Raw genomic sequence first — 55,096 nt, 5'->3', positions numbered from 1 at the left:
CACGGCGATGATCACGGCAGGGCTAAGCGCGCCCGAGCGACCCGAAGCCAGGAACTGTGCCAGCGCGGCGGGAACTTCGGCAATGATGCCCACAAAGATGATCAGCGAGATACCGTTGCCGATGCCGCGAGCGGTGATCTGTTCACCCAGCCACATCAGGAACATGGTGCCGCCAACCAGCGTGATCATGGTCGAGAAGCGGAAATAGAGACCGGGGTCAGTGGCCAGATCCCCCGATTCCAGCGACACAGCCAGACCGTAGGCCTGAACAGTGGCCAGGGCCACGGTGCCGAAACGGGTGTATTGGTTGATCTTCTTGCGACCCTGTTCGCCCTCTTTCTTGAGTTGCTCAAGTTGAGGAACCATGGCCGTCAGCAGCTGGACGATGATTGATGCCGAGATATAGGGCATGATGCCAAGGGCAAAGATGCCCATGCGCCCTAGCGCGCCCCCGGTGAACATCGAAACCATACCGCCGATGCCTTGCCCCGCCTGCTCCATGAACTCCCGCAGGGCGACGCCGTCGATTCCCGGCACCGGAATAAAGGTGCCCAGGCGGTAGACGATCAACAAACCCAGGGTGAACAGGATGCGGTTGCGCAGATCGGTGGCTTTGCCAAGGGCGGACCAGCTTGTGTTGGCCGCCATTTGTTCTGCTGCTGATACCATTATCGGTCTCTCTTATGAAAACACCGCCCAGAACCGTTCTCCGGCTCGGGCGGCGTCATGGAAAACTCATGCGACTATGTAAGCGGCTTAAGCGCCGCTCACAAGCGCTTACTCTGCCGCAGCAGCTTTTGTGACCTTAAGTGAACCGCCCGCTTTTTCGACTGCTTCAACAGCAGCTTTCGATGCGCCGGTCACTTCGATGTTCAGGGCAGCGGTCACTTCGCCTTTTGCCAGAACGCGGATGCCGTCCAGTTTGCGGCGAACCAGGCCGGACGCGATCAGCGCGTCTTCGGTGATGGCTGCTGCACCGTCCAGTTTCTTGGCGTCGACGAACTTCTGGATCAGGCCCAGGTTTACAACGGCGAATTCCTTACGGTTCGGCTTGTTGAAGCCACGCTTGGGCAGACGCTGGTACAAAGGCATCTGGCCGCCTTCGTAGCCATTGATGGCCACACCCGAACGGGATTTCTGACCTTTGATACCACGGCCACCGGTCTTACCTTTGCCGGAACCAACACCACGGCCTACGCGGGTGCGTTTTTTGGTTGCGCCGGCGTTATCGCTCAACTCGTGCAGTTTCATTTCGCTTCTCCTAAGCCGGATGTGACCCTCGAAGCGAGTGGGCCAACCACGGCATTTTTTGATTTTGATTCTCGCGGCGCAGTGCGCCACCGGGCGCGTATAGCGGGCCTGTCAGCGCAGATCAAGCCTTTCGGCCAACGTGTCAGTTAACCGGCGGATTGACCCAACATGTGGCCCCAAACGGACGCTGTACAGCTCGTTCGATCAATTCCAACCGATCCTGCCCATAGAACGGGTCGCCATCCACAACATAGGTTGGCGAACCAAAAACACTGAGCCCACGCGCATCTTCGGAATTTGACGCAACTTTGGCCTGCGCTTCTGGCCCAGTGCCCTGCTCGGCCAACGCTGATCCGTCAAGACCGCAGTGCTGCGCGATTGCAATCAGTGTCGCCTGATCCGACAAATCCGCATCATCCCGCCAATGCGCCTCGAGAATGGCATGAGCAAATGCATCTAAGTCTGGGCCCGACGAACCAAGCGCCGCAATCATGCCCGATGCCAAGCTGTAGTCCGCGTCGTGATACGTCGGGCGGTATTTGATCACCGGGACATCCCGGTACTCCGCCCAACGTTCAATTTCGCGTCCAAAGAAGTAATCGACATGGGCCTGCGTCCGGTCACGAAACGGCAGAGAGCCCTGAGCTTCGACCACCGGCGACAGATTGATCGGCTTGTGGACCAAGGTGATAGAGTGCTGCCCGCAGATCTCGTACAAGCGCCGAGATCCGAGATAGGCAAAGGCTGAATGGGCCGAGTAGTAGTATTCGATCGTTGTCATGCCGGTGAGACTAGGGACAACTCACCTCGGCAGCAAAGGAAAACCAGCCCATCCTTGACGATCAAAGGTGGCGGAACTGGTCGCCATAAACGTGGCGATTGGCGATGTTGTGGATTTCGTAGCGGCTGAAGCCGAAATCGTGCAGTTCGCGATCGGTCAGGCCGGACAGCTCGTTCACGGTGCGGCTGTATTCACCGCGCAGAACACGCGCTTGCTTCATGCTTTCAAATGCCGCGCGGATACGGGTTGCCAGCGAGTGACCAAAACCTTCGTGGGTTGCAACGTGTGCCATAGTTCAATTCCTCATACGGACCGGGCCTGATTGCCCGGTGAGTTTGTTTCTGTTCTTTGAAAGACAAACCGCAGGTATGACCTGCTTGCCCTTAGGACAACGCACAGTCTGGTCTGCCCGCTATGCAGTCAAAGCAACCCTGAACGAAAAACGCCCCCGAAAGTCGGAGGCGGTTCTTAGGATGCGTTCTGAGGTCTTACATCAAGACGGATCGTAGCTGCCGTTCTCATCGTGACGCTCTTCGCCACTCAGAGCAGGCGTGAAAACGCAAACAAAGCGCATCTTTGTCCTGGTTCGCAGGATATGCGCGTCGTTCTTATCCAGAACATAGATCGAGCCGACGCTCAGATTGTGAACCTCTCCGGTGGCGACGTTTTCAACCGTCCCCTCGCCCTCGATCACGTAATTGGATTCGATGTGGTTCTTGTAATGCAGATGCAACTCATTCCCGCCTTCAACCACGGTGTCGTGCAAGGAATAGCCCAACCCATCCCGCGCCAGCAGAATGCGCCGACTTTCCAGGTTGTAGCCCACCATGTGATCATCCGTTCCAATTACGGAAGCCAAGTCTTTGACGATCATCTTTCTCTCCCATCTGTCAAAACGCCAGCTCGCGCACTGTTTCGCAGACGACATCCCCCGGCAACTGAATTTCGCACCGACCAAAAGAAAAACGCCCCCGGTTCCCCGAGGGCGTTTTCCTAATTCTGATTATCGAAAAGCTTAGTCGCGCTCTTCGATGATCTCAACCAGATGCGGGATCTTGTTGACCATGCCGCGGACCGAAGGAGTATCTTCGAGTTCACGGGTTTTGTGCATCTTGTTCAGACCCAAACCAACCAGAGTAGCGCGCTGGTCGGCGGGGCGGCGGATCGGGGAACCGATCTGCTTGACGACGATGGTTTTTGCCATGGATCGCTCTCCTTACGCTTCAGCTTCGGCGGCAGCCGGTGCTTCGTCCCGCTTGGGCAGGATATCAGCAACCTTTTTGCCACGACGCTGTGCAACCGAACGGGGGCTGGCTTCTTTTTTCAGCCCGTCGATGGTGGCGCGGATCATGTTGTACGGGTTCTGCGAGCCGATCGACTTGGAAACCACGTCTTTCACGCCCAGCATTTCGAACACAGCACGCATCGGACCACCGGCGATGATACCAGTACCTTCCGGAGCGGTCCGCATCACGACCTTGCCTGCGCCGTGACGACCTTCGATGTCGTGGTGCAGGGTGCGGCCTTCGCGCAGAGGCACGCGGACCATCTGACGCTTGGCTTGCTCGGTGGCTTTGCGAATGGCCTCGGGGACCTCTTTCGCTTTACCTTTGCCAAAGCCAACACGGCCTTTCTGATCGCCGACAACCACCAGAGCGGCGAAGCCAAAGCGCTTACCACCTTTTACGGTTTTCGACACACGGTTGATCGCAACCAGGCGATCTGCAAATTCCGGTGCTTCCTCGCGGTCGCGACGGTTGCCCCGGCGGTTTTCACGTTCTGCCATGAGTGGCATTCCTTTCATAAAGGCGTCTGGCGCCTATCTGTCCAATCCTGGTGGGTCCCGATCAGGACCGGAACCCCCGGATCATCGGGGCGGTGCGAACACCGCCCACACTGTTTAGATCTTGAGACCACCTTCACGGGCAGCGTCGGCCAGAGCCTTCACCTTGCCGTGGAACAGGAAGCCGCCGCGATCAAAATAAGCTTCTTCAACGCCAGCTTTCTTGGCACGCTCGGCAATAGCCGCGCCCACCTTGGTAGCTGCTTCGACGTTGTTCTTGCCAACGACGCCCAGATCTTTTTCCAGGGTCGAGGCCGAAGCCAGAGTCACGCCACGAACATCGTCGATCAGCTGGACGCTGATGTTCTTGTTCGAACGGTGAACGGACAGACGCGGACGTCCGGCGTTCACTTTGCGCAGTTTGTTCCGGACGCGCAGGCGGCGCTTGAGGAACAGGGTCCGTTTGCTGTTTGCCATCTGTCTGGTCCTTACTTCTTCTTGCCTTCCTTACGGAAGATGAACTCGCCCTTGTAGCGGATACCTTTGCCTTTGTAGGGCTCGGGCTTACGCCATGCGCGGATTTCAGCAGCAACCTGGCCAACCGCCTGTTCGTCGATACCTTCGACAACAATCTCGGTTTGCTTAGGCGCCGTGATGGTCACGCCTTCGGGGGCGGTGTAGTCAACGTCGTGCGACAAGCCCAGGTTCAGCTTCAGGGTGTTGCCCTGCATCTGAGCCCGGTAACCAACACCCTGGATCTCCAGCTCTTTTTTGAAGCCGGAGGTCACGCCGGTTACCAGGTTGGCAACCATGGTGCGGGACATGCCCCACTGCTGGCGGGCACGCTTGGACGAGCCGCGCGGGTCGATTTTGACAACGTTGTCTTCGACGCTCAGAGTCACGTCGTCAGTTGCCGAGAAGCTGCGGGTCCCCTTCGGGCCTTTGACTTCGATGGTTTGGCCGGACACCGACGCGGTTACACCGCTGGGCAGTTCGACCGGTTTCTTACCAATACGAGACATTGCAGACCTCCTTAGAAGACGGTGCAGAGCACTTCGCCACCAACATTGTTGGAGCGAGCGTTTGCATCCGACATCACGCCTTTCGGAGTGCTGACAATCGACACGCCCAGGCCCTGACGGACCGACGGGATGTCATTGACGCCCATGTACACGCGACGACCGGGCTTCGAGACCCGCTTCAGTTCGCGAATGACAGGAGTGCCTTCGTAGTACTTCAGGCTGATTTCGATGGCCGGGTGGCCGTCGGCACCAGTGGTTGCTTCATAACCGCGGATGTAACCTTCGTCAGCCAGCACATCCAGAACCCATGCCCGCAGCTTCGAAGCCGGAGTCATGACGGTGGATTTGCCGCGCATCTGAGAGTTACGGATACGGGTGAGCATATCGCCGATAGGATCGTTCATATCTATGTCTCCCTTACCAGCTCGATTTCACCATGCCGGGGATCTGACCAGCAGAGCCCAGCTCGCGCAGCGCAATACGGCTGATCTTCAGCTTACGGTAGTAAGCGTGAGGACGGCCGGTCAGCTGGCAGCGGTTGTGCAGACGAGTAGCCGAGCTGTTGCGCGGCAGTTTCGCCAGTTTCAGACGCGCTTTGAAACGCTCTTCCATCGGCTTGCTTTCGTCATTCGCGATCTCTTTGAGCTCGGCACGTTTGGCAGCGTATTTTGCCACCAGGCGCTCGCGCTTTTTCTCGCGTTCGATCATTGCTTTTTTAGCCATGTCTTTTCCCTCCGGCGCTTACGCGTTGAACGGCATGTTGAAAGCTTTCAACAGTGCCTTGCCTTCAGCGTCGGTGTTCGCTGTGGTGGTGATTACGATGTCCATGCCCCAGGTCTCATCGACTTTGTCGAAATCGATCTCGGGGAACACGATGTGCTCCTTCATGCCCATGGCAAAGTTGCCACGACCGTCGAAAGAAGGTTTCACACCGCGGAAGTCACGGATACGCGGCATCGCGATGGTGATCAGGCGGTCCAGGAATTCGTACATCCGGTCACCGCGCAGGGTCACCTTGGCACCCAGAGGCATATCTTCACGAACACGGAAGCCCGCGATCGATTTCTTTGCCTTGGTGGACACAGCTTTTTGACCTGCGATTGCGGTCAGATCCTCGACAGCCGATTTGGCTTTCTTCGAGTCTTTGACAGCTTCAGCACCACAACCGATGTTCAGAACGATTTTTTCCAGCTTGGGCAGCTGCATGTCGTTCTTGTAGCCGAACTCTTCTTTCAGAGCGGCACGGATGGTTTCAACGTACTGAGTTTTCAGACGCGGGGTGTAGGTTGCGTTATCAAGCATCGATCACGTCCCCTGTGGTCTTGGCGAAGCGAACCTTCTTGTCACCTTCCATGCGGAAGCCAACGCGGGTTGCTTTGCCGTTTGCGTCCAGCAGTGCCAGGTTCGACAGCTCAATGGGGTTCGCCTGAGGCAGGCGGCCACCCTGGCTGTTCTGGGTCTGGCGCGTGTGACGGATCGCGATGTTGATACCTTCAACAACAGCTTTACCGGCTTTGGGGTCAACGGAAGAAATAGTGCCTTCCTTGCCCTTGTCCTTGCCAGCCAGCACGACGACCTTGTCGCCTTTGCGGAGTTTAGCAGCCATTGTTACAGCACCTCCGGAGCAAGCGAGATGATTTTCATGAAGTTTTTCGCGCGCAGCTCACGAACAACCGGGCCAAAGATACGTGTACCGACCGGCTCGTTGTTGTTGTTCAGGATGACAGCAGCGTTGCGATCAAAACGGATCGCGGTGCCGTCTTCGCGACGTACTTCTTTGGCGGTGCGAACGACGACGGCCTTACGGACATCACCTTTCTTAACGCGACCGCGCGGGATGGCTTCCTTGACCGAGACGACGATGATGTCGCCTACGGATGCGTACTTACGCTTGGAGCCACCCAGAACCTTGATGCACTGAACTCGGCGAGCGCCGGAGTTGTCAGCAACATCCAGGTTTGTTTGCATCTGGATCATGTGGTTTCTCCCGACCTATGGGGGGCCGATGCGTGGCCTGGTCCCCAGGGTTTCGACTCTGTCGAGTCGTCCGGGAAGCTTAAGATTTAAGCTTCCAGAACTTCCCAACGTTTCGTTTTCGATTTCGGCGCGCATTCGATGATGCGTACAGAGTCGCCGACCTTGAAAGCGTTCTTTTCATCGTGAGCCCGGTACTTCTTGGACTTACGGATGGTTTTCTTCAGAACGGGGTGCGTGAAACGACGCTCAACCGAGACAGTTACGGTCTGGGCGTTGGCGTCCGAGGTCACGGTGCCTTGCAGGATACGTTTGGGCATACTTCAGGCTCCTTATTCTGCAGAAGCTGCGGCAGCAGCTTTTTCGTTCAGGATGGTCTTCACGCGGGCAGCGTTGCGGCGAGCCGCCTTGATGCCTGCAGTGCTTTCCAGCTGACCGGTTGCCTGTTGAAAGCGCAGGTTAAAGCTCTCTTTCTTCAGGTTTGCGAGTTCCTCGCGGAGCTGGTCCGGAGTCTTGTCACGAAGTTCTTGGGCGTTCATCGCCTTTTTCCTTTTCTCAAAACACCAGAAGGCCCCGTAAACGGGTCACCTTGGACCTGGTGGATGAATACAACAAATGCGAATCCCCCGACTCAGCCGGGGGACGTGCAAGATGCCGCTACATAGGGGAGGTTGGGTGTGGGGGCAAGGGAAAGTTTCGCGCCCGACACCCTTTGTTCGTTGGGCCAAGCTGCAAGGATCAAACACACTTGATCACGCGTTCAACAATCGTCTCGAACCGCCAGGCGTCATGGCAGCGCGCCACCCAGAGGCGGCGTTTGGCGCCCACGATCAAAAGAGACTTACGAGTGCCGCGAAACTTGACGATCTCATCAAGTGCCATCTCTGCGGCCACACCATCCGACTCGTCGATCAGAACGCGCTGTGTCGTGATCAGATAGACGGTGCGCCGAAACAAACGATGCACGATCAACCAAGGTACCAACATCAAAGTTGGCGCAAAGACGGCAACTGCAATGAGGTCGGTCAGTGTCGGAAGGACGCGGGCTTGTTCGGAAAAGACAATCTGTTCATTTTCATTCAGCGTGAGAGGCTGGAAACCGGCCTGCATCATGTTTTGGCACAATCAATCAAGTCAATAATCGTAGCAGCAAACGTTAGCCATTTCGCTGTGATTGGCAACCGAATAAGCATAGAAAAACAAACTTGAAATTACCCCTGTTTCCATCAATGAAAGCCAGGTTTCAGCCGACCGGAGACCGAAATGAGCGGCACCTTTGCATTCTTGGTTCACTACGGCTTTCACTTTGTGATGCCCTTTGCCTTAGCGCGGGTCCTGTTTGGGCGTGAAAGATGGCTTACAGCGGCCCTGCTGATGATCGCGGCAAACACCATTGATGCCGATCACCTGCTGGCGACGCCGATATTTGACCCCAACCGATGCAGCATCGGGTTTCATCCCTTGCACTCTGGCGGTGCCGCCCTTGCCTATGGATTACTTCTGCTTGTGCCTTCGTGGAAGCTGCGCGCCTTTGCGCTTGGCTGCTTGTGGCATCTGGCGACCGACAGCCTTGATTGTTGGATGCAAGGCACCGCAACCCTCTGACATCGCAGCGCCTGGGTGCGCTGAACATGGGTGGAAGCGTCGTTCCCCAAGAACTTCTGGGAAATTCCAGACCTAGCGCAGCAAAGTCTGCATCAGGCGTTTGGTTCCCGGGTTTGGGTGGTTTGAAACATCAGCTTGGCCCGCATGTCCCGTGCAATTGCGCTTTCGATTGCGGACATCAAAGAATGATTGGCATCGCGCAGACGCTCAAGCTTTGGACGCTCTATCCGCCACGTCCGCAAAGCGGTTTGCGCCTTTGCAGAAGCCGTCGCGCGACCATCTCCCATCAGAGACATCTCGCCAATGAAATGGCCACCCGAGACGGTCCGCACCAAACGGTCGTTTGTTTCGATCAGTACATCGCCTCGTTCTACAAATGTCAGGAATTCCGGTGTGCGCCCTTCCACCGTCAGGATGGTTCCTTCGGGCAGCGTTTCCCAGCGACCAAGGTCCAGAAAGCGGCGCGCCTGGCCTGGCGAAAGTCCTGCAAGCAACTCGGTTCTGAAACGGTCTTCCTCTGCCGAGAAACTCGCACGGCGATCGTTGCGCCACAGCAGGAACAGCTCTCCGACATTCACCAGCACCAGAAGAGACTGCCAGAATACACCAACGGGATTGCCCAGCCAAAAGTGGTCAAACGCAATGCCCGCCAAGGCCGAAGCAACAACGAATATCCTCAGCCAGAGCATCTGGCGCATCAGCATGGACAAAACCAACAACAGGTAGGACAGATGCCCAGCCCAACCTTCGGTGATGAAATTGGTGTCCAGTGTCAGGCCCGAACCCTCCGTTCTTTGGCGAAATACCCAAAGGTATACCCGAAAAACGCAACTTACGGTACTACCCCACAAATTGCCGCAAGGTTACGTTCGTGCATTGCACACAGCTCTTTTGGGCATCTGATCGCCAAGGCTAGATCACGTCCTGCGCGTTTTCGATCCAGATCAACCTAGCGCGCAACGTCTTTGTAGTGATCACCCAAGGCAATGTTGTCCAGTTTCAGTGAGAACCCATTATCTGTTCGACCTCTATAGATCCCGGTTTTCAAAGTGCATTGCTGCTTGCCTTGCTTCCACCCCAACGCGGATGAAACGCTCACCACCTTTTTTCCATCTATCCATAGGCGCGCATATCCATTTGCCCCCATGCGAAACCCCATGACGACCGAGACCCAACGCCCCCTTGGCAAAGCGACGCTGCCAAGCGGTTCGTAAGTGTCGCTTTCGGTGCGAGACACCAGAGTAAGCGTGCTCTCTGGGTACAAGTTCAACGAAATCGGCGGTGATGTTGCCACCCCATGTTGCGGGCATTGCAACAACAACTGCCAGTCGTCGCTGATTTTCGCGTTCCTGGGAAGGAAGAGATCAAAACCTACATGCCAAGGCCGTTCCCAAGTGATCCCAGAATAGATCTGCAACTCGGTTCGGTCATAATTGGCTCCGGCAGGAGTTGGCCCAGTTTCAAGCAACAATGCGCTGCCACGTCCCCCGCTGGAGAACTTGCCGTCCTGGCCACCCCCACCGGTTCTGAGGCGGTAAAACTTTCCGTTGTCCTGAACACCTTCTGATGCAAGCTCAGCACCCTCGAAGTCGAGCCCATAGTAAGTGTCTGCGCAAACAATTTGCACCATCAGACAATTCGCAAGAAGGACCAGGCTTGCTAGCTTGGCACACCGACCATTCGAACACCTGAGCTTACCAAACATCCAGAGCCTCCAGACTCGTGAGCCAGTGCAACCATTTTGGTGCTTTCTATGACCAAGTATAGTTAAAGCTGACCGAAATTCTTTCGTCATCTGCCATGTTCATCGGAACTTCATGGCGCAGCCAGCTTTCCCACAACAAGACGTCACCAACTTTAGGCTTCACATAGATGAATGGCTGGAGCTCTCTACTGCCATTCTTGAGCCGAGTCGGCGCAGCCATCATTCGGCCTGAACGGGGATCCTCCAGCTTGAGTGCACTGGCCCCTTCCGGCATCGACACATAGGTGGTGCCCGAAATCACAGAATGCGGGTGGATATGGCTGGCATGCATGCCGCCCTCGGGCAGGATGTTGATCCAAATGTCTTCCAGCTTGAGTTCGCGATCATCCAGGTCGAATTCCAGATCCTTGGCAAAGGCCTGAATATGTTTATCTAGCGACTTGATCACGTCAGCAAAGATCGGAAAGCGCCAGCCCAAATCGGTCAACGACGCATAAGACGTGTAACCGGGATAGCCGTTCTCTTCACACCACTCCTGCCCTGCCTCGTCATCTTCGGCGATGGAATAACAGGACGCCTCGAGTTCCGCGGAATCTACCTTAGGGGCGAATTCCGACAGCGCGGCGTGGTACAAGCGGGTGACAAAAAGCGATTCAATCTTGGGCATGCGCCCTCATACCCCAGTCGGGTAGCAAGCGCGAGGTTTCATCAAGAGATAACCTTGCCATGATCGAAACAAATTGGGGTGGCCATTTGGGCCACCCCGTTGGTTTCATGCTCAGGAAAGAGGCGAGCAGACAGCGGTACCGTCGGTCGTGGTGGCCAGTGTATACCCTTCAGGGCAGCTGGCGTTGCCAAGCTTGTCATAGGACGGTGCAAATGTGACCGGAACCGGTTCTTCCTGCTGTGCGCAGGCGACCAGTGTGGCAGCAACCAGACCAAGGGCAGCAAATTTCAGTTTCATCTTCAATTGTCCTCTCGTTCGAATAATGGTTCCCAGAAGATGGGTCTCTAGGCAAGGAGGCATTCCTCGGAACCAGATTTGCAGAACTTCAGCCAGAAGTCGAATCCCACATTCAAACCCGCGAATTTTAGTCGGCGGCATCAAGCTTGGAGCTGAGCGTTTTGGCAACTGAATGCCGAAACGTCTTTCACATTCCGCTTACGCAAAGGCCTTGATTCACTCAGTAGCAGCCGCAACCGCATCCTTCATCGCGTCCTCGCCCTTTTTCCACAGATTGCCCTGCCAAAGTTCTTCCAAGCCGGTCTCACCACTCACCCCTTTGGTCGTGAGATAGTCATAGTAGGACGTCGGTTTGGTCCCTGTCAGGTTGTAGAAGTCCGGGCTGCAACGGGTATAGAAGCCATTGGTCAAGTACTCAAAGAACTCGGCACGGGTGCTACCGAAGTCAGCCTCAAAATCCTCCATCGACTGTGGGCGATATTCGATGTCTTGTCCCATTGCGCGACCCAAATCGTTTGCGATTTCGGCCATCGACTGCGGTGCCGGTCCGGTAATGTCATAGAATTTGTTGCCATGCCGTTCGGGACCTTCGCTGAGCACCACGGCAGCGGCCGCAGCAATGTCCCGTGTCGCCACGAACGAGTTGCGCGTGTTGCCCAGCGGGTTGCTGAACCACCCCTCGTTCCGGATTTGATCGCAGTCGGTCTTGAGCAGGTGGTTCATGAAGAAATTGTTGCGCAGCGCAGTAACCGTCAGCCCCTCGTCGATCAGTGCCTTTTCGCCCCACCAATAGTGCTGCAGCATCAGCGGTATCGCCGCACCCGCGCGCGAGGCATGGGTATCCACGTCATACGACGCGGTGTTGGTATCAGCGCCCATGCAGCTGATACGGACCACATGTTTCATCGCATCCTTGCGACGCCCCAACTCCTTGCAAAACGCCAGATGCCCTTCGAGCATCGGGTCCAACGACGCGGAGTAGACAGCACAAACGCCATCCAGCGCAGCGGCCCAAGTGCTCTCATCCGAAAGGTCGAATTTGACCACCTCGTCGGCACCCAAGGCCAAGAGCTGTTCTGCCTTTGCCTCGCTGAAATAGCAGGCCCGCACGTTAAACTGTTCATTGTTGGCAAGGTGCGCCACCAATTCGCGCCCGATGCGCCCGGTTGCCGAAGTGACGAGGACGGTTTGCTTGGACATGTGGATTCCTTTTCGTTACCCGGTCGCCAATACGGCAGCCGGGCCATTGCAGTGTTGATGGCGAAAATACTGTGCTTCACTTATTGGAATTGACCGCAAGCGACAAATGATCCGCACGAAACAGCAGACAAACAAAAAAGGCCCCGCCGATAACCTCGGCAGGGCCTCAATGTCTTGCGATATCGACTGGCTTACCAGTCTTCGCGAACCACGATACGGGTCTTGATCGGCAGCTTCATCGCGGCCAGGCGCAGGGCCTCGCGTGCGATGTCGTCGTTGACGCCGTCGATTTCGAACATCACGCGGCCAGGCTTGACCTTGGCTGCCCAGAAATCAACAGAACCCTTACCTTTACCCATACGAACTTCGGTCGGCTTCGAGGTGACCGGAGTGTCGGGGAAGATACGGATCCAAACGCGGCCTTGACGTTTCATGTGACGCGTCATGGCACGACGTGCAGCTTCGATCTGGCGCGCGGTGACGCGCTCAGGCTGCAGAGCCTTCAGACCATAGGTGCCGAAGTTCAGATCAGAACCGCCTTTTGCGAGGCCTTTGATCCGGCCTTTGTGCATTTTGCGGAATTTAGTACGCTTTGGTTGAAGCATTTCTCAAGCCTCCCTTAGCGACGACCGCCAGCACCGCGAGGTGCAGGGCCATCCTGGAGTTCCTGTGCTTTACGGTCACGCGCCTGCGGGTCATGCTCCATGATCTCGCCTTTGAAGATCCAGGTCTTGATCCCGATGATCCCGTAGGGAGTGGTAGCTTCCACATGTGCGTAATCGATGTCGGCACGCAGAGTGTGCAGAGGCACACGACCTTCGCGGTACCATTCGGTCCGTGCGATTTCGGCGCCGCCCAGACGACCAGCCACGTTCACCCGGATACCCAGGGCGCCCATGCGCATGGCGTTCTGAACCGCACGCTTCATGGCGCGGCGGAAGGATACACGACGTTCCAGCTGCTGAGCGATCGACTCGCCAACCAACTGTGCGTCCAGCTCGGGCTTACGAACCTCAACGATGTTGAGGTGCAGCTCGCTGTCGGTCATCGTGGCAATCTTTTTGCGCAGAGTTTCGATGTCTGCACCTTTCTTGCCGATGATGACGCCAGGGCGTGCTGTGTGGATCGTAACGCGGCACTTTTTGTGCGGACGTTCGATGATCACACGAGCAATACCAGCTTGCTTGCACTCATCCTTGATGAACTCGCGGATTTTCAGGTCCTCGAGCAGCAGGTCACCATAGTCTTTGGTGTCTGCGTACCAGCGGCTGTCCCAGGTGCGGTTGACCTGGAGGCGCATGCCGATCGGATTTACTTTGTTACCCATTAGGCTTGCTCCTCAACTTGACGCACCTTGATGGTGAGTTCCGAGAACGGCTTGATGATCTTGCCGAACCGGCCACGTGCCCGCGGGCGACCGCGCTTCATGGTCAGGTTTTTACCCACATACGCCTCGGCGACGATCAGTTCATCGACGTCCAGGTTGTGGTTGTTCTCGGCGTTGGCGATTGCGGACTGAAGGCATTTCTTCACGTCTGCTGCGATACGCTTGTTCGAGAAGGTCAGATCGGTCAGAGCGCGATCAACCTTCTTGCCGCGGATCATCGCTGCAACCAGGTTCAGTTTCTGCGGGCTGGTGCGAAGCATGCGAGTTTTCGCCATTGCTTCGTTGTCTGCCACGCGGCGGGGGTTCTTTGCCTTGCCCATGACTTACTTCCGCTTCGCTTTTTTGTCAGCGGCGTGGCCATAATAGGTGCGGGTCGGCGAGTATTCACCGAACTTCTGACCAATCATGTCTTCCGAGACGTTGACGGGAATGTGCTTCTGACCGTTGTACACACCAAATGTCAGGCCCACGAACTGGGGCAGGATGGTGGAACGACGCGACCAGATCTTGATCACTTCGTTACGGCCCGATTCACGAGCAGCTTCTGCCTTTTTGAGAACGTAAGCGTCAACAAAAGGGCCTTTCCAAACAGAGCGAGACATAGATTAACGCCCCTTCTTCTTGGCGTGCCGCGAGCGGATGATCAGCTTGCTGGACGCTTTGTTCTTGTTGCGGGTGCGTGCACCCTTGGTCGGCTTGCCCCAAGGCGTCACCGGGTGACGACCACCCGAGGTCCGGCCTTCACCACCACCGTGGGGGTGGTCGATCGGGTTCATAACCACACCACGAACCGACGGGCGGATGCCTTTGTGGCGCATACGACCGGCTTTACCGTAGTTCTGGTTCGAGTTGTCGGGGTTCGACACAGCACCAACGGTGGCCATGCATTCCTGACGCACCAGACGCAGTTCGCCCGAGCTCAGGCGGATCTGAGCGTAACCGCCGTCACGACCAACGAACTGAGCATAAGTACCAGCTGCGCGGGCAATCTGACCGCCTTTGCCGGGCTTCATTTCGATGTTGTGAACGATGGTACCGATCGGCATGCCCGAGAACGGCATTGCGTTACCCGGCTTGATGTCGGCCTTTGCCGAGGCGACAACCTGATCACCAACAGCCAGACGCTGCGGAGCCAGGATGTATGCCTGCTCGCCGTCTTCGTATTTGACCAGTGCGATGAATGCAGTCCGGTTCGGGTCGTATTCGATCCGTTCAACGGTTGCTGCCACATCAAATTTGTTGCGTTTGAAGTCAACGATCCGGTAGAGGCGCTTTGCCCCACCACCGCGGCGTCGCGATGTAATCCGTCCGGTGTTGTTCCGGCCGCCCGATTTCGTCAGACCCTCGGTGAGGGCTTTGACGGGGCGTCCTTTCCAGAGCTCCGAACGGTCGATCAGCACCAGCCCGCGCTGGCCCGGCGTCGTCGGCTTATACGACTTGAGTGCCATGCTTTCTGTCTTCCGTTTAGCGTGCGTGTCCTTAGGTTCTTGTCTTTGGACCCGCTATGTTAAAGGCCCCCTTTCGCGCGGATAAACCCGCTACTGAGGTGCCCAGGATATAGGGCCCCGAAGGTCCCCGATTCAAATATCAGAAGCCCCGGAACGAATCCGAGGCTGCACGATTGGTGCGAGGTACCAGAGAACATAGTAGGTGTCTATAGCGAGATCACAGATTCCCACTGCCGGCATCCACGCCGGGCAACAATCCGTATCAACACAAAGATCGCGCGATCACTTCTTGTCGCGCGCAGCCTTTTCTTCTTTGGTCAGCTTGTTGTTCCAAACGTTCTTGCTAAGCCCCAATTCGGGGTTCGCAGGCTTGGTTTTGCCAACACTCACTTTACCACCCTTGTTCAGGTATTCCTGAATAAGCGCGTCATCTGTCGTTTCTTTGGGGACATGTTTCATAAGTCGAAGCCTAGCCACCAAGAGCGATTTACACAATGACCGTTCGACGATCTTGACCCGAACACCTCAGAAGGAGACTCAATCAATGCATCAAGCCGTACCAGCGCCGTCCCGCGGGGTGGCGCTCATCCAGATTTTCGTGCCTTTTTATGGTGCAAAACGCATCCAACCAAAGTGTTGCGCGAGACTTCACCAAAGCACCGCCCCATGGGGAAGGGACGGCGCTGGCGCGGCGGCCTGAGGCCTTGATTCCGCGCTTGGCGCATCAAAGACTTCCACCCCGATGGGTGACAGTGTTAAATCTTTCATCTTCAGCAGGCGGCACGAAGTATGCCGCAATCTGATCAAATTGGCTTTCAGAGACTATGAACTCATGCGAGCCAGATGCATTGCGTCTGTCCAGTCTAGCTTTGCAAACGGCATCCGGCACGTCCAGAACGTGCAAAACATGATCAACACCGCTGCAATCAATGAGGCTGCGCAACCACTGGCGACTGCTCACGGTGTTAGCCTGAAAATCCAGTACGACCGAGACACCCGCACCTAAAAGATCCAGAACATGAGGCCCCATCGCATCCCTAAGCTTTTCCGAGCATCGTGCGAAGTCGGCTATTGAGGACATTTGATCGCCAAACAATTTGGCCAGCCATTCATCCTCGGAAATACGCAATGCACCGCATTCCACCACAATCTGTTGAGCCAAGGTAGACTTGCCCGAGGCAATTTTGCCGCAGATCATATGCAGCATTGGTTTGGCGGATGACATGGCCATGAACTCCTATGCAAACAAATGAAAAGGGCCCCCGCATGATGCGGAGGCCCCAAGATCACAATCCAATGTTGGACGTCAGATCACAGACCTGTCGACACGTCGATGGTGTTGCCTTCTTCCAGCATCACATAGGCTTTCTTCACGTCTTTACGCTTGCCCAGTTGGCCGCGGAAACGCTTGACTTTACCTTTGGTGATGGTGGTGTTGACCGCTTTGACCTTCACACCAAACAGGGCCTCAACGGCCTCTTTGATCTGAGGTTTGTTGCTGTCGATCGACACTTCGAACACAACCGCGCCGTTCTCGGACGCCATGGTTGCCTTCTCGGTGATGACCGGCTTGCGGATCACGTCGTAGTGTTCTGCCTTCGCGCTCATTTCAGTCGAGCCTCCAGTGCTTCGACACCCGACTTGGTGATCACCAGGGTGTCACGCTTGAGGATGTCATAGACGTTTGCGCCCATCGTCGGCAGGATATCCAGACCTTCGATGTTCTTGGCCGCTTTCAGGAACCCTTCGTTGACCGAAGCACCGTCGATGACCAGAGCGCGTTTCCAGCCCAGGTTTGCAACCTGTTTGGCCAGAGCGGCAGTCTTGCCTTCAGCAGCCGCATCTTCGATCACGACCAGCTCGCCAGCTTTCGCCTTGGCGGACAGCGCGTGACGCAGACCCAGCTTGCGGAACTTCTTGGGCAGGTCGTGGCCGTGCGAACGCGGGGTCGGACCCTTGTAGATACCACCCTTGCGGAAGATCGGCGCGTTGCGGTCGCCGTGGCGTGCGCCACCGGTGCCCTTCTGGCGATAGATCTTCTTGGTCGAGTAGGAGGTTTCCGAACGGGTCTTGACCTTGTGGGTACCGGCCTGCGCGTTGTTGCGCTGCCAGCGGACCACACGGTGCAGGATGTCCGCGCGGGGCTCGAGGCCGAACAGGTCTTCCGACAGTTCGATGTCGCCTGCTTTGCCGCCATCCAGTTTGATCACGTCAAGTTTCATGCTTCACCACCTTCCGCGGGTGCTTCTTCAGCAGGTGCTTCAGTTGCGGCCGCTTTAACAGCTGCCGGGAACGGCAGACCTTCGGGGGCTTTCTTCTTCACGGCGTCCTTGACGGTGACCCAGCCACCTTTGGAACCGGGAACGGCACCCTTGATGAAGACCAGACCACGGTCGGCGTCGGTTTTGACGACTTCCAGGTTCTGGGTGGTGACACGGGCAGCACCCATGTGACCGGCCATCTTCTTGCCTTTGAAGACCTTGCCCGGATCCTGACACTGACCGGTCGAACCGTGCGATCGGTGCGAGATCGAAACACCGTGCGAGGCGCGCAGACCACCAAAGTTCCAACGCTTCATCGCACCGGCGAAACCTTTACCGATCGAGGTGCCCGAAACGTCAACCTTCTGACCTTCCAGGAAGTGCTCGGCCGAGATTTCGGCGCCAACTTCGATCAGCGCGTCTTCGGACACGCGGAATTCGACCAGCTTGCGCTTGGGCTCAACCTTCGCGCCTGCGAAGTGACCGCGCATAGCTTTCGACACGCGCTTAACTTTCGGGGTGCCTGCGCCCAGCTGAACGGCGGTGTAGCCGTCTTTGTCAGCCGTACGCTGAGCCACAACCTGCAGGGCGTCCAGCTGAAGAACGGTCACAGGGATCTGCTTGCCGTCTTCTTTGAACACGCGGGTCATGCCCACTTTCTTTGCGATAATACCAGAGCGCATAATCAATACCCTCCGATCTTACGACTGCAGCTTGATCTCGACGTCCACACCAGCGGCGAGGTCGAGCTTCATCAGCGCGTCAACGGTCTGGGGGGTCGGATCAACGATGTCGAGAAGACGCTTGTGCGTCCGGATCTCGAACTGGTCACGGGATTTCTTGTCAACGTGGGGGCCACGCAGAACAGTGAATTTCTCGATCTTGTTCGGCAGCGGGATCGGGCCACGAACGTTGGCGCCGGTCCGCTTGGCAGTGTTGACGATCTCTTGTGTGGACGCATCCAACACGCGATAGTCAAATGCCTTCAGCCGAATACGGATGTTTTGGCTTTGCATAAGCATGTGCCTTTTCTTAGGCGTTGAGGTTGAGAGGAAGGGACAGCGCTCACCGCAACCCCTCTTCGAACCCAAAAGGCGGGAATCACCCCGCCTTCATGTTCTTAACTAGAACTCGCGCGCTATACGCCTGTTAGAAGGGGGTGGCAAGAGTTTTCGAACCGAAACCGCCGCCTTAGGCGATTGCAGTGGGTTTGCAGGTGTTTCAGGTTGCCTCAGCCTGCTCTCCCCGCCTCACCCGATCCAGTAGCTGGGGGATCAATTACACATCGATCTGTGGTTTCAGGTTCAGCCTATCCATCTCGTATCCCCCGGACAACACACGACCCGGCTCTGAGAGATATGGGAACTCTTCACGCCAGTCACGGAATTTGTCTCTAGAGACAACAATCGCTTTGGCGTGATCAGCAAAATTCAGAATGAAAGGATCGGCCGGCTGTCCCTTCGGAACGACTTTCACTTGCTCTTTGGGCAATTTCAGCCTCTTGGCGAAAGCCTCGTCATGCAAATAACAGTCTTCAAGCAAATAACCCGCGTTGGCATCAAAGAGCACGCAAATTTAAAATCCTTGGGCAGTCAGCGCTGAAAGAACGTCACGAACGGGATCAAGGCTGGGCTTATCCGACCGCCAATACATAACATTCGATCCATCAACGACCGCCCATCGCGCAACCGATTTGCGAAATCTGAAGCAAAGCCAAAGGCTTGTGAAAAGACAAAAAACTAGGAATGCAACATAGGAAATCATGGAATCCCTGATGCGCTACGCAGTTTCGAATTTCAACCCCCGGATGCACCCAGAGTTTCCCCAACCTGCTCAGAGGCCAATGAACAGAAAAAGGGCGCCCATTTGGGCGCCCTTTTCCTTCTGATCATTCGCAAGAGCGAATTATTCAGTGATCTTCGACACGACGCCGGCGCCGACGGTGCGGCCGCCTTCGCGGATGGCGAAGCGCAGACCCTGCTCCATCGCGATCGGTGCGATCAGCTCAACGTCGAACTTCAGGTTGTCGCCAGGCATAACCATTTCGGTGCCCTCGGGCAGGTTCACGGTGCCGGTGACGTCAGTCGTACGGAAGTAGAACTGCGGACGGTAGTTCGCGAAGAACGGCGTGTGACGGCCACCCTCTTCCTTGGTCAGGATATAGGCTTCGGCTTCGAACTTGGTGTGCGGGTTCACCGAACCCGGCTTACACAGAACCTGACCACGCTCAACGCCGTCACGGTCGACACCGCGCAGCAGGGCGCCGATGTTGTCGCCTGCTTCACCACGATCCAGCAGCTTGCGGAACATTTCCACACCGGTGCAGGTGGTTTTCTTGGTGTCGCGGATGCCAACGATTTCAATCTCGTCGCCCACGTTGATCACACCACGTTCCACACGACCGGTCACAACAGTACCACGACCCGAGATCGAGAACACGTCTTCGACCGGCATCAGGAACGGCTGGTCAACAGCACGTGCCGGTGTCGGGATGTATTCGTCAACAGCCGCCATCAGCTCTTTGATCTTCTCTTCGCCGATTTCAGGGTTGTTGCCTTCCATCGCCGCCAGAGCCGAACCGGCAATGATCGGAATATCGTCGCCAGGGTATTCGTAGCTCGACAGAAGCTCGCGGATTTCCATTTCCACCAGTTCCAGCAGCTCTTCGTCGTCGACCTGGTCAACTTTGTTCATGAAGACGACCATGTACGGGATGCCAACCTGGCGGCCCAGCAGGATGTGCTCGCGGGTCTGGGGCATCGGGCCGTCAGCTGCGTTCACAACCAGGATCGCGCCGTCCATCTGCGCCGCACCGGTGATCATGTTCTTCACATAGTCAGCGTGGCCGGGGCAGTCGACGTGTGCATAGTGACGTGCCTCGGTCTCATACTCGACGTGTGCAGTCGAGATGGTGATGCCGCGTGCTTTTTCTTCCGGCGCGCCGTCGATCTGGTCGTAGGCTTTGAAGTCGCCAAAATATTTGGTGATTGCTGCGGTCAGCGTGGTCTTGCCGTGGTCAACGTGGCCGATCGTGCCGATGTTGACGTGCGGTTTTGTACGCTCAAACTTTTCCTTTGCCATGGTTAGGCTCCTCTTTATCTGCGGATGGTGGGGGCGATCCCCACCCTACGGTGGTGGGTAGGGCGGGGTTCACCCCGCCACCCGGATTTATGCGAACTTGGCCTGGATCTCTTCCGAGATGTTGCCCGGGACCGGATCGTAGTGGTCGAACTGCATGGTGAACTGGGCACGGCCCGACGACATCGAACGCAGAGTGTTGATGTAGCCGAACATGTTCGCCAGCGGAACAAACGCATCAATTGCGATGGCGTTGCCGCGCGGTTCTTGACCCGACACCTGACCACGACGCGAAGTCAGGTCACCAATGATACCACCGGTGTACTCTTCCGGTGTGATCACTTCGACCTTCATCACCGGCTCCAGCAGTTTCGCACCAGCTTTCTTCATGCCTTCGCGCATGCCCATACGAGCTGCGATTTCAAAGGCGAGAACGCTGGAGTCAACATCGTGGAACTTACCGTCGATCAGAGCAACCTTGAAGTCGATCACAGGGAAGCCGGCCAGCGGGCCGCTATCCATGACGGACTGGATGCCTTTTTCAACACCGGGGATGTATTCCTTGGGAACAGCACCACCAACGATGCGGCTCTCGAAGGAGTAACCTTCGCCAGCTTCTGTCGGCGAGATGATCATCTTGACCTCGGCGAACTGACCCGAACCACCCGACTGTTTCTTGTGGGTGTAGGTGTGCTCGACCTCTTTCGAGATGGTCTCACGATAGGCAACCTGCGGCGCACCGATGTTCGCCTCGACCTTGAATTCACGCTTCAGACGGTCAACCAGGATGTCCAGGTGAAGTTCGCCCATGCCCTTCATGATGGTCTGGCCCGATTCCAGGTCAGTTTCCACACGGAAGGAGGGGTCTTCTGCAGCCAGACGACCCAGACCCTGAGACATTTTCTCTTGGTCTGCTTTGGTTTTCGGCTCAACCGCGATCTCGATCACCGGATCGGGGAAGGTCATGGTTTCCAGAACCACCGGATCGTTCTGTGCACAGAGCGTGTCACCGGTTGTGGTGTCTTTCAGACCTGCCAGCGCGATAATGTCGCCCGCGAACGCTTCTGTGATTTCCTCACGGTCGTTCGAGTGCATCATCATCATACGGCCAACGCGCTCTTTCTTACCCTTGGTCGAGTTCAAAAGAGTGTCGCCCTTGCTCAGAGTGCCCGAGTAGATGCGGGTGAAGGTCAGCGAGCCAACGAAGGGGTCGTTCATGATTTTGAACGCCAGGCCCGAGAACGCCATGTCGTCGTCTGCACGACGCGCAATGTTACGCTCTTCGGTTTCGTCACCGGGTTTGAAGCCCATGTAATCAACAACGTCCAGCGGGCTGGGCAGATAGTCGATCACAGCGTTGAGCAGCGGCTGAACGCCTTTGTTCTTGAACGCCGAACCACCCAGAACCGGAACAAACGCCATTTCCAGAGTACCCTTGCGCAGCAGTTTGCGCAGGGTCGGAACGTCGGGCTCGTTGCCTTCCAGGTATTCCATCATCGCGTCGTCGTCCATTTCGACGGCCGCTTCGATCATCTTACCGCGCCATTCGTCGGCCATGTCCTGCAGGCTTTCGCGGATCGGTGCTTTGATCCACGACGCGCCAAGGTCTTCGCCCTGCCACAGCCATTCTTCCATGGTGACCAGATCAACCAGGCCTTCCAACTCGTTTTCTGCCCCGATCGGAACACCAACCGGAACAGCGCGTGCGCCGGTGCGGTCTTCGATCATGTGAACGCAGTTGAAGAAGTCAGCGCCGATTTTGTCCATCTTGTTGACGAACACCATACGCGGAACCTTGTAGCGGTCAGCTTGACGCCACACGGTTTCGGTCTGGGGCTCAACACCAGCGTTGGCGTCCAGAACACAGACTGCACCGTCGAGAACCGCCAGCGAACGCTCAACTTCGATGGTGAAGTCAACGTGGCCGGGGGTGTCGATGATGTTCAGGCGGTGCTTTTCGGAATCAGCAGTCTGACCGTCTTCGGTGCGTTCCCAGAATGTGGTGGTCGCAGCCGAGGTGATGGTGATACCGCGTTCCTGCTCCTGCTCCATCCAGTCCATGGTGGCGGCCCCATCGTGGACCTCACCAATGTTGTGGGATTTGCCGGTGTAGTACAGGATCCGCTCGGAGCAGGTGGTTTTACCTGCATCGATGTGCGCCATGATACCGAAGTTACGGTAATGGTTGAGTGTATACTCGCGTGCCATTGGTCTAATGTCCTCTGGGAATTACCAACGATAGTGGCTGAACGCTTTGTTCGCTTCGGCCATCTTGTGAGTGTCTTCGCGCTTCTTAACGGCGGTACCGCGGGACTGTACGGCGTCCAGCAGTTCACCGGCCAGGCGCTCTTCCATGGTGTTTTCGTTGCGACCGCGCGATGCGGTGATCAACCAACGAATGGCCAGGGCTTCGCGGCGCTCGGGGCGGACTTCGACGGGAACCTGATAGGTTGCACCACCAACACGACGCGAGCGAACCTCGACCGACGGTTTGATGTTGTCGAGAGCTTCGTGGAAGACTTCGACCGGTGCGCGCTTGATCTTGTCCTCAACGCGGTCCAGCGCGTTGTAGACGATCTTTTCTGCGACCGACTTTTTGCCGTCGATCATCAGGTTGTTCATGAACTTTGTCAGAACCTTGTCGCCAAATTTGGCGTCAGGCAGGACTTCGCGTTTTTCGGCGGCGTGACGACGTGACATATCAGCCTCTCCTTCTTACTTAGGACGCTTCGCGCCGTACTTCGAACGACGTTGCTTACGGTCTTTGACGCCCTGGGTATCCAGAACACCGCGAAGGATGTGGTAACGCACACCGGGAAGGTCTTTTACACGACCGCCACGGATCAGAACCACCGAGTGCTCCTGAAGGTTGTGGCTTTCACCGGGGATGTACGAGATGACCTCGAATCCGTTGGTCAGGCGCACTTTGGCAACCTTACGCATAGCCGAGTTCGGCTTTTTCGGCGTAGTGGTGTACACGCGGGTGCAGACGCCGCGTTTCTGCGGGCACTGCTCCAAGTGCATGGACTTCGAGCGTTTTACTTTAGGCTGACGCGGCTTGCGGATCAGCTGTTGAATAGTTGGCATTCCGGTTTCTTCCCCGTTTTGCAACACACATGACATGCACGCGCGCTGCGTGCGGCTAAACTTACTGCGTTCGTGCGTCCACAAGCGCAAAATCCGCGAACGTTCCCATTCCGAGGTGAACGTCGCGGTTGGTTCTCAGAGGGCGCGAACGATAAAAGAGTTCGGGCCTTGACCACTCCATCTCTGAAGTCGGCGGCGGGGCGACCCCCTATGCCGAGATAGCGCGCGTATATGGGAAGTCGGCCTTGGTGTCAACAGCAAGGCCGGTGCTTGCCACGAGACGGATGCGCTGCAACAGTGCGACGGGCATTCAAGGCAAGGCAGGAGCCAAAAATTGCAGGTCATCGGTATTTGCCGCTTTTCTTATCCGGGTCAAGGTGGCTTTCAGGTTGAACACGAAACCCTGGACGACAGAATCGCCTATCTCTATGCCACTGAACGGATGGAGGAACGGTTTCGCACGTTCGAAGCCTTCACACTTCCGCCTCTTCGCACCCAGACTGACGATGACTTTACCTTTCTTGTCGTGATCGGCGACAGCATGCCGGACATTTACCGCCAAAGGCTCGAAGCCTTGCTGGAAGGCATGCCTCAGGCCGTGATCCAGGCCCATCCTCCGGGTCGGCACCGCAAAGTGATGCAGGATGCCATCAACTCGGTTCGCCATTTTGACAACGAGCCTTGTTTGCAATTTCGAATGGATGACGATGATGCAGTTGCGCGCCGCTATGTGGCAAGCCTGCGTGAAGCCGCCCAGGACGTCCGCAAACTGTCGCGCAAGAACCGCGAGATCGCCATCGACTTCAACCAGGGCTTTCTGGCCCAGGCTGGCCCGCACGGGATTTCCGCGACGGCCACAAATGGCCCATATACAACGGCCGCGCTTGCGCTGATGTTCAAGCCCAGCAACCGGCTGAGCGTGATGAACTTTTCGCACGTGAAGGTGGCCCAGAAGATGCCGACCGTTACCTTCACCGGAGAGGACATGTTGGTGCGGGGGCACAATGACTATAACGATTCTCGGCAGAGGCCGGGAATCAAGAAGATAGAACTCGATCCTCTGGACGCCTTGGGCGAAGAACACTTTCGCGAGGTGTTCAATATCGACGCCGACCTTGTCCGCGATCTGTATTCATCGTCGTAACAGGGCTCGCTCTCGGAACAGCGTGAACAGACCGGTTGCGACTACGATGCCTGCGCCCAACAGGGTCACGGGATCCGGCCAATCCCCGAACAAAACAAAGCCAAGCAGAAGCGCCCAAATCAGACTGGTGTAGCGGAACGGCGCAACAAACGACACGTCCCCAACCCGCATGACCATCACGCTGCACATGTACCCCAGCAGGACAAACACGGCAGCAGTGACGACCAGCGCCATCAACGACAGCGATACTGGAACCCAGGTTTCAGTCGTTGAGACGACGGCGGCAACCACAGTAACCGACACGGCCGTTGCAAGGGTTACAGTCATGGATGGGACCTCGGCTGACATCTTGCGTGTCACCAGATCGCGAAGTGTGACCAAAAGCATCGCCGCCAAGGCATAGAGCGAATAGATGTTGAACCCGTCCGGCCCGGGCCGAACAATGAGCAGCATTCCACAAAAGCCAATGCCGATGGCCAGAAACCGCCTCCAGCCAACACGCTCGCCAAAAAACAGCGCCGCCCCAAGGGTCACTGTAAGCGGCAGCGCCTGCAGCACGGCCGTCACGTTTGCCAGCGGGATGTTCATCAACGCATTCAGGAAAAAGTAGGTCGTCGCCACCTCGGCTACGCAGCGGACAACCACCAGAAAACGGTCTCCCTTCGGGATTCTCAGGTCGACTTTCCCAAGGTAGCGCGCCAACACGTAGAGCAAGGCGCAAGTCAAGACGCCGCGCATGGTGATCAGTTGGAACAACGGCACAGAGGCACCGAGCTGCTTCATGATGGCGTCGTTGAAGGTAAAGGCAGCCATGCTGCCCATCATGATGAGCGCACCACGAATATTGGGCGCCATGGTCAGAGCTTTCTCAGATCATCAAGAGAAACTTGGAAATGTTTCATCAAGTCTGTGGCGATATCTTCGGCATCCATCTTGTGTGTCAGACCCATTTGCGCCGGGCTGGATTTGTTGTCACCGTGAATTGTCCGTATGAACGACGGTACCGAGATATCTGAGTATGTGTTGAAATACTGCGGGAAATGACGGTGATTGAAACGGTATGGGTTTGCTCCGTGATGAACCGGCGCCACCAGGGTCGTTCCTGTCGACAAGGGCGCACGTTCGCAGGCGTCAAATATCTCAGGTTCTCCGTCGGTTGTTCGGACGTAAAAACCACGGTTGTAAGCGATCACAAACGGATTGCGCGTGGTTTGCAGCTTGAGCATTCCATTGGCCAGTCTCTTGGTCCGTTTGACAAAGTTGATGTCCACGGCATCATCATCGTCCAAACGAAACAGAACACGGTGAGTGTAATCCTCTTTTGGGACAGAGTTGTAGCCAGCCTGCAAAAGCTTGTAGTGGTTGTCGGTTCCAACGGGGCGGCAATGAATGTTGGGCAGTGGTTCCAGCAGGTCCAGAAGGCGTTCCAGATACTGATCCGGCATGGATTCAGCCGTCAGGACAATCATTTCGAATTCAGGATCAGTCTGGCGAACCAATGAAGGCAGACACAGATTTTCGAACAAGTGAAACCGCAACTCCATCCGCTCGGGCGAAAAAATGTGTGCCGCCGTTTCCTCTAGTGTCTTAAATCGTTCCGAATAATACGTCGGTGTCAGTACTGAAAACCGCAGCAGTCCTATTGTATTGAGTTTCCGCATACCTCGATCCCATAGCGTATTTCACCCACCTGACACTGGGCGCATCAAAAATGGAAGCCTCGAAACGAAAAAACGGGCAGCCCCGTCGGCCTGCCCGTGTCAATCTTCATGTGCCTATTGGGGATCAACCTTCGATGGCAGTAATCATGTCGACCCTTGTCGCGTGTCGGCCACCCTCGAACTCTGCGTCCAGAAAGGCATCGACAATCTCGATCGCAAGCGATTCACCAACAACGCGGGCGCCGATGGACAGCATGTTGGCGTTGTTGTGCTCGCGGGTCATTCGGGCCGAGAAGGGATCGGCACACACACCGCAACGGATGCCTTTGACTTTGTTGGCGGCCAACATGATGCCTTGGCCAGTACCACACAGGATAATGCCGAGGTCCGCTTCACCCGATGCCACCTGACGCGCGGCGGCTTCGCCATGTTTCGGGTAATGGGTGCTCTCTGTGGTGGTCGGGCCGATATCGGCAACCTCATGCCCTTTGGCCTCGATGTGTTTGGCAAGGGTCTGACGCAGGTCGATGGCGGCGTGATCGCTGGATAGAACGATGCGTGTCATGGCGGTGTCCGTCTGTGGTGAGTGGTGATCAGAACTGCGGCCCCTGTACCAGAGGGCCATAAAAAAGAAAAACCCCCGCACCATGAGTGCGGGGGTTTTTTTGTTAGCTATTGATTAGATCAATCGCGGCTTTCGGGCGTATCGACCAGCGTGTCGAAATCATCGTCGCCGATGATGTCGCCATCCATGACCGGGGCAGCCAGTGCAGCGGCGGCTTCGGCCTCTTCGCGGCGTGCTTCGATCACGACGTTGTCGCGCTCGGTTGCGATTGAACGGACGCTCTGAGTTGCGCCACCGGTACCGGCCGGGATCAGACGACCCACGATGACGTTCTCTTTCAGGCCAACCAGCTTGTCTTTCTTACCTTGGACAGATGCCTCGGTCAGAACACGAGTGGTTTCCTGGAACGACGCGGCCGAGATGAACGAACGGGTCTGCAACGAAGCCTTGGTGATACCCAGCAGGATCGGTTCACCCTGAGCCGGGCGGCCACCACGGGCCAACGTCTTCTCGTTGGCTGCGTCGAACTCCTGCTTGTCCACGTGTTCGCCCTTGAGCAGCGTGGAGTCACCCGAATCCAGGATCTCCCACTTCTGCAGCATCTGGCGCACGATGACCTCGATGTGCTTGTCGTTGATCTTCACACCCTGCAGGCGATAGACGTCCTGAACCTCGTCAATCATGTAGTCAGCCAAGGCCTCGACACCCATGATGGACAGGATGTCATGCGGCGCAGGGTTGCCGTCCATGATGTAGTCGCCCTTCTGGATGAAGTCACCTTCCTGGACAGGAATGTGCTTGCCCTTGGGCACCATGTATTCGACGGGCTCCATGCTCTCGTCCGACGGCTCGATGGTGATGCGACGCTTGTTCTTGTAGTCGCGGCCAAAGCGCACGTAACCATCTTGCTCGGCGATGATTGCGTGGTCCTTGGGACGACGTGCTTCGAACAGTTCGGCAACACGCGGCAGACCACCGGTGATGTCCTTGGTCTTGGCGCCTTCACGCGGGATACGCGCAACAACGTCACCTGCTTGAACCTTGTCACCGTCTTCAACCGACAAGATCGCATCCACGGACATCGGATAGTGAACCGGGTTGCCCGCGTCGTTGCGGACAGGCTCGCCATCTTCACCCACCAGGATGATCTCGGGCTTGAGCTCGTTGCCTTTGGGCGCCGCACGCCAGTCGATCACGATCTTCTGGGTCATGCCGGTGGCATCGTCGGTCTCGTCGCGCACGGCGAGACCGGACACCAGGTCGACATACTTTGCAGTACCGTCCTTCTCGGCAATGATCGGCAGGGTATAGGGGTCCCATTCGAACAGCTTGTCACCACGGGCGATCTTATCACCTTCTTTGACGAACAGCTTAGAACCGTAACCCAGCTTGAAGCTGGCACGCTCTTCGCCGTGTTCGTCGTTGATGATCAGCTTCATGTTCCGACCCATCACCAGGTTTTCACCTGCCGAGTTTGCCAGAATCTGAGCGTTTTCGAAGACGATGACACCATCCTGACCAGCTTCCTGGAACGACTGCTGACCACCCTGAGCAACACCGCCGATGTGGAAGGTCCGCATCGTCAGCTGTGTACCAGGTTCACCAATCGACTGCGCCGCGATGATACCCACAGCCTCGCCAGTGTTAACCATGGTGCCGCGCGCCAGGTCACGGCCGTAGCACATGGCGCAGACGCCCTCTTCGGCCTCGCAGGTCAGCGGGCTGCGGATGCGAGCCGATGCAACACCAGCCTCATCAACGGTGTCCGACATGCGTTCGTCGATCAGCTGACCAGCAGCAATCAGAACCTCATCCGTGCCTGGTTTGAGGATATCCTCGGCCGCGACACGACCCAGAATACGCTCGGCCAGCGAGGCAACAACCTCACCATCGTTGACAGCCGCTTCGGCGGTGATTGCGGTTTCGGTTCCGCAATCGTTCATACGAACAATGCAGTCCTGCGCCACGTCCACCAGACGACGGGTCAGGTAACCCGAGTTCGCTGTTTTCAAAGCCGTATCCGACAGACCCTTACGGGCACCGTGGGTCGAGTTGAAGTACTCGAGAACGGTCAGACCTTCTTTAAAGTTCGAGATGATCGGTGTCTCGATGATGTCGCCGTTTGGCTTGGCCATCAGGCCGCGCATACCGCCCAGCTGTTTCATCTGAGTAACCGAGCCACGCGCACCCGAGTGGGCCATCATGTAGACCGAGTTCGGCTCTTTGTCCGAGCCATCTTCGGCCTTCTGAACGTCCGAGATCGAACCCATCATCGCATCGGTGACGCGGTCGTTACACTTCGACCAGGCATCGACAACCTTGTTGTACTTTTCGCCCTGAGTGATCAGGCCGTCCATGTACTGCTGTTCAAAGTCTTTCACCTGATCGCGGGTCTCGTCCACGATTTCCCACTTGTCGTCCGGGATCAGCATGTCGTCCTTACCAAACGAAATACCGGCCTTGAACGCTTCGCGGAAGCCCATGGTCATGATCTGATCACAGAAAATGACGGACTCTTTCTGACCGCAGTAACGATAGACGGTGTCGATGACCTGCTGCACTTCTTTCTTACGCAGCAGACGGTTCACCAGTTCGAACGGTGCTTTTGCGTTGGCAGGCAGCAGTGCGCCCAGACGAACACGGCCCGGGGTGGTTTCAAACCGTGACTGAACCGCGTTGCCTTCGTCGTCATACTGCGTGATCCGCGCGGTAATCTTGGTGTGCAAGTGCACAACTCCGGCGTCCAGCGCATGCTGAACTTCTTCGATCGAACCGAACACCATGCCTTCGCCCGGCATGCCTTCGCGTTCCAGGGTCAGATAATAGAGACCCAAGATCATATCCTGCGACGGAACGATGATCGGCGCGCCGTTTGCAGGCGACAGAACGTTGTTTGTCGACATCATCAGAACACGGGCTTCCAACTGTGCTTCAAGGCTCAGCGGAACGTGAACAGCCATCTGGTCACCGTCAAAGTCGGCGTTAAAGGCCGAACAGACCAGCGGGTGCAGCTGGATGGCTTTACCTTCGATCAGAACCGGCTCGAACGCCTGAATGCCAAGACGGTGCAGCGTCGGCGCACGGTTCAGCATGACAGGGTGTTCGCGGATCACCTCGTCGAGGATATCCCAAACTTCGGGACGCTCTTTCTCGACCAGTTTCTTCGCCTGTTTCACGGTCGAAGACAGACCTTTGGCCTCAAGCCGCGAGTAGATGAACGGCTTGAACAACTCCAACGCCATCTTCTTGGGCAGACCACACTGGTGCAGCTTGAGTTCCGGACCGGTCACAATGACCGAACGGCCCGAGAAGTCGACGCGCTTACCCAAAAGGTTCTGACGGAAGCGACCCTGCTTACCTTTCAGCATGTCCGACAGCGATTTCAACGGACGCTTGTTGGCGCCGGTGATCACGCGGCCACGACGGCCGTTGTCGAACAGAGCGTCAACAGATTCCTGCAACATCCGCTTTTCGTTTCGGACGATGATGTCAGGCGCGCGCAGCTCGATCAGACGCTTCAGACGGTTGTTCCGGTTGATGACGCGGCGGTACAGGTCGTTCAGATCCGACGTCGCGAAACGGCCACCATCCAACGGCACCAGCGGGCGCAGTTCTGGCGGGATGACCGGAATCACGGTCAGAACCATCCATTCGGGACGGTTGCCCGATTCCAGGAAGCTCTCAACAACCTTCAGACGCTTGATGATTTTCTTGGGCTTCAGCTCACCAGTTGCTTCGGCCAGATCAGCACGCAGCTGTTCGGCTTCGGCTTCCAGGTCGATGGCAGCCAGCATTTCGCGGATCGCTTCGGCACCGATGTTGGCGGTGAAAGCGTCCATGCCATACGCGTCCTGCGCATCCATGTACTCTTCTTCGGTCAGCATCTGGCCATAGGTCAGGTCAGTCAGACCGGGCTCGATGACGACGTAGTTTTCAAAGTACAGAACACGTTCCAGATCACGCAGCGTCATGTCCAGCATCAGACCGATGCGGGACGGCAGCGATTTCAGGAACCAGATGTGTGCAACGGGCGCGGCCAGCTCGATGTGGCCCATACGCTCGCGGCGCACTTTCTGGAGGGTAACTTCAACGCCGCATTTCTCGCAGACAACGCCGCGATACTTCATGCGCTTATATTTGCCGCACAGGCATTCGTAATCTTTGATCGGGCCAAAGATACGCGCGCAGAACAGACCGTCACGCTCGGGCTTGAACGTACGATAGTTGATGGTTTCCGGCTTTTTGATCTCGCCATACGACCACGACAAAATCCGCTCCGGCGACGCCAGAGAGACCTTGATCTCGTCAAATACCTTCGGCGGGGTCAGCGGGTTGAACGGGTTGTTCGTCAGTTCCTGGTTCATTTTGCGTCCTTACAAATTGGGATGGGATGAGTTTGGGGCGTGACCGCCCCTACTCTTCCTCCGCATCCAGGAGTTCCATATTCAGGCCGAGGCCACGGACTTCTTTAACCAGAACGTTGAACGATTCCGGTACGCCCGCTTCAAAGTTGTCCTCGCCCTTGACGATCGATTCATAGACCTTGGTCCGGCCAGCGACGTCATCCGATTTCACGGTTAGCATCTCTTGCAGGGTGTAGGCGGCGCCGTAAGCTTCCAGAGCCCAGACTTCCATCTCACCAAAGCGCTGACCACCGAACTGCGCCTTACCACCCAGCGGCTGCTGCGTAACAAGCGAGTATGGGCCGGTCGAACGCGCGTGGATCTTGTCGTCGACCAGGTGGTGCAGTTTCAGCAGGTACTTGATGCCTACGGTCACCGGACGTGCAAACTGCTCACCGGTGCGACCGTCGAACAGAACCGACTGACCGCTTTCCGAGAAGCCAGCACGCACCAGCGCGTCGTTGACGTCTGCCTCTTTTGCACCGTCAAAGACCGGCGTTGCGATCGGCACACCACGGGTGACGTTGCCTGCAGCTTCAATCAGCTCAGCCTCGGTCAGGTCAGACAGACCCTCTTCATAGACGTTGTCACCATAGGCATGATGCATCGCCTCACGAACCGGGGTCAGGTCGCCAGACCGGCGGTATTCCTGCAACGCATCGTCGACGTTCAGACCCAGACCGCGTGCGGCCCAACCCATATGGGTTTCTAGGATCTGACCAACGTTCATACGCGAGGGAACACCCAGGGGGTTCAAACAGAAGTCGACCGGCGTACCGTCGGCCAGGAACGGCATGTCTTCCATCGGTACAACCTTGGAAATAACACCTTTGTTCCCGTGACGACCGGCCATCTTGTCACCCGGCTGCAGCTTACGCTTCACCGCGATGAAGACTTTGACCATCTTCATCACGCCCGGCGGCAGGTCGTCGCCACGGCGAACTTTTTCGACCTTGTCTTCGAAGCGGGCATCCAAAGCGCGCTTTTGCACTTCGTACTGCTCGTTCAGAGCCTCGACCACCTGTGCGTCCTGCTCGTCTTCCAGGGCCAGTTGCCACCACTGACCACGGATCAGCGTGTCCAACAGCTCTTCGGTGATTTCCGAACCGGCGCGAACCCCTTTGGGGCCTTTGACGGCGGTTTTACCCAGCAGCATGCCTTTGAGACGGGCATAGATGTTGCGGTCCAGGATCGCCATTTCGTCGTCCCGGTCACGGGCCAGACGCTCGACTTCCTCACGCTCGATCTGCAGAGCACGTTCGTCTTTTTCGACGCCGTGACGGTTGAAGACGCGCACTTCGACGACGGTACCGAAATCACCCGGCTTTACGCGCAGCGAGGTGTCGCGCACGTCAGATGCTTTTTCACCAAAGATGGCGCGCAGCAGCTTCTCTTCCGGAGTCATCGGGCTTTCGCCCTTGGGTGTGATCTTGCCAACCAGGATATCACCAGGCTCAACATCCGCACCGATGTAAACGATGCCGGCCTCGTCGAGGTTGCGCAGCGCTTCTTCACCGACGTTCGGAATGTCGCGGGTGATCTCTTCCGGGCCCAGCTTGGTGTCACGGGCGGCGACTTCGAATTCCTCGATGTGGACCGAGGTAAAGACGTCATCACGCGCGATACGTTCGCTGATCAGGATCGAGTCTTCGTAGTTGTAGCCGTTCCAGGGCATGAACGCGACGACCACGTTTTTACCCAGAGCCAACTCACCCATGTCGGTGGACGGACCATCGGCAATCACTTCGCCCTTGCGAACCGTGTCACCCACTTTGACCAACGGACGCTGGTTGATGCAGGTGTTCTGGTTCGAACGCTGGAACTTGCGCATCCGGTAGATGTCAACGCCAGCGTCGCCCAGCTCCAGATCCTCGGTGGCACGGATAACAATACGCTGTGCATCAACCTGGTCGATGATCCCGGCGCGTTTTGCCATATAGGCCGCACCCGAGTCACGGGCCACAACTTCTTCGATACCGGTACCGACCAGCGGTGCCTCGGCACGCAGCAGCGGAACCGCCTGACGTTGCATGTTCGAACCCATCAGAGCGCGGTTGGCGTCGTCGTTTTCCAAGAACGGAATGAGCGAGGCCGCAACCGAGACCAGCTGCTTGGGGGACACGTCGATCAGGTCCACGTTTTCACGCGGGGCCAGAGTGTAGTCACCCGACTGACGGGTCGAGACCAGATCGTTGATGAACTTGCCGTTTTCGTCCAGTGTCGCGTTGGCCTGAGCCACAGTGTGGCGCATTTCTTCGGTCGCGGACATGTAGTGAACCTCATCGGTCACCTCGGCGTCTTTGACGACGCGGTAAGGTGTTTCGATGAAGCCATACTTGTTCACGCGGGCAAAGGTGGCCAGCGAGTTGATCAGACCGATGTTCGGACCTTCGGGCGTTTCAATCGGGCACATCCGACCATAGTGGGTCGGGTGCACGTCGCGCACCTCAAAGCCCGCACGCTCACGTGTCAGACCGCCCGGGCCAAGCGCCGAAAGACGGCGTTTGTGGGTGACTTCGGACAGTGGGTTGGTCTGGTCCATGAACTGCGACAGCTGCGAAGAGCCGAAGAATTCGCGAACAGCAGCAGCAGCCGGTTTCGCGTTGATCAGATCCTGCGGCATGACGGTGTCGATCTCAACCGACGACATACGCTCCTTGATCGCGCGCTCCATGCGCAGCAGACCCACGCGGTACTGGTTTTCCATCAGTTCGCCGACCGAGCGCACACGACGGTTACCGAGGTGATCGATGTCGTCGATGTCACCGCGGCCATCGCGCAGATCAACCAGCGCCTTGATACAGGCGACGATGTCTTCTTTGCGCAGGGTGCGTTGCGTGTCTTCAGCGTCCAAAGCCAGACGCATGTTCATTTTCACGCGGCCAACGGCGGACAGGTCGTAACGCTCACTGTCAAAGAACAGCGTGTCGAACAGCGCCGAGGCCGCTTCGACGGTGGGCGGCTCGCCCGGACGCATGACGCGGTAGATGTCCATGAGCGCGGTGTCGCGACCCATGTTCTTGTCCTGGGCCATGGTGTTGCGCATGTAGGGACCGACGTTGACGTTGTCGATGTCCAGAACCGGGATGTCGGTCACGCCGTTGTCCAGCAGCTCCTTGACGGTGCCGCCAATGATGTCGCCATCCTTGTCGTATTCCAGAGTCAGCTCATCACCGGCTTCGACGTAGATCGCACCGTTCTCTTCGTTGATGAGATCCTTGGCAACATACTTGCCCACGATGTGGTCGAACGGAACCAGCAGATCGGTGACAGTGCCTTCTTCGATCAGTTTCTTAACCGCGCGCGGGGTAACCTTCTTGCCTGCCTCGGCAATGATTTCGCCGCTGCCAGCATCGACCAGATCATAGGTCGGGCGGGTGCCGCGTACACGCTCGGGGAAGAACGGGGTGACCCAACCCTTGTTCTTGTCCAGCTTGTAGGAAACGGTATTGTAGTAGGCATCCATGATGCCTTCCTGGTCCAGACCCAGTGCATAGAGCAGGGTTGTCACAGGCAGTTTGCGGCGACGGTCGATGCGGGCAAAGACGATGTCCTTGGCGTCGAATTCAAAGTCCAGCCAGCTGCCGCGATACGGGATGATGCGGCAAGCAAACAGAAGTTTACCGGACGAATGGGTCTTGCCCTTGTCGTGATCAAAGAACACACCGGGCGAACGGTGCATCTGCGACACGATCACACGCTCGGTGCCGTTCACGATGAACGTACCGTTCGGCGTCATCAGGGGCATGTCGCCCATGAACACGTCTTGTTCCTTGATGTCCTTGACCGACTTGGCGCCGGTGTCTTCGTCGACATCAAACACGATCAGGCGCAGGGTCACCTTCAGCGGGGCGCTGTAGGTCATGTCGCGCTGCATGCACTCTTCGACATCGTACTTGGGCTTCTCCAAATCGTACTTCACGAACTCCAGGACAGAGGTTTCGTTGAAGTCCTTGATCGGGAAAACCGATTGGAACACACCCTTGATGCCTTCGCCGTCCAGCGGCAGTTCCGCATCGCCGGAGCGCAGGAACAGGTCATAAGAGGATTTTTGAACCTCGATGAGGTTCGGCATATCCAGCACTTCGCGGATCTTGCCATAGTATTTACGAAGACGTTTCTGGCCAAGGAACGTTTGAGCCATGTCAGATGTCACCTTTTCAAGTTCTCACCGGTCAAGTCTGCCGCCGGGCCCCGGCAGCTTGGCCATTCGAGACAACGCGATCGGATCAATTCATGGCCACCGTCCCGAGTGGCAGCCTCCCGATCCATGAACCGCGTCTTAGAAAAGGCTTTGGGCGACAAAGCCCTTTCTAAGACAGGTTCGGCTGGACCCGGATTTCTCCGGGCCCAGCCAAATTTGCGATGCATCAGCGACGCATCTGTCGTGCGGCTTAGGCCAGCTCGACTTCGGCGCCAGCTGCTTCCAGCTTGCCTTTGACGTCTTCGGCTTCTGCCTTGTCGACGCCTTCTTTGATCTTGCCACCAGCTTCGACCAGTTCTTTGGCTTCTTTCAGGCCCAGGCCTGTCAGAGCGCGAACTTCTTTGATCACGTTGATCTTCGAAGCGCCGGCGTTCTTCAGAACGACGTCGAATTCGGTTTTTTCTTCCTCAGCTGCGCCACCGGCGTCGCCGCCAGCTGCCATGACAACTGCGCCGCCTGCTGCGGGCTCGATGCCATATTCGTCTTTGAGGATGGTTTTCAGTTCTTGTGCTTCCAGCAGGGTCAGACCCACGATGCTTTCTGCGAGTGCTTTCAGATCAGCCATTGTATCAGCTCTTTCCGTTTACAGTGTGTGTGTTCCAACGTCTTAGGGATATCCCGACGCCAGTCATTCAGTGCTAACCGCTTACGCAGCTTCCGCCTTCTCTTCGATGGTCGAAAGGATGCTTGCGATGTTGCTTGCAGGTGCGCCAATTGCGCCAGCGATGTTCGAAGCGGGTGCGCCGATGCAGCTTGCGATCTGAGCGATGAGCTCTTCGCGCGAAGGCATTTTCGACACGGCTTCGACGCCGGCACGGTCCAGAGCGTTCTCGCCCATTGCACCGCCAAGGATTTCGAACTTTTTGTTCTCCTTGGCGAAGTCCTCGGCAACCTTGGCCGCAGCCACAGGATCCTCGGAATAGGTCAGAACGGTCATACCCGTCAGCAGGTCGGCGATGCTTTCACACGGCTTTCCGTCGAGGGCGATTTTGGCGAGCCTGTTCTTGGCAACACGAACAGCACCACCCGCGTCACGAGCACGTGCGCGAAGGTCCTGCATCTCAGCAACTGTCAGACCGACGTAGTGGGCAACCACAACGACGCCAGAGCTTTCGAAGATTTGGCCGAGTTCCTCGACCACTTTCTCTTTCTGGGCTCTATCCACAGTTCTCTCCAAGTTTGGGGTGTCAGACACCCCGGCTCATATTTGCCGGAACCGAAATCCCGGCGTTTAGGTCCGCAATACGGGGTTGAGCCAAAATTCGCCCGAAGGTCCAGCCCTCGATCTCATTGGTCTTTCCCGTCTCAGGCAGGAGATTAAGACCTTTCGCAAGGTCACCCACCGTCTTGGACGAAACAAAATAAAGCGCACGACGAATCGCACGCTTTATTCCGCACTCCTACTTAGGGCAGAGCGGTCAGGTTTCCAAGAGGTAAAACGAACCGATCGGAGCATTTCCGCTCAACACCACAAGAGCGAAACTCGACCTGAACAGTCGGCGCTCCTGGGATAACTTCCTGCCCCGTAAATTCGCCCTCAAAAGTAGCGACTAACAATCGGATCAAAATCAAGTTCCGGCTCGAGCAGCAAGCCGCGCGTGCGGGCAACGTCGGCCTGCTCGTTGTCGAAACTGTGCATCAACTCGTAATGGCGACGAATTTCCGCTTCGTCACCTGTGGCCAATACATCGGCAAGCTTGGTGCGAAGTCTCGGTCGATACCCCTTCAAGCGCACCCGGTACTCCAGCTTGCGTCGCCAGTCCTCGTACCCGCTGTCAACGTAGTGCAATACGTAAAACCCATCCGAACCATCAAGGACACGGTCCACAATCGGCTCGCCGCTGGGGGTTTCAATCCAATGTGGTCGCATTTTGAATGGCGGCAACTGACCCCGGATAAACGACTTACCAGCGTTGTGGCCGGCAAGCCCCTTGTTTCGCGCCATGTACTTCCAGAAGTCCCGGTAAACAAGCTTGCAGTCTTCGCGCTCCATTGGCAGCCGAAACACATCGTGGCCGGACCCCGTTTCAACCGTCACAATTTCCGCGGGGCGAATTTGCAACAATCGTTCTTCTGGAGCTGCTTCTGTCAGAAGCTCAGTAATGGAACGTCCCGGCGCTGCATACACAAACTCATCCGCATCAACAGGAAAAATCCAGTCCTCCGAAGCGCGGTCATATCCGTGCTTACGAACGGCATTCTGAATGAAATTCATACGGCGGGTTTCGCGCGACACGCCCAGGGTGCTCCAGAACTCTGGCGTGCACCTGACAGCTTCGACTTGAGGTAGATGGGACACCATGTCGACGCATGGGTCGTTTGGGTCGTCAAAGTGGATGACGATGCGGGCTGCACCTTGATGCAAATGCCAGGCTACAAAACGACGAATGACTTCCGCTGGCTCACGCGCAATGGTGACAATGGACCAAGTCGCCTGTTTCGCCATCAATCCTGCCGCATGAAAGTAGAAGCCAATAGATGAGTGCCGCCCAGTTCAGGCGGCACTCCTTTTTCTTTAGTTATTCACCAGCAGCCTGGGCCACGTCAATGGTCACGCCCGGACCCATGGTCGAAGACAGCGCGATCTTCTTCATGTAGGTGCCTTTGGCGCCCGACGGCCTGGCCTTGGCTACAGCCGAAACAAAGGCGCGGACGTTTTCGACCAGCTTGGCTTCGTCGAAGGACGCTTTGCCAACACCGGCGTGCACAACGCCACCTTTTTCAGCTTTGAACTGAACTTCGCCACCTTTGGCTGCTTCCACGGCCGCTTTGACGTCCATGGTCACGGTGCCCACCTTGGGGTTCGGCATCAGGTTACGCGGGCCCAGGATCTTACCCAGACGACCAACGACGGGCATCATGTCCGGGGTCGCGATGCAGCGATCGAATTCGATGGTGCCGCCCTGGATGGTTTCCATCAGGTCCTCTGCACCAACGATGTCTGCGCCAGCGGCCTGAGCTTCTTCAGCCTTCGGGCCACGAGCGAACACAGCAACGCGCATGGTTTTGCCTGTACCGTTGGGCAGACCGATCACGCCACGAACCATCTGGTCAGCGTGACGGGTGTCAACGCCCAGGTTCATTGCGATTTCGATGGTCTCATCGAACTTCGAAGTTGCATTGGCCTTGACCAGTGCAACAGCTTCTTCGACCGACAAGTTTGCCTTGCCAGCGACAGCTTCGCGCGCAGCGCGGGTGCGTTTACCAAGCTTTGCCATCTTACTTCACCTCGATGCCCATGGAGCGGGCAGAGCCCAGGATGATCTGCATTGCGCCTTCGATGTCGTTGGCGTTGAGATCTTTCATCTTGGCTTCGGCGATTTCTTTCACCTGAGCCACGGTCACGGTACCAACGGTCTCACGCGACGGGTTGTTTGCACCCGACTTAACCTTGGCGGCCTTCTTCAGGTAGTAAGACGCGGGCGGCGTCTTGATGTCCATGGTAAAGGACTTGTCCTGATAGTAGGTGATCACGGTCGGGCACGGCGCGCCGGGCTCCATTTCCTGCGTCTTGGCGTTGAACGCCTTGCAGAATTCCATGATGTTGATGCCGCGCTGACCCAGCGCCGGACCAACCGGCGGGGACGGGTTTGCTTGACCTGCAGGGACCTGCAGTTTCATTGTACCAGCAAGCTTCTTGGCCATTATGCCAATCTCCTTGATAACTCCGCGCCGAACGCGTCCGGGCGGGCATGTTAACGTGGTCAGGTTTGGTGATCGCGATCACGCTACCTCCCACAGGGGAATCTGCCGCAAAAGCAGCAGAGTCGCCTGTTAGAGCATCGCCTGGAGTATTGCAAGCGCCCCTTTGAAGGTGTTCAAGGCGTCCAGAGTACGGTGCCCGGATAGAACTGTGACCAGGCGAACCAGAACGCCTGATGACTGCCCAGATCGGACCCATCCGCGCCAATCGCCTTGATCCCGCCCGCGTCCAATTGTAGCCGAACGTTTTCATAAGCAATCTCTTCTCCTGCGCGCAAGGCAAGGAAAGCCTTGTTGCGGGGGAAAGCCACCGGCGTACCTGAGGCCGTGATCACACCGATCACATCCTCCTGAACCCCCAACCTTGGATCGACATCCCCAATCGGAAAGATCGGCCCATTCGCATCGCGACCGTTGCGAAAGTCAAAGTCGCGCCCCAAGGCCAACTCTTCGATCAGAACTGTTGTTTCCGGATGGGCACGACGCCAGGAACCCCAATCTGACGTAACAACCGTGGCCTGCTCCAGCACAATGCCCCGACGCGCCAACGGCCCGGTCACGGCCTTGCCCAGAAACGTGTCGAACACTGAAAAGGTCTCGAGATCATACATCACCTTGTTGGAGCGGATCAGCAGGCCCGAAGTGCGCAGAACAGGGCGCTTCACCCCCGCTGGCAATCCGTCCGTGAAATAAGCCTGGGCCGCGCCACACAGCGTGCAATAGGGAATACCCAGATCGCGACCGCCAAGCGTGTCATTAACCATCTCGCGCACTTCCATGATGCGGCGGGGATAGGCGCGGTATTCGCCATTCACCTCAATCCCGAAGATAATATCGCTGTCTTTGAGCCATGTCGCTTCCTTGGCGGAGCTGACCTCGGGGTTATCAGCCGCCGGGATGCAATTGCAGGCGATGTCGGTCTGATCAAAGGGGCGATCATCAATCTGCACGCCACCCCAAGACACCAGCCGCCAGTCGATGTCCCCTTTGACAAAGATCCGGCTCCAACCCGGTACAAGCTGAGTGAAAATGGCACGCTTGGTTTTCAGGTATCCAGGGTATGCCGGGATGTCCCAGGCAATGAGATGGTCGGTTATCTGATCCCAACGCTGGTCCGAGGAATAGGTGATCCCCAACAAAGTCGCCGCGGTCTCGGCCAGAGAATCATCAAAACTCTGCCGCCAGGAAAATCGCATCATGTCACTGATGGCCCAGGCAACGCGTGGATCTTTGGACTGCGCGATCGTGGCAAGGGCGTCTTGCTGGTCCGGCCCCCAAACAGATTGCTCTAGACTGTCGACCAAAGCCGTACGCACCGCCCGCTTGAGATCCCGCGAGAGCGATCCTTTGGGGACCGCGGGCGGCTGCCCGAATTCTTCGATCACATAGGCAGGCAGTTCGCTCGCTTGTTGCGCGTCTACTGTTCTTGGCGCCGCAAAGAAGCTGCCTGCCAAGAACAGCAGGCACAGCACCCGGATGTAGAAATTGATAACAGAAAACATGAACGCCTCGCTCAGCTAGCCTTGTGAACCCACCCATCCCGGGCGCCAGTTCTTCTAAGCGTACTGTTGAAGCAATTGCGCCGCTGATCCAATCACGTTCGCTCAGAGATAAGTGAACGGGATTGGATCGGCGGCGCTAAAGGGATCAGGCACACATCGCGCCCGAACCGTCATCAGATCTGTTTGGTGACCTGGGTGAATTCCAGTTCGACCGGGGTTTCGCGGCCAAAGATCGACACCGACACCTTCAGGCGCTGATTGTCGTCGTCGACCTCTTCGATCATGCCGTCGAAGTCTTCGAACGGGCCATCGTTAACCTTGACCTTTTCGCCCACTTCGAAGGTGATCAGCAGCTTGGGTGCCTCTTCGCCTTCTTGGACGCGGCCAAGGATGCCCTGCACCTCGGCATCACGCATCGGCATCGGGCGGCCTTGCGGGCCCAAGAAACCAGTGACGCGGTTGATCGAGTTGATCAGGTGATAGCCGTGATCCGACATTTCCATGTGAACCAGAACATAGCCAGGCATGAAGCGGCGCTCGGTGGTGACCTTCTTGCCGCGACGAACTTCGATCACCTCTTCGGTGGGGACCAGAACCTCATCAATGTCGTCTTCCAGACCCTGCTCAGCCACGGAGGTGCGGATCTGTTCCGCGATCTTCTTTTCGAAGTTCGAAAGTACGCTGACCGAGTACCACCGTTTCGCCATGAACCTGCCGTCCTTGTCCTGTTCAGCCCGCCCACTCGGACCGGCCCAAAAACCTGTGTTTGCCTGCGACCTCTCTTGCCGCAACTCCCGGAATAAAAAGCGGCGCGCAACTCGAATCGCCGCACGCCCATCCCGAAGGTAACGCGTCACCTACTCTGACAGCGCAAAATGCGCAAGAGGCAACGCGGTATTTTGCCTGTTCAACCTTAGCTGAACATACCCAAAACCAGCTTGAGCCCTTCGCGGATCGACAGATCGACCAATGCAAAGAACACCGCTGTCAGGGCCGCCATGATGAACACCATGACCGTGGTCAGCAGAACTTCGCGGCGGGTCGGCCAGACGACCTTGGAAACCTCGGCGCGGACCTGCTGAATAAACTGGATCGGATTGGTGGTGGCCATTTGGCTGTCGTTCCTTCTCTACCGAATGAAGGGGACATAACGGGGCTGGCTGGCAAATTCAAGGCCGCTTTGCCCCGCCATCCCCGAGCGTGTCAAACTTGACGGTGATCCGGTTGACGCAGGCGTTCAAACGGGTCGCTGGCCAATTTGCGCGACACCTCTTTGCTCCGCCTTGCCCATACCCTCGACATTATCCCACCAGTTTCAGGCTGCACGCGGCCTTGCGGCATCATTCGCCACGCCAGAATTCCCACGGCAACCATGGCAGCCAAGATCGGAGGCAGGATGAACACCGCAGCAACTCCAGCAACTCCCCAAAGCATATTGACCCAAATCTGGGTTGCCCGTTTTGGAACATGGCGCCCCACCAAACTGACCTGCTCTTCGACCTCGCTGGACTGCGACGGTTCGGCAGTTGCAAGCCGCCCCACGGGGCTGTCATTGGCATGGGCTGTGCGTGCAACCGTCTGCGGTTGTAGATCAACCCCTGACGTGACGATCGGCCCGTTGGCAAAGCTGTCCCCTTTTTGCGGGCGCTTGTTCTTCCGACGCATCACGATCTTGCTGAGTGCAAGCAGAACCAAAACACCCGCGATCCCATACCCGACCGTGCGGATGTCGAGAGCCGCGTTAGGGTCAGGCGAAAGAGCGGCCTCACGTCCATAAAAATACGGCTGCAGGTAAAAGAAATTCTCGGCCCGTGTAACGCCCTGTTCTTTCATCGCCTTGCGGGCCACATCCGAGAACGACATGGATGACGTCGCGCGCCCATTGAACGTCATCTCGAACCCTTGCGGCAACAAACCACTCAGGAACTGGCCCGAGTTCTCGGCAAAGAAATCACGCTCGGCCTCGGTCAGAATAAGAACCGCACGCGCAATTTGGGAGCCTTCGGAATCACCTTCTCCCGCCATCACAAACATATACCGCGTGCCGGTGGTGATACCGTTCTTGGATTTGGTCAGTTCGGTGTTGTGCTCGGTGTTGATCCAGCCCGAGACCGTGACCTCATCCGCAAGCGCCTTGTTGCGAGCCGGATCATAGCCGCTCAGATCAACAACCTGAGGCGGGTCTTGCTTCAGAGCCTCGGTTATTTCGGCGTCTTTCTTTCGGTCTTTAACAACCAACCGCTCGGTCATGTATCCAAAACACACGGCCATCACCAAATACATCCAAAACGGCAATCTGAAAAACAAACTCAGCATTGAAACTCTCCGAAAACAAATGTCCTGAAGAATTCAATGACGCCAAATTGCGTCAACACTTGGCCAACGTCATGTCGAAAGTGAAACAATCAGAGGGTTACTGGGGCGGTGTCAGATAATCCGCATCGCTCACCTGTTCCAGCCAATCGGCCACGCGTCCTTCGTGTGCCTCTTGCATGGCAAGGTGCACCATTCCGGTTTCAGAGCCCGCGCCGTGCCAGTGTTCTTCACCCGGCGGGATCCACACCGTATCGCCCGCGCGGATCACTTGAGGTGGCTGGCCGCGCAATCCGACCAGCCCTACCCCACTGAGCACATGCAAGGTCTGCCCCAAAGGGTGCGTGTGCCACGCCGTACGCGCACCGGGTTCAAACCCCACACGCAAAGCTCTGATCCGGGCTGGTTCAGGTGCCTCGATGATCGGGTCTTGCCACACCGTGCCGGTGAACCAATCCGCCTTGGCCTTGCGGGATGGGCGGGTGCCTGCGCGGTAGATGTCCATCGGGGCTGGTTCCTTTCCAGGTTCAAGGCTTGGGTTTGTCGTCCCATTCATCGTTGAGGATGCGGCGCGCATCGCCTTCGGGGTCGTCATACTGGTTGCTGCGCACGGTATAGACAAAGGCGATCAAACCAACGGCACCCAGAAAAAGGGAAATCGGAATCAGGAATGAGATCACTTCCATCGGTCTACCTCAGCCGCAGTGCATTCAGCGAAACCGTAATCGAAGAGGTCGACATCGCCAAGGCGGCAATCAACGGCGTGGCCAGTCCCGCCACGGCCAATGGCACGGCGATGACGTTGTAAACCGTCGCAATGCGGAAGTTTTCGCGAATCCGCCGTGTCGCTTTCTTCGCCACGTCACAGGCCTCTGCGATCGGGGAGAGGTCCGTGCCAAGCAGCACGATGTCCGACGCCACTCGCGCTGCATCCAGCGCCGTTGCCGGAGAGATCGAGACATGCGCCGCAGTCAGGGCCGCCGTGTCGTTCAAGCCGTCGCCAACCATCAGCACGCGCTGTCCCTTTTCGGTCATCTCGGCGATCCGGGCGGCCTTGTCCTGCGGCAAGGCCTCGGCCAGCCAATCCGCGATGCCAAGGCGTTCGGCCAAGGCCTGAACAGCACCAGTGGTATCGCCAGACATCAAGATCACCTGCTTGCCCGATGCGATCAGCGATGAAACTGCCTCTTCGGCCCCGGGGCGCAGCGCGTCGTTGAACTGGAACTCAACCGGATCCGCCCCATCCACCGACAACCACGCAGCAGTATGCACACCCTGCTCGGCACCAACCCAGGCGGCGCGACCAAAGCGAACGGTCTGACCGTTCAGCATGCCTTGCGTCCCAAAGCCTGGCACCTCGGTTACATCCGAGACCTCTGCTGGTTTGATCCCCGCCGCTTCAGCCGCTTGGGTCACTGCGCGTGACAACGGATGCGACGAAGCCCCCGCCAAACCAACTGCAATCGAAGCGATCTCATGCGGAATGCCATCTAGGTTGGTCAATTCTGGCGTGCCTTGGGTCAACGTGCCGGTCTTGTCAAAAACGACCGTGTCGATTTCGGCCAAACGCTCAAGCGCGGTGGAGTGTTTGATCAACATCCCCTTCCGGAACAACCGACCAGAAGCCGCAGTCGTCACCGCAGGCACGGCCAGACCAAGGGCGCAGGGGCAAGTGATGATCAGAACCGCAGCAGCGATATTCAGCGCCGAACGCAGATCACCGGAATAAAGATACCAACCGACAAAGCTGAGCGCAGACAGAATATGCACGCCCGGCGCATAAAGCTTTGCCGCGCTATCCGCCAACGACGTGTACCGCGAGCGTCCGGATTCGGCGACAGCCACCAGATCGGCCATTTGGTGCAAGGACGTGTCCGATCCAACGGCCGAAGCGCGGATGGTCAGCGGCCCAGTCAAATTGACCTCGCCCGCGCTCACGCTCGTGCCGGGTTCCGCGTAAACGGGAACGGTTTCCCCGGTCAGCAGAGAGCGGTCGAGTTCTGACTGCCCTTCGACAATCTCGCCATCCACTGGCATCCGCCCACCTGGACGCACCCGGATCAGATCACCCACCCGCAGGTCGGCCACGGCAACCTCATGCTCGACGCCATCCTCGATCCGCAACGCGCGAGGTACCTCAAGCGCCGACAGCTCCTGCGCCGCCGATCGCGCAATGGCGCGGGTGCGGTGATCCAGATAACGGCCCGCCAACAGGAAAAACACCAGTGTCAGAGCCGCATCAAAATAGGCATGCTCGCCACTGAGCGCCGTTTCCCAAAGCGAAGTGACCAGCGCCAGCACAATGGCCAACACAATCGGCACGTCCATGTTCAGGCGGCGCACCCGCAGCGCGCTCCAGGCGCTTTCAAAAAACGGCTTGCCCGCAAAGGCAATCGCCGGCAACGCAATCGCCGCCGAGATCCAGTGAAACATGTCCCGTGTCGCATCCGTGGCTCCTGACCAGACGGATACCGACAACAGCATGACGTTCATCGAGGCAAAGCCAGCCACCGCCAGCCGCATCAACAGCTCGCGCCCGGCCTTGTCACTGCCAGTGACAGACAAGGCGCCCGCGTCCAGCTCATGCGCCTCGAACCCTTCGGCCTTGAGCACGGGGATCAAGGCATCGGCACGCATCTCGGGCTCGGCCTGTATCATCGCCCGTTTGAGCGTCAGGTTGACCCGAGCCGATTGCACACCCGGCACCGCGTTCAAGGCCCGTTCGACCTTGGATATGCAGGCCTGACAGTGGATGGTCGGCAAGGACAGAGCCAATTGCACGTCCTCGGGGATCGGGCGCGCAGGCTCGGTCGGGGTCGCAACACAGCCGGGACAAGCCGCGGCTGATGGAGGTCGTGCAGTGGCCGTCGCCATCAGCTCAGCCCCTCACATCCAGCACAACACGCTGGACGAACTCGGTGCCGTCGTGCGCCTTGGCCTTCATGCGGATGTTCCAATTACCGCCACCCAAGGAGGCCTTGGCGACATAGGCAGTGCCGTCAAACTGAAAATCCGGCTCAAAATCCTCTTGCACGTGGGTTGCACGACCCAAAACGGCCTCAAGCTCTGCCACCTGAACCGGCTGACCCGCCTCATCCAGTATCGACAGGATCACCAGACCGCCCTTGGCCTTGGCATCAACGGTCCAACCCAACCCCTCTTGCGCGTCGCGACGTTCATTGAACTGCTGCGAAGCGACATAGGAATTCTTGGCCTCAAGCCCTGGAAAGGTCGCAACAGCGTTGTAGGCCAGGATCAGATTGACCGTGATGATGATCCCGAAGGCACCAACGAAAATGGCCAACATATGTTTGCCGGTAAACTCACGCTCGGCCATGATCAGTTGCCCTTTCCGTTAAAGTTCGTGTCCTTGAACGCGCGATCCCCATTCGACGTATCCTCGATCCAGATCCGGACATCGGTGCTACCAGTGTTGGATGGACCCGTATCCTTGGGCGCGACGATGTAGACCCGCTGCAGGAACGAAGTGTCGGCAGGCACGTCCACTGTATCACCAGAGAGCCCCTCAAGCTCAATCCTCATGGAGGGGTCGCCCACGATGGACAGCTGGAAGGGTCGCTCTTCCCCGTGCTTGTTGCGCAAACGCACGTCGTAAGTGTTGCGGATCGAGCCGTCCGACAGGGTCACAAAGGTCGGGTTCCGTACCGGGGCCACGGTAAGTTCGATGTCCGACCGGATGAACAGCGCAAACAGCAGGCCAACCCCCACAAGGGACCAAAGCGAGGTGTAAAGCATCGTGCGCGGACGGAAGATGTGTTTCCAGATGTTCTTGGGCGGCTTACCGGAACGCTCGTCGGCTTCGTCACTCAGCGCCATGTAGTCGATCAGACCGCGCGGCTTGCCGATCTTTTCCATCATGTCATCGCAGGCATCGATGCACAGCGCGCAGGTGATGCATTCCATCTGCTGCCCGTCGCGAATGTCGATTCCCATGGGACATACGTTAACGCAGGCCATGCAGTCGATGCAGTCGCCAAGCTCGGAATCAGCTGTCCGCTTGCCTTTGCCGCGCGGCTCACCCCGCCATTCGCGGTAACCAACGGTCAGTGTATCTTCGTCCATCATCGCGGCCTGAATGCGCGGCCATGGGCAGGCGTAAATACAGATCTGCTCGCGGGCAAATCCACCAAAAAAGAAGGTGGTCGCGGTCAGAATGGCCATGGTGGTGTAAGCAATCGGATGCGCATTGCCGGTCACCAGATCAACGGCGAGCGTTGGTGCGTCGGCGAAATAGAACACCCAGGCCCCACCGGTTGCCAGACCGATCAACAACCAAGTGATCCACTTCGTGACCCGTAAACGAACCTTGCGGAAATCCAGTTTCTTTTGACGATGCAAGCGCAAGCGGGCGTTGCGGTCGCCTTCGATCCAGCGTTCCACCAAGATGAACAAGTCGGTCCATACGGTTTGTGGACAGGCGTATCCGCACCAGACGCGGCCAAGCGCCGAGGTGAACAGGAACAGGCCAAGCCCCGCCATGATGAGCAGGCCAGCGACGAAGTAGAACTCATGCGGCCAGATCTCGATCCAGAAGAAATAGAACCGCCGGTTCGCCATATCCAAAAGCACGGCCTGATCCGGCAGGCTGGGGCCACGGTCCCAGCGGATCCACGGGGTCAGATAGTAGATCCCGAGGGTCACCGCCATGATGATCCATTTGAGGTTACGGAACGGCCCTGACACGCGTCGCGGAAAAATCGGTTCCCTGGCGGCGTACAGGCTGGGGGCGGGCTCGGAATCGCTCACGGCGTCACTCCAGATAATGGGGTTAATCGAGGCGTGTTTTCACAGGTTATACATGAGGCAACTTTGACATGGGTCAAAAAGCGCATCCAAGGTTCACGTTTTAAGATCGCCGATTGGTTTGGAGTTGACCGGGCGAAGTTGCGAACAAAGCGACTGGAAAAAGTGTGGGATCGGCCCGAATGCCCTCAAACCGCCCATATTTCGCAGTATTACCTATGATTTCTGGCGCCTCAGCCATTGAAGGAACGCCTTGACCGGAGGTCGTTGCACGCCTGGCCGGGTCACGATGAAATACCCCCGTGCAACTTCGTCGCAGAAGAGCTCAACCAATCGTCCCGAGGCCAGATCATCCTCGACAAACTTGCGCACCGTGGCCGCGACCCCCTGCCCTGCGCGCACGCCTTCGATCAGCAGGTTTCCGGGCAGTTGAATGCGCGCACCCCGCGACAACAGCTCAACCCCATGAGATTCAAACCAAGTGTTGGCTTCGTTTGCGCCGATCTCTTCCAGCCAGGGCAGTTCCCCCAACTCTTCGGGCGTCACGCTTTGCCGACCCTCCAGCAACGCAGGAGAAGCCACCACAGAAATTGCGGATGGGACCAACATTTCAACGTCCAAACCCGGCCAATTGCCGTCACCATGCCGGATCGCCAAATCAACGCCCCCGGGTCGCAAAGTCACGATCTGCGGGTTGGGATCCAGCATCAGGTCGATCTCGGGGTGCTTCAAGCGAAAGTCCGGCAGCCGCGGCATCAGCCAGACGGTCGCAAAGGTCGAGGTGCACGAAATATGCAAAGGCCGCGCGGCGTCGATCTGCATCAGCTCCTCGACCGCCGACGTGATCGCACCAAAGCCAAGCCGCAAGGCCCGCGCCAACTGCTCACCCTCCTCCGTCAGAACAAGGTTGCGACCGCTGCGATCAACAAGCGAGACCCCCAGATGCTCTTCGAGCTGCTTAAGGTGCTGACTTATGGCAGCATGGCTAACATTCAAAACCTGGCCCGCTTTGACCACGTTTCCTTCTACTGCAAAGGCATCCAGAGCGCGTAGCGAGATCAAGGATGGCATGTTTCGCCAGCTCATATGTAATCCTGACTTACATAAGTGAATTCTGATTGAGTCGCATTTTTCGCGATCCCGATCAATATGAATGTCAGACACCAACAACAAAGGACATTCGCAATGCTTGGAGTTTACGCAGACAGCTTCCTCACCGCCGCGCGTGTTGCACCCCGCCGGAAACCCTCTTTTCCCGAGCCGCCGGAGGGCGCCGTCGTGAAAAAGAAATCAGCGGTCACCCGCATGCTCTCGCAGTTCTCGCGCAAGAGCCGCGCATAAAATAACCCGTCCACCTGCAAAGGTGGACGGGCTGCGAACCAGACCGTAGTCTGGGGGTTATCAGCGTCGGCTATTCAGGAAACGCGCGAACAGATCGAATAGCCGACGCCTGCCTTCGGGCCATCAGGCCCGAAGGTGTCTCAAACAGCAATCACTCGCCGCCGCCCAACTGGTGGACATAAGCCGTCACGGCGCGGATCTGCGCTTCGGTCAGGCGGGTGTTCCACGGGGGCATCACGCCATAACGGCTGTACGTCACCGTATGCTTGATGTCCTCATAGTCCCCCCCATAGAGCCAGATCGCATCGGCCAGGTTGGGCGCGCCTTGTTCGCGGTCGCCAGTGCCGTCTTCCATGTGGCACGAGGCGCAGTTGTCGGCATAAAGCACCGAACCTGCTTCGACCTGTGAGGCATCATTGGCTTCACCCGAAAGCGACATCACGTAATTGGTGACCTGATCGACCTCTTCTTCGGTCAACAGCTCATCACGACCAAAAGCGGGCATCTCGGAGTAGCGCGCATCATCGCTTTCTTCGTTGCGAATGCCGTGCGCCACAGTGTGATGGATTGCCTCCATATCACCGCCCCAGAGCCAATCATCGTCCAACAGGTTGGGATAGCCCTTGGCACCTGCTGCACCCGAACCGTGACACTGAGCACACCAAGTGCGGAACACGGCGCCACCGGCCGAAACCGCGTAGGTGTTCAATTCGGCATCGCCAACGATCGCATTCAGGTCGACCGATTCCAATTTGGCGTTGATCGGCGCATTGGCCTCTTCGACGGCCTGGATCTCGGCTGCGACATCGGCACGTGTCGACCATCCCAGAACCCCAGCAGTTGCCCCGTTGATCAACGGCCACGCAGGATATGCGATGACGTAACCGATGCCCCAAATGATGGTCAGGTAAAAGGTCCAGACCCACCAGCGTGGCATGGGGTTGTCCCATTCTTCGATCCCGTCCCAGCTGTGACCGGTCGTGCCATGCCCGTGCTCGTTCTTCTTTTCAGACGTATTGTCGCTCATTGCCTCGCCTCCTTGGATGTGGCGGGTTTGTCTTCATGTCGGAACGGGATGTTCGCCGTATCCTGATAGGTTTTGGTACTGCCGGGCCGAAACACCCAGAACACCACGCCTACAAAAAAGGCAAACAGTCCGACCAGGAACCAGCTGTCTGCGAGTTGCCGTAGAAAGGTATACTCTTCCATGATCCCCTCCCTCAGCGGCTCGCGTCAGGGGTGAAGGTTGAGAAATCAACCAACGTGCCCAACATCTGCAGGTAGGCGATGATCGCATCGGCCTCGGAAATTCCCGGCTGACCGTCAAAGTTGCGTACATTCACCTTGTCGCCATAGCGTTCCAGCAAACCGTCATAGTCGCTGTCCGGATCGGCCTGCGCGCGGAAGTCGGCCTGCGCCTGTGCCAGCATCTCCTCCGAATAGGGCACGCCCACCATTGAGTGGCTGGTCATGACATCCTGGATGTATTTCCCGTCGATCCGGGTCTCTTCCAGAAAGCCATATTTCGGCATGATCGATTCCGGCACCACGGACTGCGGGCTGCGCATGTGATCGACGTGCCATTCATCCGAATAGCGACCGCCCACACGGGCCAGGTCCGGCCCGGTCCGCTTGGACCCCCACTGGAACGGGTGATCGTACATCGACTCCGCCGCCAGCGAGTAGTGACCATAACGCTCGACCTCATCCCGCATGGGGCGGATCATCTGGCTGTGGCAGGTGTAGCACCCTTCGCGAATGTAGATCTCGCGCCCGGCCAGTTCGAGAGGGGTGTAAGGGCGCATGCCCTCCACCTTCTCGATGGTGTTTTCCAACCAGAACAGCGGTGCGATCTGCACGATGCCACCGATGGTCACGACCAAGAAGCTGAAGATCAGCAGGAGGCTCGCGTTGGTCTCGAGGATTTTATGTTTGTCGAGAATTGCCATTGCTCCGACCCTCCTTATTCAGCCGGGACTGCTACGGTCAGGCTGGCCTCTTTGGCCGGCGCTTTCCGTACAGTCATCCACAGGTTGTAGCACATGATCACTGCACCAGCGAGGAACATGAGACCGCCAACTCCGCGTGCCACGTAGGGCAGGAACTTGGCTGCAACGGTGTCGGCGAACGAGTTCACGAGGAAACCGTTGGCGTCCACTTCGCGCCACATCAGGCCTTCCATGATGCCGGTTACCCACATCGACGCGGCGTAGAGCACGATGCCGATGGTGGCGAGCCAGAAGTGCCAGGAGACGAGACTGAGCGAATAGAGACGCTCACGCTTCCACAGGACAGGCACCAGGAAGTACAACGCACCAAAGGTGATCATGCCGTTCCAGCCAAGCGCGCCCGAGTGCACGTGACCAATCGTCCAGTCGGTATAGTGGCTCAGCGAGTTCACTGCACGGATCGACATCATCGGACCTTCAAAGGTCGACATGCCGTAGAAACCAAGCGAGATCACCATCATCCGGATCACTGGGTCGGTACGCAGCTTGTCCCACGCACCCGAGAGCGTCATCAGGCCGTTGATCATGCCACCCCAGCTGGGCATCCACAGCACGACCGAGAACACCATGCCAAGGGTAGAGGCCCAGTCAGGCAGTGCGGTGTAATGCAAGTGGTGCGGACCAGCCCAGATGTACAGGAAGATCAGTGCCCAGAAGTGGATGATCGACAGCTTGTACGAGAACACCGGACGCTCGGCCTGTTTCGGGATGAAGTAATACATCATGCCCAGGAAACCCGCAGTCAGGAAAAAGCCCACAGCGTTGTGGCCGTACCACCACTGCGTCATCGCATCTTGCACGCCGGACATCACCATGACCGAACGCGAGCCCCAGATTGACACCGGCAGGGCCAGGTTGTTGACCACATGCAGCATCGCAACGGTAACGATGAACGAAAGGAAGAACCAGTTTGCCACGTAGATGTGCGGCTCTTTGCGCTTGATGATGGTACCCAGGAACACGGCCAGATAAGCGACCCAGACAATGGTCAGCCACAGATCAACGTGCCATTCGGGTTCGGCATATTCTTTGGATTGGGTCGACCCCAGCAGGTACCCGGTCGCCGCCAGAACGATGAACAGCTGATACCCCCAGAACACGAACCACGCCAGATTGCCGCCCCAAAGCCGCGCCGCGCAAGTGCGCTGTACCACGTAGAACGAGGTTGCGATCAGCGCATTGCCGCCAAAGGCAAAAATCACCGCCGAGGTGTGCAGCGGGCGCAGGCGACCAAAGTTGGCATAGCCGTCGGCCCATTCAAAGTTCAGCGACGGAAACGCCAGCTGAAAGGCGATGACCACACCAACAAGAAAGCCAACAACGCCCCACAGGGCCGTCGCGATCACACCATAGCGGATCACGCCGTCCATATACTCACCCGAGTAGTCGACGTAGGTTTCTGGCTCGTCCGTATGGCGCAGTGTCCAAAGAAATAGCCCACCGGTGACGATCAAAATGATGATCGCATGCACCATGTAAGCCGGATCGCGCGCATAGTTGGCCGCCATCATCGCGAAGATGGCCACCACACCAAGCGCGATAAGCTTGATATAATTCGACATTTTGCGTCCCTTTGCCTTGTCCCACGCGATTCTTTCGTCACGCCAGACGAATTCAGACTAGGCGCTTCATGAAGAACGGAGGTCCAACTTGCTTTGATCTGTATCAAGACTCTAACGCGAAATCTGTGACAGGCATAACTCAATGAATGCGAGAATGCGTAATCCGTAACGGCGCGCATTGTAGTCAAGAGGTTCAAATGGCTTACAAATCTCTACTAACCGTACTGACGGATCCCGAAATGCCCAAGGCGGCACTTGGACAGATGGTCGCTTTGGCCGAGGCCCAGAACGCCCATGTCGAGGCGCTCTGCCTGGGCGTCGATCGTTCGCAAACCGGATATTACTATGCCGGGGCCAACGCGATGATCTTGCAGGAGTCACTCAAACGCGCCAACACCGACGCCGAAGAGATCAACGCGGCCGCCAAGGCTTATCTTGAGGGCACAAATGTGCGCTGGTCCACCGAGGACGGCGTGGCACAGATCGCCGACATCGGGCGGCACGTGGCACATCGCGCGCGCTTTTCGGATCTGGTGGTGTTGCAGCGCCCCTATGGCGACGACAAGGGCGCCGAGGCCGAGCCGATTGTTGAGGCAGCAATGTTCGAAGGGCACGCGCCAGTTCTGATCGTACCCGACAACGCGCATCCTGTGGCACAGCCTAAAACTGTGCTGGTGGCCTGGAACGAAAGCGTTGAGGCGATGCGCGCAATCCGCCGTGCCCTGCCCTTCCTTGTTGCCGCCGAAACCGTGCGCATCGTGGTAATTGACCCGCCGAAACACGGACCTGATCGCTCCGATCCGGGTGGGCTGTTGTCGCAGATGCTGGCCCGTCATGGGGTACACTGCGAGATCGACGTGCTCAGCAAAACCATGCCGCGCGTGTCCGATGTGCTGAACCGGCACGCAGCGGATACCGAGGCCGACATGATCGTGATGGGGGCTTATGGCCACTCGCGTTTCCGCGAAGCAATCCTGGGTGGCGCCACGCGCAACATGCTGGAAAACGGAACTGTTCCGGTGTTCCTCGCGCACTAGAGCGAAATCAAAGCAGATGCCTTTTTCAGCTTAACCCGTGCTGCAAAAATTGAAGCAACAAGAGCCCGCCACCAATGTGGCGGGCTCTTTTGTACATGGCTTCTTGAAGAGTGTCGCAAGAGGTTCTTAGGATTTTGAAGTGAGACTTTGACTTGAGTAGCTTCAACTTCTGCTATGCGGGACAAAGGAGCAGGTCGCCGCAGGGTCGCCAATGTCTGCTTGGAACAACGCGGGCAAGAACCTGGAACCCGATGATGTCCGAATGATAAGGAAAAACCTCAACGACTTGCGGGTCGAGCAAGAAACTGTTCTTTGCGTTTGTGCGCATCCTAGAGACATGAAAAGCACAAAATGACGCGAATTGCTTCGTTTGCCACATCAGGATTTGACTTGGATGCTCTGCATTGCGCCATGCTTGCCGCGTTTTCTGACTATATCGTTCCGTTGCAACCAGATGCAGACACGTTCAAAGCGGCGCTGAGCGCGAGAGGTTTTGACCCCGAGGCGTCTTTTATCGCCGTCGACGATGATGAAGTCATCGGGTTTTGGAACGTCGCGACGCGGAGCACGAAACGGTATCTGATCGGTAGCGGAACCAGGATTGGCCACAGAGGCCGGGGATTGGCGTCCCGTTTGGGTACGGCGGCGATAAGCGCGGCAGAGAATGTCGGAATCGAGAGCTTTTGGCTCGAGGTTATCGAGGGAAACAAAGGCGCTGAACGTCTCTATCGGAAGATGGGATTTGATGTGACCAGAAAGCTCGACTGCTATCGGTTTAACCATCCATCTCCTGATCGGTCCTCATGCAAACTGTCGGATTTTGGCACCGTTGCGAATGTCATTCAGAGGTATTCGAGCTGGGAGCCAACTTGGCAAAACGCCACGGAAACCATTTCCGGCTCAAAGCTGACGTCCTTCCTGCATGAGAAGGGTGGAGCGATTATCGGCGCAGGTGGCCTCGTGCATCAGATCGCCGCCAGCGAACCTTCGGCTTTGGAAGACCTCCTCGCTGCGGCAGCCACGGTCGGCTCGCTGACATTGGTCAATGTCGATTCCGCTGACAGCACGTTGTGTTCCCTTTTGCAGGACCTTGGGGCTCATCGCTTCATCGTTCAGTCTGAAATGCGCCTGTCGTTGCCAAACGTCTCTTAGCGGTCGTTCGAGCCCGGTGCAGCATATGGCAGCGAAGGGCTGATTTCGTTGAAAAAGTCGTTGGTTTTGGCGTTGCGCGTTTAGCTACTGCGCTGATTTTATTGAACGACCGATGCTGAGGCTTGTTGTCAGCCGGTGGTTGTCACCATTGGCTTGAGTTTTGCTAGTTTCCGGAGGTTTTGGGCGATGGC

66 protein-coding genes (1 of these 66 cut by a window edge) are annotated in these 55,096 nt (G+C 57.2%); 4 read left to right on the top strand and 62 right to left on the bottom strand.

Annotated elements, in window-relative coordinates:
- The 17 genes from secY to TRM7615_RS23780 form a co-directional block, all read right to left on the bottom strand.
- Positions 1–669: the 5' end (the start) of a preprotein translocase subunit SecY gene (gene secY, locus TRM7615_RS23860; RefSeq protein ID WP_085794091.1), read on the bottom strand. 696 nt of this gene lie to the left of the window's left edge; only the first 669 of its 1,365 coding nucleotides appear in the window; it begins with the start codon at positions 667–669; its stop codon lies beyond the left edge, outside the window.
- Positions 670–777: 108 nt separating this feature from the next.
- Positions 778–1,251, bottom strand: coding sequence for a 50S ribosomal protein L15 (gene rplO, locus TRM7615_RS23855; protein WP_108792470.1), 474 nt, complete (start codon positions 1,249–1,251; stop codon positions 778–780).
- A gap of 142 nt (positions 1,252–1,393) precedes the next feature.
- Entirely contained in the window at positions 1,394–2,032 is a 639-nt protein-coding gene (locus tag TRM7615_RS23850; RefSeq protein WP_108792468.1) for a 2-hydroxychromene-2-carboxylate isomerase, read from the bottom strand.
- A 61-nt stretch (positions 2,033–2,093) separates the two neighbouring features.
- Positions 2,094–2,324 carry a DUF1127 domain-containing protein gene (locus tag TRM7615_RS23845; RefSeq protein ID WP_207775267.1) on the bottom strand — a complete coding sequence of 77 codons (231 nt, stop codon included), beginning with the start codon at positions 2,322–2,324 and terminating at the stop codon, positions 2,094–2,096.
- A 201-nt stretch (positions 2,325–2,525) separates the two neighbouring features.
- On the bottom strand, positions 2,526–2,906 hold the full coding sequence (locus TRM7615_RS23840; RefSeq protein ID WP_108792466.1) for an ectoine synthase: 381 nt from the start codon (positions 2,904–2,906) through the stop codon (positions 2,526–2,528).
- A 141-nt stretch (positions 2,907–3,047) separates the two neighbouring features.
- Entirely contained in the window at positions 3,048–3,236 is a 189-nt protein-coding gene (rpmD, locus tag TRM7615_RS23835; RefSeq protein WP_008559881.1) for a 50S ribosomal protein L30, read from the bottom strand.
- Between the two features lie 12 nt (positions 3,237–3,248).
- Positions 3,249–3,818, bottom strand: a complete 570-nt coding sequence (gene rpsE, locus TRM7615_RS23830; RefSeq protein WP_108792464.1) for a 30S ribosomal protein S5 — start codon at positions 3,816–3,818, stop codon at positions 3,249–3,251.
- A 114-nt stretch (positions 3,819–3,932) separates the two neighbouring features.
- Complete coding sequence (rplR, locus tag TRM7615_RS23825) at positions 3,933–4,292, bottom strand: 50S ribosomal protein L18 (protein ID WP_058283506.1); 360 nt, start codon at positions 4,290–4,292, stop codon at positions 3,933–3,935.
- A gap of 11 nt (positions 4,293–4,303) precedes the next feature.
- Entirely contained in the window at positions 4,304–4,837 is a 534-nt protein-coding gene (gene rplF / locus TRM7615_RS23820) for a 50S ribosomal protein L6 (RefSeq protein ID WP_108792462.1), read from the bottom strand.
- 11 nt (positions 4,838–4,848) lie between these two features.
- The gene (gene rpsH, locus TRM7615_RS23815) at positions 4,849–5,241 is read right to left on the bottom strand and encodes a 30S ribosomal protein S8 (RefSeq protein ID WP_085794084.1); all 393 of its coding nucleotides are present in this window, start codon (positions 5,239–5,241) and stop codon (positions 4,849–4,851) included.
- Positions 5,242–5,254: 13 nt separating this feature from the next.
- The gene (gene rpsN, locus TRM7615_RS23810; protein WP_085794083.1) at positions 5,255–5,560 is read right to left on the bottom strand and encodes a 30S ribosomal protein S14; all 306 of its coding nucleotides are present in this window, start codon (positions 5,558–5,560) and stop codon (positions 5,255–5,257) included.
- A gap of 18 nt (positions 5,561–5,578) precedes the next feature.
- A complete protein-coding gene (gene rplE / locus TRM7615_RS23805; protein ID WP_085794082.1) occupies positions 5,579–6,139 on the bottom strand; it encodes a 50S ribosomal protein L5 in 561 nt (186 codons plus the stop codon).
- Positions 6,132–6,443: a 50S ribosomal protein L24 gene (rplX, locus tag TRM7615_RS23800; protein WP_108792459.1), complete on the bottom strand. Its 312-nt coding sequence runs from the start codon at positions 6,441–6,443 to the stop codon at positions 6,132–6,134. The genes rplE and rplX overlap by 8 nt, the downstream gene beginning before the upstream one ends.
- A gap of 2 nt (positions 6,444–6,445) precedes the next feature.
- The gene (gene rplN / locus TRM7615_RS23795; RefSeq protein ID WP_005621870.1) at positions 6,446–6,814 is read right to left on the bottom strand and encodes a 50S ribosomal protein L14; all 369 of its coding nucleotides are present in this window, start codon (positions 6,812–6,814) and stop codon (positions 6,446–6,448) included.
- 86 nt (positions 6,815–6,900) lie between these two features.
- A complete protein-coding gene (gene rpsQ / locus TRM7615_RS23790) occupies positions 6,901–7,131 on the bottom strand; it encodes a 30S ribosomal protein S17 (RefSeq protein ID WP_085794080.1) in 231 nt (76 codons plus the stop codon).
- Between the two features lie 12 nt (positions 7,132–7,143).
- Positions 7,144–7,350 (bottom strand): 50S ribosomal protein L29, encoded by a 207-nt coding sequence (gene rpmC / locus TRM7615_RS23785; protein WP_085794079.1) that lies wholly within the window; start codon positions 7,348–7,350, stop codon positions 7,144–7,146.
- Between the two features lie 199 nt (positions 7,351–7,549).
- The gene (locus TRM7615_RS23780) at positions 7,550–7,924 is read right to left on the bottom strand and encodes a hypothetical protein (protein WP_125133739.1); all 375 of its coding nucleotides are present in this window, start codon (positions 7,922–7,924) and stop codon (positions 7,550–7,552) included.
- Positions 7,925–8,074: 150 nt separating this feature from the next.
- On the opposite strand from TRM7615_RS23780, the gene TRM7615_RS25675 reads away from it, so the two are divergent.
- Positions 8,075–8,416, top strand: coding sequence for a DUF6122 family protein (locus TRM7615_RS25675; RefSeq protein WP_165821524.1), 342 nt, complete (start codon positions 8,075–8,077; stop codon positions 8,414–8,416).
- Positions 8,417–8,508: 92 nt separating this feature from the next.
- On the opposite strand, the gene TRM7615_RS23770 is transcribed toward TRM7615_RS25675, so the two are convergent.
- The 21 genes from TRM7615_RS23770 to rpsL all read right to left on the bottom strand — a co-directional run bounded on the left by TRM7615_RS23770 (position 8,509) and on the right by rpsL (position 23,546).
- A complete protein-coding gene (locus TRM7615_RS23770; RefSeq protein WP_108792494.1) occupies positions 8,509–9,120 on the bottom strand; it encodes a Crp/Fnr family transcriptional regulator in 612 nt (203 codons plus the stop codon).
- Positions 9,121–9,365: 245 nt separating this feature from the next.
- Complete coding sequence (locus tag TRM7615_RS23765) at positions 9,366–10,046, bottom strand: heparin lyase I family protein (protein ID WP_165821523.1); 681 nt, start codon at positions 10,044–10,046, stop codon at positions 9,366–9,368.
- A 121-nt stretch (positions 10,047–10,167) separates the two neighbouring features.
- Positions 10,168–10,788: a 2OG-Fe(II) oxygenase family protein gene (locus TRM7615_RS23760; RefSeq protein WP_108792451.1), complete on the bottom strand. Its 621-nt coding sequence runs from the start codon at positions 10,786–10,788 to the stop codon at positions 10,168–10,170.
- Positions 10,789–10,899: 111 nt separating this feature from the next.
- The gene (locus TRM7615_RS23755; protein WP_235824199.1) at positions 10,900–11,085 is read right to left on the bottom strand and encodes a hypothetical protein; all 186 of its coding nucleotides are present in this window, start codon (positions 11,083–11,085) and stop codon (positions 10,900–10,902) included.
- Positions 11,086–11,301: 216 nt separating this feature from the next.
- Positions 11,302–12,285, bottom strand: coding sequence for an NAD(P)H-binding protein (locus tag TRM7615_RS23750; protein WP_108792447.1), 984 nt, complete (start codon positions 12,283–12,285; stop codon positions 11,302–11,304).
- Positions 12,286–12,476: 191 nt separating this feature from the next.
- Complete coding sequence (rplP, locus tag TRM7615_RS23745) at positions 12,477–12,890, bottom strand: 50S ribosomal protein L16 (RefSeq protein WP_108792445.1); 414 nt, start codon at positions 12,888–12,890, stop codon at positions 12,477–12,479.
- 14 nt (positions 12,891–12,904) lie between these two features.
- A complete protein-coding gene (gene rpsC / locus TRM7615_RS23740; protein WP_085794070.1) occupies positions 12,905–13,612 on the bottom strand; it encodes a 30S ribosomal protein S3 in 708 nt (235 codons plus the stop codon).
- Complete coding sequence (gene rplV, locus TRM7615_RS23735) at positions 13,612–13,992, bottom strand: 50S ribosomal protein L22 (RefSeq protein ID WP_085794069.1); 381 nt, start codon at positions 13,990–13,992, stop codon at positions 13,612–13,614. Before rplV ends, rpsC begins: the two co-directional genes overlap by 1 nt.
- A 3-nt stretch (positions 13,993–13,995) precedes the next feature.
- Entirely contained in the window at positions 13,996–14,274 is a 279-nt protein-coding gene (gene rpsS / locus TRM7615_RS23730; RefSeq protein ID WP_005980699.1) for a 30S ribosomal protein S19, read from the bottom strand.
- 3 nt (positions 14,275–14,277) lie between these two features.
- On the bottom strand, positions 14,278–15,120 hold the full coding sequence (rplB, locus tag TRM7615_RS23725; RefSeq protein ID WP_108792443.1) for a 50S ribosomal protein L2: 843 nt from the start codon (positions 15,118–15,120) through the stop codon (positions 14,278–14,280).
- A gap of 282 nt (positions 15,121–15,402) precedes the next feature.
- Positions 15,403–15,579: a hypothetical protein gene (locus TRM7615_RS25670; RefSeq protein ID WP_165821522.1), complete on the bottom strand. Its 177-nt coding sequence runs from the start codon at positions 15,577–15,579 to the stop codon at positions 15,403–15,405.
- Between the two features lie 265 nt (positions 15,580–15,844).
- Complete coding sequence (locus tag TRM7615_RS23720) at positions 15,845–16,345, bottom strand: P-loop nucleotide/nucleoside kinase family protein (protein ID WP_207775266.1); 501 nt, start codon at positions 16,343–16,345, stop codon at positions 15,845–15,847.
- 86 nt (positions 16,346–16,431) lie between these two features.
- Positions 16,432–16,728, bottom strand: a complete 297-nt coding sequence (locus tag TRM7615_RS23715) for a 50S ribosomal protein L23 (protein WP_108792439.1) — start codon at positions 16,726–16,728, stop codon at positions 16,432–16,434.
- Positions 16,725–17,342 (bottom strand): 50S ribosomal protein L4, encoded by a 618-nt coding sequence (gene rplD, locus TRM7615_RS23710; protein WP_108792437.1) that lies wholly within the window; start codon positions 17,340–17,342, stop codon positions 16,725–16,727. The genes TRM7615_RS23715 and rplD overlap by 4 nt, the downstream gene beginning before the upstream one ends.
- Entirely contained in the window at positions 17,339–18,064 is a 726-nt protein-coding gene (rplC, locus tag TRM7615_RS23705; protein ID WP_085794064.1) for a 50S ribosomal protein L3, read from the bottom strand. The genes rplD and rplC overlap by 4 nt, the downstream gene beginning before the upstream one ends.
- Before the next feature lie 18 nt (positions 18,065–18,082).
- On the bottom strand, positions 18,083–18,397 hold the full coding sequence (rpsJ, locus tag TRM7615_RS23700) for a 30S ribosomal protein S10 (RefSeq protein WP_008756422.1): 315 nt from the start codon (positions 18,395–18,397) through the stop codon (positions 18,083–18,085).
- A 262-nt stretch (positions 18,398–18,659) separates the two neighbouring features.
- Positions 18,660–18,950, bottom strand: a complete 291-nt coding sequence (locus tag TRM7615_RS23695; protein ID WP_165821521.1) for an NYN domain-containing protein — start codon at positions 18,948–18,950, stop codon at positions 18,660–18,662.
- Between the two features lie 336 nt (positions 18,951–19,286).
- Positions 19,287–20,462 (bottom strand): elongation factor Tu, encoded by a 1,176-nt coding sequence (gene tuf, locus TRM7615_RS23690; RefSeq protein WP_108792433.1) that lies wholly within the window; start codon positions 20,460–20,462, stop codon positions 19,287–19,289.
- Positions 20,463–20,549: 87 nt separating this feature from the next.
- Positions 20,550–22,667: an elongation factor G gene (gene fusA, locus TRM7615_RS23685; RefSeq protein ID WP_108792431.1), complete on the bottom strand. Its 2,118-nt coding sequence runs from the start codon at positions 22,665–22,667 to the stop codon at positions 20,550–20,552.
- Positions 22,668–22,688: 21 nt separating this feature from the next.
- Positions 22,689–23,159, bottom strand: coding sequence for a 30S ribosomal protein S7 (gene rpsG / locus TRM7615_RS23680; RefSeq protein ID WP_108792429.1), 471 nt, complete (start codon positions 23,157–23,159; stop codon positions 22,689–22,691).
- Between the two features lie 15 nt (positions 23,160–23,174).
- Positions 23,175–23,546: a 30S ribosomal protein S12 gene (gene rpsL / locus TRM7615_RS23675; RefSeq protein ID WP_005621086.1), complete on the bottom strand. Its 372-nt coding sequence runs from the start codon at positions 23,544–23,546 to the stop codon at positions 23,175–23,177.
- A gap of 334 nt (positions 23,547–23,880) precedes the next feature.
- On the opposite strand from rpsL, the gene TRM7615_RS23670 reads away from it, so the two are divergent.
- Positions 23,881–24,690 (top strand): putative rhamnosyl transferase, encoded by an 810-nt coding sequence (locus TRM7615_RS23670; protein WP_108792427.1) that lies wholly within the window; start codon positions 23,881–23,883, stop codon positions 24,688–24,690.
- On the opposite strand, the gene TRM7615_RS23665 is transcribed toward TRM7615_RS23670, so the two are convergent.
- The 24 genes from TRM7615_RS23665 to ccoN form a co-directional block, all read right to left on the bottom strand.
- Entirely contained in the window at positions 24,679–25,545 is an 867-nt protein-coding gene (locus TRM7615_RS23665; protein WP_108792425.1) for a DMT family transporter, read from the bottom strand. The two genes, TRM7615_RS23670 and TRM7615_RS23665, sit on opposite strands and share 12 nt — an antisense overlap.
- 2 nt (positions 25,546–25,547) lie before the next feature.
- A complete protein-coding gene (locus TRM7615_RS23660; protein WP_108792423.1) occupies positions 25,548–26,351 on the bottom strand; it encodes a glycosyltransferase in 804 nt (267 codons plus the stop codon).
- A 124-nt stretch (positions 26,352–26,475) separates the two neighbouring features.
- Entirely contained in the window at positions 26,476–26,916 is a 441-nt protein-coding gene (gene rpiB / locus TRM7615_RS23655) for a ribose 5-phosphate isomerase B (protein ID WP_108792421.1), read from the bottom strand.
- A gap of 119 nt (positions 26,917–27,035) precedes the next feature.
- On the bottom strand, positions 27,036–31,280 hold the full coding sequence (rpoC, locus tag TRM7615_RS23650) for a DNA-directed RNA polymerase subunit beta' (RefSeq protein ID WP_108792419.1): 4,245 nt from the start codon (positions 31,278–31,280) through the stop codon (positions 27,036–27,038).
- Positions 31,281–31,329: 49 nt separating this feature from the next.
- Complete coding sequence (gene rpoB / locus TRM7615_RS23645) at positions 31,330–35,463, bottom strand: DNA-directed RNA polymerase subunit beta (RefSeq protein WP_108792417.1); 4,134 nt, start codon at positions 35,461–35,463, stop codon at positions 31,330–31,332.
- A 250-nt stretch (positions 35,464–35,713) separates the two neighbouring features.
- On the bottom strand, positions 35,714–36,088 hold the full coding sequence (rplL, locus tag TRM7615_RS23640) for a 50S ribosomal protein L7/L12 (protein ID WP_085794053.1): 375 nt from the start codon (positions 36,086–36,088) through the stop codon (positions 35,714–35,716).
- A gap of 81 nt (positions 36,089–36,169) precedes the next feature.
- Positions 36,170–36,688, bottom strand: coding sequence for a 50S ribosomal protein L10 (gene rplJ / locus TRM7615_RS23635; protein ID WP_085794052.1), 519 nt, complete (start codon positions 36,686–36,688; stop codon positions 36,170–36,172).
- A 372-nt stretch (positions 36,689–37,060) separates the two neighbouring features.
- Positions 37,061–37,969 carry a glycosyltransferase family 2 protein gene (locus TRM7615_RS23630; protein ID WP_108792415.1) on the bottom strand — a complete coding sequence of 303 codons (909 nt, stop codon included), beginning with the start codon at positions 37,967–37,969 and terminating at the stop codon, positions 37,061–37,063.
- A gap of 73 nt (positions 37,970–38,042) precedes the next feature.
- Positions 38,043–38,741, bottom strand: a complete 699-nt coding sequence (gene rplA / locus TRM7615_RS23625) for a 50S ribosomal protein L1 (RefSeq protein ID WP_108792413.1) — start codon at positions 38,739–38,741, stop codon at positions 38,043–38,045.
- A gap of 1 nt (position 38,742) precedes the next feature.
- Positions 38,743–39,168: a 50S ribosomal protein L11 gene (rplK, locus tag TRM7615_RS23620; RefSeq protein ID WP_085794049.1), complete on the bottom strand. Its 426-nt coding sequence runs from the start codon at positions 39,166–39,168 to the stop codon at positions 38,743–38,745.
- Positions 39,169–39,341: 173 nt separating this feature from the next.
- Complete coding sequence (locus TRM7615_RS23615; protein WP_108792411.1) at positions 39,342–40,727, bottom strand: DUF3179 domain-containing (seleno)protein; 1,386 nt, start codon at positions 40,725–40,727, stop codon at positions 39,342–39,344.
- Between the two features lie 173 nt (positions 40,728–40,900).
- Complete coding sequence (nusG, locus tag TRM7615_RS23610; protein WP_108792409.1) at positions 40,901–41,434, bottom strand: transcription termination/antitermination protein NusG; 534 nt, start codon at positions 41,432–41,434, stop codon at positions 40,901–40,903.
- A 206-nt stretch (positions 41,435–41,640) separates the two neighbouring features.
- Positions 41,641–41,838 (bottom strand): preprotein translocase subunit SecE, encoded by a 198-nt coding sequence (gene secE / locus TRM7615_RS23605; RefSeq protein WP_085794047.1) that lies wholly within the window; start codon positions 41,836–41,838, stop codon positions 41,641–41,643.
- 92 nt (positions 41,839–41,930) lie between these two features.
- Positions 41,931–43,043, bottom strand: a complete 1,113-nt coding sequence (locus TRM7615_RS23600) for a hypothetical protein (protein WP_108792407.1) — start codon at positions 43,041–43,043, stop codon at positions 41,931–41,933.
- A gap of 97 nt (positions 43,044–43,140) precedes the next feature.
- Positions 43,141–43,545, bottom strand: a complete 405-nt coding sequence (locus TRM7615_RS23595; RefSeq protein WP_108792405.1) for a (R)-mandelonitrile lyase — start codon at positions 43,543–43,545, stop codon at positions 43,141–43,143.
- A gap of 22 nt (positions 43,546–43,567) precedes the next feature.
- Positions 43,568–43,726: a cbb3-type cytochrome oxidase assembly protein CcoS gene (ccoS, locus tag TRM7615_RS23590; RefSeq protein WP_108792403.1), complete on the bottom strand. Its 159-nt coding sequence runs from the start codon at positions 43,724–43,726 to the stop codon at positions 43,568–43,570.
- A 4-nt stretch (positions 43,727–43,730) separates the two neighbouring features.
- Positions 43,731–45,914 (bottom strand): heavy metal translocating P-type ATPase, encoded by a 2,184-nt coding sequence (locus TRM7615_RS23585; protein ID WP_108792401.1) that lies wholly within the window; start codon positions 45,912–45,914, stop codon positions 43,731–43,733.
- 4 nt (positions 45,915–45,918) lie between these two features.
- On the bottom strand, positions 45,919–46,377 hold the full coding sequence (locus TRM7615_RS23580) for a FixH family protein (protein WP_108792399.1): 459 nt from the start codon (positions 46,375–46,377) through the stop codon (positions 45,919–45,921).
- A 2-nt stretch (positions 46,378–46,379) separates the two neighbouring features.
- A complete protein-coding gene (gene ccoG / locus TRM7615_RS23575) occupies positions 46,380–47,807 on the bottom strand; it encodes a cytochrome c oxidase accessory protein CcoG (RefSeq protein WP_108792398.1) in 1,428 nt (475 codons plus the stop codon).
- A 213-nt stretch (positions 47,808–48,020) separates the two neighbouring features.
- Positions 48,021–48,890, bottom strand: coding sequence for a LysR family transcriptional regulator (locus tag TRM7615_RS23570; protein ID WP_108792396.1), 870 nt, complete (start codon positions 48,888–48,890; stop codon positions 48,021–48,023).
- A gap of 406 nt (positions 48,891–49,296) precedes the next feature.
- Positions 49,297–50,172 carry a cytochrome-c oxidase, cbb3-type subunit III gene (gene ccoP, locus TRM7615_RS23565; protein ID WP_108792394.1) on the bottom strand — a complete coding sequence of 292 codons (876 nt, stop codon included), beginning with the start codon at positions 50,170–50,172 and terminating at the stop codon, positions 49,297–49,299.
- Positions 50,169–50,354, bottom strand: coding sequence for a cbb3-type cytochrome c oxidase subunit 3 (locus TRM7615_RS23560; protein ID WP_085794038.1), 186 nt, complete (start codon positions 50,352–50,354; stop codon positions 50,169–50,171). Before TRM7615_RS23560 ends, ccoP begins: the two co-directional genes overlap by 4 nt.
- 11 nt (positions 50,355–50,365) lie before the next feature.
- The gene (ccoO, locus tag TRM7615_RS23555; protein WP_108792392.1) at positions 50,366–51,094 is read right to left on the bottom strand and encodes a cytochrome-c oxidase, cbb3-type subunit II; all 729 of its coding nucleotides are present in this window, start codon (positions 51,092–51,094) and stop codon (positions 50,366–50,368) included.
- 14 nt (positions 51,095–51,108) lie between these two features.
- A complete protein-coding gene (ccoN, locus tag TRM7615_RS23550; RefSeq protein WP_108792390.1) occupies positions 51,109–52,716 on the bottom strand; it encodes a cytochrome-c oxidase, cbb3-type subunit I in 1,608 nt (535 codons plus the stop codon).
- A 197-nt stretch (positions 52,717–52,913) separates the two neighbouring features.
- On the opposite strand from ccoN, the gene TRM7615_RS23545 reads away from it, so the two are divergent.
- A complete protein-coding gene (locus TRM7615_RS23545) occupies positions 52,914–53,753 on the top strand; it encodes a universal stress protein (RefSeq protein WP_108792388.1) in 840 nt (279 codons plus the stop codon).
- A 351-nt stretch (positions 53,754–54,104) separates the two neighbouring features.
- Positions 54,105–54,905 carry a GNAT family N-acetyltransferase gene (locus tag TRM7615_RS23540; protein ID WP_108792386.1) on the top strand — a complete coding sequence of 267 codons (801 nt, stop codon included), beginning with the start codon at positions 54,105–54,107 and terminating at the stop codon, positions 54,903–54,905.
- Positions 54,906–55,096 lie beyond the last annotated feature (191 nt).

The sequence above is a fragment of the Falsiruegeria mediterranea M17 genome, from assembly GCF_900302455.1.
Lineage (GTDB): Bacteria > Pseudomonadota > Alphaproteobacteria > Rhodobacterales > Rhodobacteraceae > Falsiruegeria > Falsiruegeria mediterranea.
The sequence above is the reverse complement of the archived record's forward strand: the minus strand, read 5'-3'. Positions and strand labels throughout refer to the sequence as shown.

Bases quoted from the DNA above. Each gene is read 5' to 3' on its own strand.
- rplO (WP_108792470.1), bottom strand. From the start codon at position 1,251: ATGAAACTGCACGAGTTGAGCGATAACGCCGGCGCAACCAAAAAACGC.
- TRM7615_RS23850 (WP_108792468.1), bottom strand. From the start codon at position 2,032: ATGACAACGATCGAATACTACTACTCGGCCCATTCAGCCTTTGCCTAT.
- TRM7615_RS23845 (WP_207775267.1), bottom strand. From the start codon at position 2,324: ATGGCACACGTTGCAACCCACGAAGGTTTTGGTCACTCGCTGGCAACC.
- TRM7615_RS23840 (WP_108792466.1), bottom strand. From the start codon at position 2,906: ATGATCGTCAAAGACTTGGCTTCCGTAATTGGAACGGATGATCACATG.
- rpmD (WP_008559881.1), bottom strand. From the start codon at position 3,236: ATGGCAAAAACCATCGTCGTCAAGCAGATCGGTTCCCCGATCCGCCGC.
- rpsE (WP_108792464.1), bottom strand. From the start codon at position 3,818: ATGGCAGAACGTGAAAACCGCCGGGGCAACCGTCGCGACCGCGAGGAA.
- rplR (WP_058283506.1), bottom strand. From the start codon at position 4,292: ATGGCAAACAGCAAACGGACCCTGTTCCTCAAGCGCCGCCTGCGCGTC.
- rplF (WP_108792462.1), bottom strand. From the start codon at position 4,837: ATGTCTCGTATTGGTAAGAAACCGGTCGAACTGCCCAGCGGTGTAACC.
- rpsH (WP_085794084.1), bottom strand. From the start codon at position 5,241: ATGAACGATCCTATCGGCGATATGCTCACCCGTATCCGTAACTCTCAG.
- rpsN (WP_085794083.1), bottom strand. From the start codon at position 5,560: ATGGCTAAAAAAGCAATGATCGAACGCGAGAAAAAGCGCGAGCGCCTG.
- rplE (WP_085794082.1), bottom strand. From the start codon at position 6,139: ATGCTTGATAACGCAACCTACACCCCGCGTCTGAAAACTCAGTACGTT.
- rplX (WP_108792459.1), bottom strand. From the start codon at position 6,443: ATGGCTGCTAAACTCCGCAAAGGCGACAAGGTCGTCGTGCTGGCTGGC.
- rplN (WP_005621870.1), bottom strand. From the start codon at position 6,814: ATGATCCAGATGCAAACAAACCTGGATGTTGCTGACAACTCCGGCGCT.
- rpsQ (WP_085794080.1), bottom strand. From the start codon at position 7,131: ATGCCCAAACGTATCCTGCAAGGCACCGTGACCTCGGACGCCAACGCC.
- rpmC (WP_085794079.1), bottom strand. From the start codon at position 7,350: ATGAACGCCCAAGAACTTCGTGACAAGACTCCGGACCAGCTCCGCGAG.
- TRM7615_RS23780 (WP_125133739.1), bottom strand. From the start codon at position 7,924: ATGATGCAGGCCGGTTTCCAGCCTCTCACGCTGAATGAAAATGAACAG.
- TRM7615_RS25675 (WP_165821524.1), top strand. From the start codon at position 8,075: ATGAGCGGCACCTTTGCATTCTTGGTTCACTACGGCTTTCACTTTGTG.
- TRM7615_RS23770 (WP_108792494.1), bottom strand. From the start codon at position 9,120: ATGCTGATGCGCCAGATGCTCTGGCTGAGGATATTCGTTGTTGCTTCG.
- TRM7615_RS23765 (WP_165821523.1), bottom strand. From the start codon at position 10,046: ATGGTGCAAATTGTTTGCGCAGACACTTACTATGGGCTCGACTTCGAG.
- TRM7615_RS23760 (WP_108792451.1), bottom strand. From the start codon at position 10,788: ATGCCCAAGATTGAATCGCTTTTTGTCACCCGCTTGTACCACGCCGCG.
- TRM7615_RS23755 (WP_235824199.1), bottom strand. From the start codon at position 11,085: ATGAAACTGAAATTTGCTGCCCTTGGTCTGGTTGCTGCCACACTGGTC.
- TRM7615_RS23750 (WP_108792447.1), bottom strand. From the start codon at position 12,285: ATGTCCAAGCAAACCGTCCTCGTCACTTCGGCAACCGGGCGCATCGGG.
- rplP (WP_108792445.1), bottom strand. From the start codon at position 12,890: ATGCTTCAACCAAAGCGTACTAAATTCCGCAAAATGCACAAAGGCCGG.
- rpsC (WP_085794070.1), bottom strand. From the start codon at position 13,612: ATGGGTAACAAAGTAAATCCGATCGGCATGCGCCTCCAGGTCAACCGC.
- rplV (WP_085794069.1), bottom strand. From the start codon at position 13,992: ATGGGCAAGGCAAAGAACCCCCGCCGCGTGGCAGACAACGAAGCAATG.
- rpsS (WP_005980699.1), bottom strand. From the start codon at position 14,274: ATGTCTCGCTCTGTTTGGAAAGGCCCTTTTGTTGACGCTTACGTTCTC.
- rplB (WP_108792443.1), bottom strand. From the start codon at position 15,120: ATGGCACTCAAGTCGTATAAGCCGACGACGCCGGGCCAGCGCGGGCTG.
- TRM7615_RS25670 (WP_165821522.1), bottom strand. From the start codon at position 15,579: ATGAAACATGTCCCCAAAGAAACGACAGATGACGCGCTTATTCAGGAA.
- TRM7615_RS23720 (WP_207775266.1), bottom strand. From the start codon at position 16,345: ATGTCATCCGCCAAACCAATGCTGCATATGATCTGCGGCAAAATTGCC.
- TRM7615_RS23715 (WP_108792439.1), bottom strand. From the start codon at position 16,728: ATGAGCGCGAAGGCAGAACACTACGACGTGATCCGCAAGCCGGTCATC.
- rplD (WP_108792437.1), bottom strand. From the start codon at position 17,342: ATGAAACTTGACGTGATCAAACTGGATGGCGGCAAAGCAGGCGACATC.
- rplC (WP_085794064.1), bottom strand. From the start codon at position 18,064: ATGCGCTCTGGTATTATCGCAAAGAAAGTGGGCATGACCCGCGTGTTC.
- rpsJ (WP_008756422.1), bottom strand. From the start codon at position 18,397: ATGCAAAGCCAAAACATCCGTATTCGGCTGAAGGCATTTGACTATCGC.
- tuf (WP_108792433.1), bottom strand. From the start codon at position 20,462: ATGGCAAAGGAAAAGTTTGAGCGTACAAAACCGCACGTCAACATCGGC.
- fusA (WP_108792431.1), bottom strand. From the start codon at position 22,667: ATGGCACGCGAGTATACACTCAACCATTACCGTAACTTCGGTATCATG.
- rpsG (WP_108792429.1), bottom strand. From the start codon at position 23,159: ATGTCACGTCGTCACGCCGCCGAAAAACGCGAAGTCCTGCCTGACGCC.
- rpsL (WP_005621086.1), bottom strand. From the start codon at position 23,546: ATGCCAACTATTCAACAGCTGATCCGCAAGCCGCGTCAGCCTAAAGTA.
- TRM7615_RS23665 (WP_108792425.1), bottom strand. From the start codon at position 25,545: ATGGCGCCCAATATTCGTGGTGCGCTCATCATGATGGGCAGCATGGCT.
- TRM7615_RS23660 (WP_108792423.1), bottom strand. From the start codon at position 26,351: ATGCGGAAACTCAATACAATAGGACTGCTGCGGTTTTCAGTACTGACA.
- rpiB (WP_108792421.1), bottom strand. From the start codon at position 26,916: ATGACACGCATCGTTCTATCCAGCGATCACGCCGCCATCGACCTGCGT.
- rpoC (WP_108792419.1), bottom strand. From the start codon at position 31,280: ATGAACCAGGAACTGACGAACAACCCGTTCAACCCGCTGACCCCGCCG.
- rpoB (WP_108792417.1), bottom strand. From the start codon at position 35,463: ATGGCTCAAACGTTCCTTGGCCAGAAACGTCTTCGTAAATACTATGGC.
- rplL (WP_085794053.1), bottom strand. From the start codon at position 36,088: ATGGCTGATCTGAAAGCACTCGCAGAAAGCATCGTGGGTCTGACCCTG.
- TRM7615_RS23630 (WP_108792415.1), bottom strand. From the start codon at position 37,969: ATGGCGAAACAGGCGACTTGGTCCATTGTCACCATTGCGCGTGAGCCA.
- rplA (WP_108792413.1), bottom strand. From the start codon at position 38,741: ATGGCAAAGCTTGGTAAACGCACCCGCGCTGCGCGCGAAGCTGTCGCT.
- rplK (WP_085794049.1), bottom strand. From the start codon at position 39,168: ATGGCCAAGAAGCTTGCTGGTACAATGAAACTGCAGGTCCCTGCAGGT.
- TRM7615_RS23615 (WP_108792411.1), bottom strand. From the start codon at position 40,727: ATGTTTTCTGTTATCAATTTCTACATCCGGGTGCTGTGCCTGCTGTTC.
- nusG (WP_108792409.1), bottom strand. From the start codon at position 41,434: ATGGCGAAACGGTGGTACTCGGTCAGCGTACTTTCGAACTTCGAAAAG.
- secE (WP_085794047.1), bottom strand. From the start codon at position 41,838: ATGGCCACCACCAATCCGATCCAGTTTATTCAGCAGGTCCGCGCCGAG.
- TRM7615_RS23600 (WP_108792407.1), bottom strand. From the start codon at position 43,043: ATGCTGAGTTTGTTTTTCAGATTGCCGTTTTGGATGTATTTGGTGATG.
- TRM7615_RS23595 (WP_108792405.1), bottom strand. From the start codon at position 43,545: ATGGACATCTACCGCGCAGGCACCCGCCCATCCCGCAAGGCCAAGGCG.
- ccoS (WP_108792403.1), bottom strand. From the start codon at position 43,726: ATGGAAGTGATCTCATTCCTGATTCCGATTTCCCTTTTTCTGGGTGCC.
- TRM7615_RS23585 (WP_108792401.1), bottom strand. From the start codon at position 45,914: ATGGCGACGGCCACTGCACGACCTCCATCAGCCGCGGCTTGTCCCGGC.
- TRM7615_RS23580 (WP_108792399.1), bottom strand. From the start codon at position 46,377: ATGGCCGAGCGTGAGTTTACCGGCAAACATATGTTGGCCATTTTCGTT.
- TRM7615_RS23570 (WP_108792396.1), bottom strand. From the start codon at position 48,890: ATGAGCTGGCGAAACATGCCATCCTTGATCTCGCTACGCGCTCTGGAT.
- ccoP (WP_108792394.1), bottom strand. From the start codon at position 50,172: ATGAGCGACAATACGTCTGAAAAGAAGAACGAGCACGGGCATGGCACG.
- TRM7615_RS23560 (WP_085794038.1), bottom strand. From the start codon at position 50,354: ATGGAAGAGTATACCTTTCTACGGCAACTCGCAGACAGCTGGTTCCTG.
- ccoO (WP_108792392.1), bottom strand. From the start codon at position 51,094: ATGGCAATTCTCGACAAACATAAAATCCTCGAGACCAACGCGAGCCTC.
- ccoN (WP_108792390.1), bottom strand. From the start codon at position 52,716: ATGTCGAATTATATCAAGCTTATCGCGCTTGGTGTGGTGGCCATCTTC.
- TRM7615_RS23545 (WP_108792388.1), top strand. From the start codon at position 52,914: ATGGCTTACAAATCTCTACTAACCGTACTGACGGATCCCGAAATGCCC.
- TRM7615_RS23540 (WP_108792386.1), top strand. From the start codon at position 54,105: ATGACGCGAATTGCTTCGTTTGCCACATCAGGATTTGACTTGGATGCT.